This is a genomic window from Streptomyces sp. NPDC003379 (genome assembly GCF_053589195.1).
Genome location: NZ_JBSFRK010000014.1, coordinates 1 through 56,299, shown reverse-complemented (window position 1 = coordinate 56,299; position 56,299 = coordinate 1). Strand labels below are relative to the sequence as shown.

53 protein-coding genes, 1 tRNA gene, 1 rRNA gene and 8 pseudogenes (1 of these 63 cut by a window edge) are annotated in these 56,299 nt (G+C 68.2%); 31 read left to right on the top strand and 32 right to left on the bottom strand.

The window, feature by feature from the left end:
* The 4 genes from ACWDVB_RS15845 to ACWDVB_RS15830 all read right to left on the bottom strand — a co-directional run.
* Positions 1-10: the start of an MBL fold metallo-hydrolase gene (locus ACWDVB_RS15845; RefSeq protein WP_451515344.1), read on the bottom strand. It extends 821 nt beyond the left edge of the window; the window shows 10 of its 831 coding nt (coding positions 1-10); it begins with the start codon at positions 8-10; the stop codon falls past the left edge of the window.
* Between the two features lie 148 nt (positions 11-158).
* The gene (locus ACWDVB_RS15840) at positions 159-1,088 is read right to left on the bottom strand and encodes an NUDIX hydrolase (protein ID WP_451515345.1); all 930 of its coding nucleotides are present in this window, start codon (positions 1,086-1,088) and stop codon (positions 159-161) included.
* Positions 1,089-1,140: 52 nt separating this feature from the next.
* On the bottom strand, positions 1,141-1,617 hold the full coding sequence (locus ACWDVB_RS15835) for a RidA family protein (protein ID WP_451515346.1): 477 nt from the start codon (positions 1,615-1,617) through the stop codon (positions 1,141-1,143).
* Positions 1,614-1,775, bottom strand: a complete 162-nt coding sequence (locus ACWDVB_RS15830) for a DUF4177 domain-containing protein (protein WP_003975360.1) — start codon at positions 1,773-1,775, stop codon at positions 1,614-1,616. Before ACWDVB_RS15830 ends, ACWDVB_RS15835 begins: the two co-directional genes overlap by 4 nt.
* A gap of 82 nt (positions 1,776-1,857) precedes the next feature.
* Here ACWDVB_RS15830 and ACWDVB_RS15825 point away from each other — a divergent pair, with 82 nt between their 5' ends.
* Both ACWDVB_RS15825 and ACWDVB_RS15820 read left to right on the top strand, forming a co-directional pair.
* Positions 1,858-2,838, top strand: coding sequence for an ArsA-related P-loop ATPase (locus tag ACWDVB_RS15825; protein WP_451515347.1), 981 nt, complete (start codon positions 1,858-1,860; stop codon positions 2,836-2,838).
* On the top strand, positions 2,835-4,271 hold the full coding sequence (locus ACWDVB_RS15820) for an ArsA family ATPase (protein WP_451515348.1): 1,437 nt from the start codon (positions 2,835-2,837) through the stop codon (positions 4,269-4,271). The genes ACWDVB_RS15825 and ACWDVB_RS15820 overlap by 4 nt, the downstream gene beginning before the upstream one ends.
* Positions 4,272-4,367: 96 nt before the next feature.
* Here the strand turns inward: ACWDVB_RS15820 and ACWDVB_RS15815 are convergent, their stop codons facing one another.
* A complete protein-coding gene (locus ACWDVB_RS15815; protein WP_030782081.1) occupies positions 4,368-4,712 on the bottom strand; it encodes a WhiB family transcriptional regulator in 345 nt (114 codons plus the stop codon).
* Positions 4,713-5,231: 519 nt separating this feature from the next.
* On the opposite strand from ACWDVB_RS15815, the gene ACWDVB_RS15810 reads away from it, so the two are divergent.
* Positions 5,232-7,547, top strand: coding sequence for a transglycosylase domain-containing protein (locus ACWDVB_RS15810; protein WP_451515349.1), 2,316 nt, complete (start codon positions 5,232-5,234; stop codon positions 7,545-7,547).
* Positions 7,548-7,705: 158 nt separating this feature from the next.
* Here ACWDVB_RS15810 and ACWDVB_RS15805 read toward each other — a convergent pair whose 3' ends face one another.
* Positions 7,706-8,170 (bottom strand): GatB/YqeY domain-containing protein, encoded by a 465-nt coding sequence (locus ACWDVB_RS15805; RefSeq protein ID WP_451515350.1) that lies wholly within the window; start codon positions 8,168-8,170, stop codon positions 7,706-7,708.
* Positions 8,171-8,287: 117 nt separating this feature from the next.
* Here ACWDVB_RS15805 and ACWDVB_RS15800 point away from each other — a divergent pair, with 117 nt between their 5' ends.
* From ACWDVB_RS15800 to ACWDVB_RS15780, 5 genes are all read left to right on the top strand, one after another.
* The gene (locus ACWDVB_RS15800; protein WP_451515351.1) at positions 8,288-9,241 is read left to right on the top strand and encodes a metallophosphoesterase; all 954 of its coding nucleotides are present in this window, start codon (positions 8,288-8,290) and stop codon (positions 9,239-9,241) included.
* 435 nt (positions 9,242-9,676) lie between these two features.
* Positions 9,677-10,372: a Pr6Pr family membrane protein gene (locus tag ACWDVB_RS15795; protein ID WP_451515352.1), complete on the top strand. Its 696-nt coding sequence runs from the start codon at positions 9,677-9,679 to the stop codon at positions 10,370-10,372.
* Positions 10,373-10,423: 51 nt separating this feature from the next.
* Positions 10,424-10,497: transfer RNA gene (locus ACWDVB_RS15790), tRNA-Pro, on the top strand.
* Positions 10,498-10,738: 241 nt separating this feature from the next.
* The gene (locus tag ACWDVB_RS15785) at positions 10,739-11,602 is read left to right on the top strand and encodes a TIR domain-containing protein (protein ID WP_451515353.1); all 864 of its coding nucleotides are present in this window, start codon (positions 10,739-10,741) and stop codon (positions 11,600-11,602) included.
* A 1-nt stretch (position 11,603) separates the two neighbouring features.
* Entirely contained in the window at positions 11,604-12,068 is a 465-nt protein-coding gene (locus tag ACWDVB_RS15780; RefSeq protein ID WP_451515354.1) for a hypothetical protein, read from the top strand.
* 82 nt (positions 12,069-12,150) lie between these two features.
* On the opposite strand, the gene ACWDVB_RS15775 is transcribed toward ACWDVB_RS15780, so the two are convergent.
* From ACWDVB_RS15775 to ACWDVB_RS15765, 3 genes are read right to left on the bottom strand one after another with little or no spacing between them, the layout of a single operon-like run.
* Positions 12,151-13,683 carry a LacI family DNA-binding transcriptional regulator gene (locus ACWDVB_RS15775; RefSeq protein ID WP_451515355.1) on the bottom strand — a complete coding sequence of 511 codons (1,533 nt, stop codon included), beginning with the start codon at positions 13,681-13,683 and terminating at the stop codon, positions 12,151-12,153.
* A gap of 27 nt (positions 13,684-13,710) precedes the next feature.
* Positions 13,711-14,094: a helix-turn-helix domain-containing protein gene (locus ACWDVB_RS15770; RefSeq protein ID WP_451515356.1), complete on the bottom strand. Its 384-nt coding sequence runs from the start codon at positions 14,092-14,094 to the stop codon at positions 13,711-13,713.
* A gap of 55 nt (positions 14,095-14,149) precedes the next feature.
* A complete protein-coding gene (locus tag ACWDVB_RS15765) occupies positions 14,150-14,407 on the bottom strand; it encodes a helix-turn-helix domain-containing protein (RefSeq protein ID WP_030561284.1) in 258 nt (85 codons plus the stop codon).
* Positions 14,408-14,882: 475 nt separating this feature from the next.
* On the opposite strand from ACWDVB_RS15765, the gene ACWDVB_RS15760 reads away from it, so the two are divergent.
* The 5 genes from ACWDVB_RS15760 (at position 14,883) to ACWDVB_RS15740 (ending at position 20,364) form a co-directional block, all read left to right on the top strand.
* Positions 14,883-15,803, top strand: a complete 921-nt coding sequence (locus ACWDVB_RS15760) for a hypothetical protein (protein WP_451515357.1) — start codon at positions 14,883-14,885, stop codon at positions 15,801-15,803.
* A gap of 53 nt (positions 15,804-15,856) precedes the next feature.
* Positions 15,857-16,525, top strand: a complete 669-nt coding sequence (locus ACWDVB_RS15755) for an ATP-binding protein (RefSeq protein ID WP_451515358.1) — start codon at positions 15,857-15,859, stop codon at positions 16,523-16,525.
* Positions 16,526-16,945: 420 nt separating this feature from the next.
* Positions 16,946-17,962, top strand: a complete 1,017-nt coding sequence (locus ACWDVB_RS15750) for a DUF2637 domain-containing protein (RefSeq protein WP_451515359.1) — start codon at positions 16,946-16,948, stop codon at positions 17,960-17,962.
* 346 nt (positions 17,963-18,308) lie between these two features.
* A complete protein-coding gene (locus ACWDVB_RS15745; protein ID WP_451515401.1) occupies positions 18,309-18,680 on the top strand; it encodes a plasmid mobilization protein in 372 nt (123 codons plus the stop codon).
* A gap of 4 nt (positions 18,681-18,684) precedes the next feature.
* Entirely contained in the window at positions 18,685-20,364 is a 1,680-nt protein-coding gene (locus tag ACWDVB_RS15740) for a mobilization protein (protein ID WP_451515360.1), read from the top strand.
* Positions 20,365-20,408: 44 nt separating this feature from the next.
* On the opposite strand, the gene ACWDVB_RS15735 is transcribed toward ACWDVB_RS15740, so the two are convergent.
* The 12 genes from ACWDVB_RS15735 to ACWDVB_RS15680 all read right to left on the bottom strand — a co-directional run bounded on the left by ACWDVB_RS15735 (position 20,409) and on the right by ACWDVB_RS15680 (position 32,153).
* On the bottom strand, positions 20,409-21,926 hold the full coding sequence (locus ACWDVB_RS15735) for an amino acid permease (protein ID WP_451515361.1): 1,518 nt from the start codon (positions 21,924-21,926) through the stop codon (positions 20,409-20,411).
* A gap of 44 nt (positions 21,927-21,970) precedes the next feature.
* Positions 21,971-22,900, bottom strand: a complete 930-nt coding sequence (locus ACWDVB_RS15730; RefSeq protein ID WP_451515362.1) for a hypothetical protein — start codon at positions 22,898-22,900, stop codon at positions 21,971-21,973.
* A 79-nt stretch (positions 22,901-22,979) separates the two neighbouring features.
* Entirely contained in the window at positions 22,980-23,630 is a 651-nt protein-coding gene (locus tag ACWDVB_RS15725) for an L-threonylcarbamoyladenylate synthase (RefSeq protein ID WP_451515363.1), read from the bottom strand.
* 4 nt (positions 23,631-23,634) lie between these two features.
* On the bottom strand, positions 23,635-24,399 hold the full coding sequence (locus tag ACWDVB_RS15720) for a phytanoyl-CoA dioxygenase family protein (RefSeq protein ID WP_451515364.1): 765 nt from the start codon (positions 24,397-24,399) through the stop codon (positions 23,635-23,637).
* Entirely contained in the window at positions 24,383-25,219 is an 837-nt protein-coding gene (locus ACWDVB_RS15715; RefSeq protein ID WP_451515365.1) for a creatininase family protein, read from the bottom strand. The genes ACWDVB_RS15720 and ACWDVB_RS15715 overlap by 17 nt, the downstream gene beginning before the upstream one ends.
* Positions 25,216-26,013, bottom strand: a complete 798-nt coding sequence (locus ACWDVB_RS15710) for a class I SAM-dependent methyltransferase (RefSeq protein ID WP_451515366.1) — start codon at positions 26,011-26,013, stop codon at positions 25,216-25,218. The genes ACWDVB_RS15715 and ACWDVB_RS15710 overlap by 4 nt, the downstream gene beginning before the upstream one ends.
* Positions 26,010-26,675, bottom strand: a complete 666-nt coding sequence (locus ACWDVB_RS15705; RefSeq protein WP_451515367.1) for an HAD family hydrolase — start codon at positions 26,673-26,675, stop codon at positions 26,010-26,012. The genes ACWDVB_RS15710 and ACWDVB_RS15705 overlap by 4 nt, the downstream gene beginning before the upstream one ends.
* Positions 26,672-27,118, bottom strand: a complete 447-nt coding sequence (locus tag ACWDVB_RS15700) for a hypothetical protein (protein ID WP_451515368.1) — start codon at positions 27,116-27,118, stop codon at positions 26,672-26,674. Before ACWDVB_RS15700 ends, ACWDVB_RS15705 begins: the two co-directional genes overlap by 4 nt.
* On the bottom strand, positions 27,100-28,170 hold the full coding sequence (locus ACWDVB_RS15695) for an enolase C-terminal domain-like protein (RefSeq protein ID WP_451515369.1): 1,071 nt from the start codon (positions 28,168-28,170) through the stop codon (positions 27,100-27,102). Before ACWDVB_RS15695 ends, ACWDVB_RS15700 begins: the two co-directional genes overlap by 19 nt.
* Complete coding sequence (locus tag ACWDVB_RS15690; RefSeq protein ID WP_451515370.1) at positions 28,167-30,215, bottom strand: phosphoketolase family protein; 2,049 nt, start codon at positions 30,213-30,215, stop codon at positions 28,167-28,169. The genes ACWDVB_RS15695 and ACWDVB_RS15690 overlap by 4 nt, the downstream gene beginning before the upstream one ends.
* On the bottom strand, positions 30,212-31,309 hold the full coding sequence (locus tag ACWDVB_RS15685) for a hypothetical protein (protein ID WP_451515371.1): 1,098 nt from the start codon (positions 31,307-31,309) through the stop codon (positions 30,212-30,214). Before ACWDVB_RS15685 ends, ACWDVB_RS15690 begins: the two co-directional genes overlap by 4 nt.
* Positions 31,310-31,454: 145 nt before the next feature.
* Positions 31,455-32,153 carry a haloacid dehalogenase-like hydrolase gene (locus ACWDVB_RS15680; RefSeq protein WP_451515372.1) on the bottom strand — a complete coding sequence of 233 codons (699 nt, stop codon included), beginning with the start codon at positions 32,151-32,153 and terminating at the stop codon, positions 31,455-31,457.
* 97 nt (positions 32,154-32,250) lie between these two features.
* On the opposite strand from ACWDVB_RS15680, the gene ACWDVB_RS15675 reads away from it, so the two are divergent.
* Positions 32,251-33,021, top strand: a complete 771-nt coding sequence (locus tag ACWDVB_RS15675) for an XRE family transcriptional regulator (RefSeq protein ID WP_451515373.1) — start codon at positions 32,251-32,253, stop codon at positions 33,019-33,021.
* Entirely contained in the window at positions 33,008-33,475 is a 468-nt protein-coding gene (locus ACWDVB_RS15670) for an NUDIX hydrolase (RefSeq protein ID WP_451515374.1), read from the top strand. The genes ACWDVB_RS15675 and ACWDVB_RS15670 overlap by 14 nt, the downstream gene beginning before the upstream one ends.
* Positions 33,476-33,479: 4 nt before the next feature.
* On the opposite strand, the gene ACWDVB_RS15665 is transcribed toward ACWDVB_RS15670, so the two are convergent.
* The 3 genes and pseudogenes from ACWDVB_RS15665 to ACWDVB_RS15655 form a co-directional block, all read right to left on the bottom strand.
* Positions 33,480-34,016, bottom strand: a complete 537-nt coding sequence (locus ACWDVB_RS15665) for an HD domain-containing protein (RefSeq protein ID WP_451515375.1) — start codon at positions 34,014-34,016, stop codon at positions 33,480-33,482.
* Between the two features lie 574 nt (positions 34,017-34,590).
* Positions 34,591-35,346 (bottom strand): transposase family protein, encoded by a 756-nt coding sequence (locus ACWDVB_RS15660; RefSeq protein ID WP_451515376.1) that lies wholly within the window; start codon positions 35,344-35,346, stop codon positions 34,591-34,593.
* A 564-nt stretch (positions 35,347-35,910) separates the two neighbouring features.
* Positions 35,911-36,668: pseudogene (locus tag ACWDVB_RS15655) on the bottom strand (MerR family transcriptional regulator).
* Between the two features lie 847 nt (positions 36,669-37,515).
* Between ACWDVB_RS15655 and ACWDVB_RS15650 the strand changes: the two are divergent.
* A complete protein-coding gene (locus ACWDVB_RS15650) occupies positions 37,516-38,127 on the top strand; it encodes a hypothetical protein (RefSeq protein ID WP_451515377.1) in 612 nt (203 codons plus the stop codon).
* A 93-nt stretch (positions 38,128-38,220) separates the two neighbouring features.
* Here the strand turns inward: ACWDVB_RS15650 and ACWDVB_RS15645 are convergent.
* A pseudogene (locus ACWDVB_RS15645) lies at positions 38,221-38,387 on the bottom strand (DUF5133 domain-containing protein); the annotation flags it as partial.
* Between the two features lie 15 nt (positions 38,388-38,402).
* Here ACWDVB_RS15645 and ACWDVB_RS15640 point away from each other — a divergent pair.
* Positions 38,403-38,907, top strand: a pseudogene (locus tag ACWDVB_RS15640) (transposase family protein); the annotation flags it as partial.
* A gap of 513 nt (positions 38,908-39,420) precedes the next feature.
* Here the strand turns inward: ACWDVB_RS15640 and rrf are convergent.
* Positions 39,421-39,537: ribosomal RNA gene (gene rrf, locus ACWDVB_RS15635) — 5S ribosomal RNA — on the bottom strand.
* Positions 39,538-39,875: 338 nt separating this feature from the next.
* On the bottom strand, positions 39,876-41,927 hold the full coding sequence (locus tag ACWDVB_RS15630; RefSeq protein ID WP_451515378.1) for a hypothetical protein: 2,052 nt from the start codon (positions 41,925-41,927) through the stop codon (positions 39,876-39,878).
* A 921-nt stretch (positions 41,928-42,848) separates the two neighbouring features.
* Between ACWDVB_RS15630 and ACWDVB_RS15625 the strand changes: the two are divergent.
* Positions 42,849-43,254: pseudogene (locus ACWDVB_RS15625) on the top strand (helix-turn-helix domain-containing protein); the annotation flags it as partial.
* Between the two features lie 143 nt (positions 43,255-43,397).
* Here the strand turns inward: ACWDVB_RS15625 and ACWDVB_RS15620 are convergent.
* The 5 genes and pseudogenes from ACWDVB_RS15620 to ACWDVB_RS15600 form a co-directional block, all read right to left on the bottom strand.
* A pseudogene (locus tag ACWDVB_RS15620) lies at positions 43,398-43,826 on the bottom strand (insulinase family protein); the annotation flags it as partial.
* Positions 43,795-44,379, bottom strand: a complete 585-nt coding sequence (locus ACWDVB_RS15615) for a M16 family metallopeptidase (RefSeq protein WP_451515379.1) — start codon at positions 44,377-44,379, stop codon at positions 43,795-43,797. The gene ACWDVB_RS15615 and the pseudogene ACWDVB_RS15620, both read right to left, overlap by 32 nt.
* A 94-nt stretch (positions 44,380-44,473) precedes the next feature.
* A complete protein-coding gene (locus ACWDVB_RS15610; protein WP_451515380.1) occupies positions 44,474-44,860 on the bottom strand; it encodes an LxmA leader domain family RiPP in 387 nt (128 codons plus the stop codon).
* A gap of 114 nt (positions 44,861-44,974) precedes the next feature.
* Positions 44,975-45,232 (bottom strand): hypothetical protein, encoded by a 258-nt coding sequence (locus tag ACWDVB_RS15605; RefSeq protein WP_451515381.1) that lies wholly within the window; start codon positions 45,230-45,232, stop codon positions 44,975-44,977.
* Positions 45,233-45,273: 41 nt separating this feature from the next.
* On the bottom strand, positions 45,274-45,516 hold the full coding sequence (locus tag ACWDVB_RS15600; protein WP_451515382.1) for a hypothetical protein: 243 nt from the start codon (positions 45,514-45,516) through the stop codon (positions 45,274-45,276).
* Between the two features lie 35 nt (positions 45,517-45,551).
* Here ACWDVB_RS15600 and ACWDVB_RS15595 point away from each other — a divergent pair, with 35 nt between their 5' ends.
* From ACWDVB_RS15595 to ACWDVB_RS15535, 13 genes and pseudogenes are all read left to right on the top strand, one after another.
* Positions 45,552-45,851 carry a response regulator transcription factor gene (locus ACWDVB_RS15595; RefSeq protein ID WP_451515383.1) on the top strand — a complete coding sequence of 100 codons (300 nt, stop codon included), beginning with the start codon at positions 45,552-45,554 and terminating at the stop codon, positions 45,849-45,851.
* Positions 45,852-45,900: 49 nt separating this feature from the next.
* Positions 45,901-46,254, top strand: coding sequence for a hypothetical protein (locus ACWDVB_RS15590; RefSeq protein ID WP_451515384.1), 354 nt, complete (start codon positions 45,901-45,903; stop codon positions 46,252-46,254).
* A gap of 15 nt (positions 46,255-46,269) precedes the next feature.
* A pseudogene (locus ACWDVB_RS15585) lies at positions 46,270-46,554 on the top strand (serine hydrolase domain-containing protein); the annotation flags it as partial.
* A 543-nt stretch (positions 46,555-47,097) separates the two neighbouring features.
* Positions 47,098-47,394: pseudogene (locus tag ACWDVB_RS15580) on the top strand (urease subunit gamma); the annotation flags it as partial.
* Positions 47,395-47,592: 198 nt separating this feature from the next.
* Positions 47,593-47,928 (top strand): urease subunit beta, encoded by a 336-nt coding sequence (locus ACWDVB_RS15575; protein ID WP_451611966.1) that lies wholly within the window; start codon positions 47,593-47,595, stop codon positions 47,926-47,928.
* A pseudogene (locus ACWDVB_RS15570) lies at positions 47,928-49,682 on the top strand (urease subunit alpha); the annotation flags it as partial. The gene ACWDVB_RS15575 and the pseudogene ACWDVB_RS15570, both read left to right, overlap by 1 nt.
* A gap of 936 nt (positions 49,683-50,618) precedes the next feature.
* Positions 50,619-51,293, top strand: a complete 675-nt coding sequence (locus ACWDVB_RS15565) for an urease accessory protein UreF (RefSeq protein WP_451515385.1) — start codon at positions 50,619-50,621, stop codon at positions 51,291-51,293.
* 33 nt (positions 51,294-51,326) lie between these two features.
* Positions 51,327-52,025, top strand: coding sequence for an urease accessory protein UreG (gene ureG / locus ACWDVB_RS15560; RefSeq protein ID WP_451515386.1), 699 nt, complete (start codon positions 51,327-51,329; stop codon positions 52,023-52,025).
* Entirely contained in the window at positions 52,022-52,861 is an 840-nt protein-coding gene (locus ACWDVB_RS15555) for an urease accessory protein UreD (protein ID WP_451515387.1), read from the top strand. The genes ureG and ACWDVB_RS15555 overlap by 4 nt, the downstream gene beginning before the upstream one ends.
* Positions 52,862-53,359: 498 nt before the next feature.
* Positions 53,360-53,563, top strand: a complete 204-nt coding sequence (locus tag ACWDVB_RS15550) for a cold-shock protein (protein ID WP_004986771.1) — start codon at positions 53,360-53,362, stop codon at positions 53,561-53,563.
* A gap of 362 nt (positions 53,564-53,925) precedes the next feature.
* Positions 53,926-55,389 carry a DEAD/DEAH box helicase gene (locus tag ACWDVB_RS15545; protein ID WP_451515388.1) on the top strand — a complete coding sequence of 488 codons (1,464 nt, stop codon included), beginning with the start codon at positions 53,926-53,928 and terminating at the stop codon, positions 55,387-55,389.
* Between the two features lie 33 nt (positions 55,390-55,422).
* Entirely contained in the window at positions 55,423-55,725 is a 303-nt protein-coding gene (locus tag ACWDVB_RS15540) for a CBS domain-containing protein (RefSeq protein ID WP_451515389.1), read from the top strand.
* A gap of 103 nt (positions 55,726-55,828) precedes the next feature.
* Positions 55,829-56,143: an SCO5918 family protein gene (locus tag ACWDVB_RS15535; protein ID WP_451515390.1), complete on the top strand. Its 315-nt coding sequence runs from the start codon at positions 55,829-55,831 to the stop codon at positions 56,141-56,143.
* Positions 56,144-56,299: the final 156 nt, after the last annotated feature.

Sequence of the window (56,299 nt, the reverse complement as noted above, 5' to 3'; positions counted from 1 at the left end):
CATCTGTCATGCGGGGGTGACTCCCGTCGGGGGCTGAGGGTTCCGGTCCAGGGTCCGGTCGGTGGGGCCAGGGATCACTGTGGGGCACCGGGCGGGCAGGTCGTAGGGGTCCTTGCCGGAGGGGCGTCCCAGAGGGCCGCTGGGCCCCGGTTCCGGAGTCACCTCGCCCCGCCGGAGGCGATCCGCTTGGTGAACTCCCCGTGGCCCGGCCAGGACAGCACCAGCTCCCCGCCCTCCAGCCGCGCCCGCGCAAGCACCGGAGCCATGTCCTGGACCGAAGCCGCGGCAAGCGCCGCGGAAGGCGACACGTAGGCGCTCAGCGCCCGCAGCGTCGCGATCGTCGGCGGCATCATCAGCAGCTCCCCCTCGTCGTAGCGGGCAGCCGCCTCCGCGGGGCGGATCCAGACGGTACGGTCCGCCTCCGTAGAGGCGTTGCGCGTACGCTGCCCCTCCGGAAGCGCCGCCACGAAGAAGAACGTGTCGTAGCGCTTGGGCTCGAACTCCGGAGTGATCCACCGTGCCCAGGCCGCGAGAAGGTCGCTGCGCAGGAACAGCCCCCTGCGGTCCAGGAAGTCCGCGAAGGACAGATCACGGGCCACCAGGGCCTCGCGGTCCGCCTCCCAGTCCTCCCCCGTGGTGTCGCCGACGACGGTCTCCGGGGAGGGCCCGGCGAGCAGCACGCCCGCCTCCTCGTACGTCTCGCGGACGGCCGCACAGACGATCGCCTGCGCCGAGGCCTCGTCGTCGACGCCCAGCCGGGCGGCCCAGGACGCGCGCGTGGGCCCCGCCCAGCGCACCAGGCGGTCGTCGTCGCGCGGATCGACGCCGCCGCCCGGATACGCGTACGCGCCTCCGGCGAAGGCCATGGAGGCGCGTCTGCGCAGCATGTGTACTTCAGGCGCACCCTTCGCGCCCTTCGCGCCGTCCGAGCCGTTCCCGGCCACGTCCGACCCGCCCCGCCCGCCCCGCCCGTCCCTGAGCAGCATGACGGTGGCGGCGCGGCGCGGGGTGGCCGGAGTCAGCTCACCGCTCGCGAGGGCGCGGATGCGGTCGGGCCACTCCGGGGGGTACCACTGCCCATTTGCCATGGGCGGAGGCTATCCCCAAGTGAGCTGATGTTCGAGAGGCAACAATCAGGCCCTACGGAGACGTCAGCTCCACCTGGAACTCGACCTCGACCGGCGCGTCCAGCGGAAGCACGGCGACACCCACGGCACTGCGCGCGTGCACGCCCTTCTCGCCGAGCACCTCGCCCAGCAGCTCGCTCGCGCCGTTGATCACGCCGGGCTGGCCCGTGAAGTCCGGCGCGGAGGCCACGAACCCGACGACCTTCACGACACGCGCGATGCGGTCGAGGTCACCGACGACCGACTTCACCGCGGCCAGCGCGTTCAGCGCGCAGATACGAGCCAGTTCCTTGGCCTCCTCCGGGGTGACCTCGGCGCCGACCTTGCCGGTCACGGCGAGCTTGCCCTCCACCATCGGGAGCTGCCCCGCGGTGTAGACGTACACACCGGACTGGACGGCCGGCTGGTATGAAGCCAGCGGCGGCACGACCGCGGGCAGGGTCAGGCCGAGCTCGGCGAGGCGGGCCTCGACGGCCCCAGCCCCGCTCACGCCTGCTTCTCGCGCTTCAGATAGGCCACCAGCTGCTCGGGGTTGTTCGGCCCGGGCACGACCTGGACCAGCTCCCAGCCGTCCTCGCCCCAGGTGTCCAGAATCTGCTTCGTGGCGTGGACGAGCAGAGGCACGGTTGCGTATTCCCACTTGGTCATGTGGCCGACTGTAGTCGGTGTGAGGGGATGCTCACGGTGGGCTCCTGCGTAGCCCGGGCGGCGACTGGTTAGGCTCACGAGTGTGAGCAGGCTCCAGGTCGTCAGTGGCAAGGGCGGTACCGGCAAGACCACGGTGGCCGCCGCCCTCGCGCTCGCCCTCGCGACGGAGGGCAAGCGCACCCTCCTCGTGGAGGTCGAGGGCAGACAGGGCATCGCGCAGCTCTTCGAGACGGAGGCGCTGCCTTATGAGGAGCGGAAGATCGCCGTCGCTCCCGGGGGCGGGGAGGTGTACGCCCTCGCCATCGACCCCGAGCTGGCGCTGCTCGACTACCTCCAGATGTTCTACAAACTGGGGGGAGCCGGCCGGGCCCTGAAGAAGCTCGGCGCCATCGACTTCGCGACCACCATCGCGCCGGGACTCCGGGACGTACTGCTGACCGGCAAGGCCTGCGAGGCCGTCCGCCGGAAGGACAAGAGCGGGCGGTACGCGTACGACTGCGTCGTGATGGACGCCCCGCCGACCGGGCGCATCACCCGCTTCCTGAACGTCAACGACGAGGTCGCGGGGCTCGCGAAGATCGGGCCCATACACAACCAGGCGCAGGCCGTGATGCGGGTCCTCAAGTCGCCCGAGACCGCGGTCCACTTGGTGACCCTCCTTGAGGAGATGCCCGTCCAGGAGACCGCGGACGGCATCGCCGAGCTGCGGGCCGCGCGGCTGCCCGTGGGGCGGGTCATCGTGAACATGGTGCGTACGGCGTTGCTGGACGAGGCCGAACTGGAGCTGGGCCTGGAGCAGGCGCCTCGTACGGCCATCGCCAGGTCGCTGTCCGCCGCGGGCCTCGGCGGCGCCCGGCGGGGCGGGAACGCCGAGCGGCTCGTCGACCCGCTCCTGGAGCAGGCCGCGGAGTACGCGGAGCGGTACGCCCTGGAGCGCGACCAGCGGGCCGTCCTCACGGAGTTCGGTCAGCCCCTCCACGAACTCCCGCTGCTGGCGGGCGGGATGGACCTCGCGGGCCTCTACGAGCTCGCCACGGCACTGCGGAAGCAAGGGATCGCATGACCCCGGAACCGGTACGGCCCTCCGACTCGGCACGGCGCTCCGACTCGGCACGGCCCCTGGACGCCGTCCGCGCGCTGGGCTCCACCCGCACGCTGGACGTCGACGCCCTGATCGACGACCCGAAGACCCGCATCGTGGTGTGCTGCGGCTCCGGAGGCGTCGGCAAGACGACCACGGCGGCCGCCATCGGCCTGCGCGCGGCCGAGCGGGGCCGCAAGGTCGTCGTACTGACCATCGACCCGGCGCGCAGGCTCGCCCAGTCCATGGGCATCGACCGGCTCGACAACGTGCCGCGGCGGGTCAAGGACATCGACGGCACCGGCACCGGCACCGGCACCGGTGAACTGCACGCCATGATGCTCGACATGAAGCGCACCTTCGACGAGATCGTCGAGGCGCACGCGGACAAGGAGCGGGCCGCCGCGATCCTCGGCAACCCCTTCTACCAGTCGCTCTCGGCGGGCTTCGCGGGCACGCAGGAGTACATGGCGATGGAGAAGCTGGGCCAGCTGCGCTCCCGCGACGAGTGGGACCTGATCGTCGTCGATACGCCGCCCTCGCGCTCGGCGCTGGACTTCCTGGACGCCCCCAAGCGGCTGGGCTCCTTCCTGGACGGGAAGTTGATCCGGCTGCTCATGGCGCCGGCGAAGGTGGGCGGCCGAGCCGGGATGAAGTTTCTGAACGTCGGTATGTCGATGATGACGGGGGCGCTGGGCAAGCTGCTCGGCGGGCCGCTGTTGCGCGACGTACAGACGTTCGTGGCGGCGATGGACACCATGTTCGGCGGGTTCCGCAAGCGGGCGGACGCCACATACCGGCTCTTGCAGGCGCCCGGCACGGCGTTCCTCGTGGTGGCCTCGCCGGAGCGGGACGCGCTGCGGGAGGCCGCGTACTTCGTGGAGCGCCTGGCCGCCGACGACATGCCGCTGGCCGGTCTGGTGCTGAACCGTGTGCACGGCAGCGGTGCCGCTCAGCTGTCGGCCGAGCGGGCGCTTGCCGCCGCGGAAAATCTTGATGAGAGCGGCATTGTGGATCAGGAGGACGGGAAGATTGGAGGTCGTAACTCCTCCGATAATCCGGCGACTTCTGAGACTCGCGACGAACCCACGGCTGAAAACCCTGCTGAAGTCCCTGCTGAAATCTCTGATCAATCCTCTGTTGGATCACCTGCTGGATCACCTGTCGCATCGCCTGCTGAACCATCGGCCGGCCCCTCGACCGACCCCTCCGCCGACCCGTCCGTCGAGCGGTTGACGGCGGGGCTGCTGCGGCTGCACGCCGAGCGCATGCAGTTGCTCGCGCGTGAGCAGCGCACGCGTGACCGCTTCACCGCGCTCCACCCCGAGGTGGCGGTGGCAGAAGTGGCCGCGCTGCCGGGCGATGTGCACGACCTCACGGGGCTCCGTGCCGTTGGGGACCGGCTGGCGGGCTGAACGGCGGGCACGCCGAGCCCCGCGCCGGGCCGACCCGGACAGAACCAGCCGAACGCTGACCCATTGATGGCGCTGGCCCCTGGCCCACCGATGGCGCTAGCCGACCGCCGCGTAGCTCTCGTACGTCTCCTCGTCCTCCAAGTCCACGGGCAGCAGGCCCGCGCCGCGCTCGTACTCGGAGCGCGCTGTCTCCAGGAGCCTGCGCCATGAGGTGACGGTGGGACGCCTGCGCAGCAGTGCGCGGCGCTCACGCTCCGTCATGCCACCCCACACGCCGAACTCGACGCGGTTGTCGAGCGCGTCGGCCAGGCACTCGGTCCGCACCGGGCATCCGGTGCACACCGCCTTGGCCCTGTTCTGCGCTGCTCCTTGAACGAACAGTTCATCTGGATCGGTAGTGCGGCAGGCCGCCTGCGCACTCCAGTCGGTTACCCAGCCCATACCGGCGCCGTCCTCTCCCGAATCGAGGCTCCCCCACGGCGGCAGCGGCATATTCACCGCCGCCAGTTGAGGACGTTACGGAAGGTGGGCACAGCGCAACACCCCCTTCGGGCCCAATCTTGGATGGCCCGAACGGACTATGCGTAAGCGGCAGATCACCCGACGGAGTGAGCTGGCGACATGCGTGAGGAACCCGGCAAACCGGGACGGTTCAGTTGAGTCACAACGGATACCTGACGCCACATAGGGCGTATACGGACATAAATCCATCGGATCCGGAAGCGGCGGAGGACTTGCTGCCGCACCGCACTGCTGTGACAGTTGAGAGCAGCTTAGGCCAAGGCATTGGCCCCTGTCCGGCGATTCGACGCAGAGCGGTCCACGATCCGGGACGGCGCGGTCCACCGATCCGAGATGGCGCGGACCACCGACCCCCTGGATGTCACGATCCGGCACTCGAACATCCCGAGGAACACCCACTCCCTCGGAACGCCGTTGACTACGGATTAGGCTGCTCTCATGGGAAAGAAGCGCTCCGGCGGTGGTCTGTCACCGATTCAGCAGGCTGCGAAGTTCCTAGGTGTCAGCGTGCTGGCGGGTGCGGTGCTGGCCGGGATCGCCCTGCCCGCGGCCGGAGCGCTGGGTCTCGCGGCCAAGGGTTCCGTAGAGGGGTTCGACGAGATCCCCGCCAACTTGAAGCAGCCGCCGCTCAGTCAGCGCACCAGCATCCTGGACAGCAAGGGCGGCCAGATCGCCTCCGTCTACTCGCGTGACCGCACGGTGGTGCCCCTCAAGGACATCTCGCCGTACATGCAGAAGGCGATCGTCGCCATCGAGGACGCCCGCTTCTACGAGCACGGCGCGATCGACCTCAAGGGCATCCTGCGCGCCCTCAACCAGAACGCGCAGAGCGGCGGCGTCTCCCAGGGCGCCTCGACGCTCACGCAGCAGTACGTGAAGAACGTCTTCGTCGAGGAGGCGGGCGACGACCCGACGAAGGTCGCCGAGGCCACGCAGCAGACGCTCGGCCGCAAGATCCGCGAGCTGAAGTACGCGATCCAGGTCGAGGACAAGCTCGGCAAGAAGCGCATCCTCAACAACTACCTGAACATCACCTACTTCGGTCAGCAGGCGTACGGCATCGAGGCCGCGTCCCAGCGCTACTTCTCCAAGCCCGCCAAGGACCTGCAACTCCAGGAGGCCGCGCTCCTCGCCGGCATCGTGCAGTCGCCCAGCCGGTACGACCCGGTCAACGACGCGGCGGAGGCCACCCAGCGGCGCAACGTCGTGCTGCAGCGCATGGCCGACACCCACGACATCTCGCAGCAGGAGGCAGCCAAGGCGAAGCGGACGGACCTCGGCCTGAAGGTGAGCCGGCCCAAGAACGGCTGCATCACCGCGGTCAGCGGCGCCGGCTTCTTCTGCGACTACGTACGCGAGGTGTTCCTCAACGACCCGGTCTTCGGCAAGACGAAGGAAGAGCGGGCCAAGGTCTGGAACCGCGGCGGCCTGAGGATCCGTACGACGCTCGACCCGCAGACGCAGGACTCGGTGCAGGCGTCCATCAAGGACCACGTGAACAAGACCGACGACGTGGCGACCGCCGCCACCATCGTCGAGCCGGGCACGGGCAAGATCCTCGGCATGGGCCAGTCGCGGCCCTACGGCTTCCAGAAGAACGAGACCACGATCAACCTCTCCGTGGACGACTCCATGGGAGGCGGCGCGGGTTACCAGCCGGGTTCGACGTTCAAGCCGATCGTCGCGGCGGCGGCCCTGGAGGGCGGCAAGTCCGCCGGACAGAGGTACTCGTCCCCGTACGAGATGCCGTATCCGGCGCGGGTCTCGGCCTGTGACGGCAAGAACTGGGTGAACTCCAACAACGAGAAGCTCACCAATGAGAACGAAGCCGAGGTCGGCCCGTACGGCATGAAGGAAGCGACCGCCAAGTCGGTCAACACCTACTACGTGCAGCTCATCGGCGACATCGGCATCTGCCCGGTGACGAAGATGGCCGACAAGATGGGCGTCGAGCGGGCGGACGGCAAGGAGATGGCCCAGGCGCCGTCGATCGCGCTGGGCACCCAGGAGATGTCGCCGCTGACGATGGCGAGCGCGTACGCGTCCTTCGCCTCGCGCGGCACGTACTGCTCGCCGATCGCCATCGAGTCGATCACCACGCTCGGCGGCAAGTCTCTGCCGGTGCCGAAGTCGACGTGCTCGCGTGCGATGTCGGAGAAGACGGCGGACACGATGAACACCCTCCTGAGAGGCGTGGTCGAGGACGGCACGGGCCAGCAGGCCGGTCTCGGCTCGCGACCGAGCGCGGGCAAGACGGGTACGACCGACTTCCGCTACGCCGCCTGGTTCGTGGGCTACACCCCGAACATGTCGGGCGCGGTCTGGGTCGGCGACCCGCAGCACAAGCGGCAGATGGTCGACATCCCCATCGGCGGAGTCACGTACGACAAGGTCTTCGGTGGCGAGGTGCCGGGCCCGATCTGGCGCGACGCGATGAACGGCGCCCTGACGGGCAAGCCGGCGCCGGACTTCAACTCCGTACAGATCCCCGGTGGGGACAAGAGCCACGACAAGGACAGGGACAGGGACAGGGACAAGCACAGGGACGAGGGCGGAACCGGCGGCGAGACCGGGGGCGGGCCCGGGGGCGGGAGCCACGACGACGGCAAGCCGGGTGATGGGGGCGGCGTCGTTGGCGGCGGGGGCGGCAACCCGTGGCCGGACATCAGCATCCCGCCGGACGTGCTCGGCGGCGCCGGGAACGGCGGCGGTCATGGCAATGGGGGCGGGATCGGCGGAGGCTGGCGCCGGTAGTACGGGTTTTACCTGCGTACGTACCGCTTGCGTACGCAGATGAGGGCGCCCCCTGGAGCAGGGGGCGCCCTCATCTGCGTACGCGCATGTGTATACGTACACATACGTACACGTACGTATATATACGTACGTGTACGCGGGGAAGCGGCTGGGCCGGATCAGCCCGCGAGGAGCTTCTTGACCGTGGCGGCGACGCGGCCGCCCTCGGCGAGGCCCGCCACCTTCGGGTTCACGATCTTCATGACCTGGCCCATGGCGCGCGGGCCCTCGGCGCCGGCGGCCTTGGCCTCCGCGACGGCCTGGGCGACGATCGCCTGGAGCTCGTCGTCGGAGAGCTGCTTCGGGAGGTACTCGGCGAGAACCTCGCCCTCCGCCTTTTCCCGCTCCGCCTGCTCGGTGCGCCCCGCCTGTCCGAACGCGTCGGCGGCCTCACGGCGCTTCTTCGCCTCGCGGGCGATCACCTTCTGGACGTCGTCGTCGGAGAGCTCGCGCGCCTGGACGCCCGCGACCTCCTCCTTCGTGACGGCGGTGAGGGTCAGCCGGAGCGTCGAGGAGCGCAGCTCGTCGCGCCCCCGGATCGCGGCGGTGAGGTCTTCCTGCAGCTTCGACTTGAGCGTGGTCATGGGTTGATTGTGGCAGGTGCGGGCGGTTTCCTGCCCGCCGATTTCCCTGGGGCGCGGGCCGGTTGCCGCCGGGCGCCCTCCGGATTCTGACCGGCCGGCGTCTGACACGATGGGAGGATGCGCGCGCGATACGCAGTACCCCTGGGCATCACGGCGACGGCCGCGGCCGGTCTCGCCTACTCGGTGGGCTTCGAGGCCCGTTCCTTCCGGCTGAGGCGGGTCACGGTGCCCGTGCTGCCGTCGGGGATGCGCCCCTTGCGGGTCCTCCAGGTCTCCGACATCCACATGGTGTCCGGGCAGCGCAAGAAGCAGCGGTGGCTGCGCTCGCTCGCGGGCCTGCGCCCCGACTTCGTGATCAACACGGGCGACAACCTTTCCGACCCCGAGGGCGTGCCGGAGACGCTGGACGCGCTCGGCCCGCTGATGCGGTTCCCCGGGGCGTACGTCTTCGGCTCGAACGACTACTACGGACCGAAGCCGCGCAATCCCGCCCGCTATCTGTTCGAAAAAGCCCAGGGCAAGCACGGTCTGAACGGCAACGCACCCGCCGTCGGCGTCATCCACAACCCCTGGGAGGGACTGCGCGACGCCTTCGACGAGGCGGGCTGGGTCAACCTCACGAACACCCGCGGCGCCCTGAAGATCGACGGCTACGAGATCGGCCTCACCGGCCTGGACGACCCGCACATCAAACGGGACCGGTACGCGCGCGTGGCAGGCGGTCCGGACGCCGGGGCCGACTTCTCGATGGGCATCGTGCACGCCCCGTACCTGCGCTGCCTGGACGCGTTCGCGGCGGACGGCTACCCGCTGATCCTCGCCGGCCACACCCACGGCGGGCAGCTCTGCATCCCCTTCTACGGGGCTCTGGTCACCAACTGCGACCTCGACACGGACCGCGTGAAGGGCCTGTCCACGCATACGGCGGAGGGGCGGACGTCGTTCATGCACGTGTCGGCGGGATGCGGGGCGAACCGCTACACGCCGATGCGGTTCGCGTGCCCGCCGGAGGCGACGCTGCTTACGCTGACGTCGCGGGGGGTGGGGGCGGGGGCGGGCCGCGCGGCCTGAAGCCGAGGGGGCACCTGGCTCCCGGGGCACCTGGCTCCCGGGGGGCCGGGGGCCCGGAGGCCCGGGAGCCCGGGAGCCCGGAGGCCCGGGAGCCCGGAGGCCCGGGAGCCCGGAGGCCCGGGAGCCCGGAGGCCCGGGAGCCCGGGAGCCCGGAGGCCCGGAGGCCCGGGAGCCCGGGAGCCCGGAGGCCCGGAGGCCCGGAGGCGGGAGCCCTAAGAACCACCCATGAACCACCCACCACGACGCCCCCGACGCCCCCGACGCCCCCGACGCCTCCGACGCCTATGCCCCTACCGTGGATGGATGATCGCTCCAACCCCCTCGGGCAGCGCAGGCACCTCGAGCGCCTCACGCACCTCAGGCAGCGCAGGCACCTCGGGCAGCTCCAGCGCCTCGGGCAGCTCAAGCGCCTCGGGTGTCCCCGCGGAGGCGGTCGTGCCACCCGTACGCCGTCCCCTCGTGGCCGCCCTGCGCGCGCTGATCGCCGTCGCCGCGGTGACCGGAATCGTGATCGACCTGGCCACCGGCAGCCCCCAACGCGTCCTCAGCTACTTCACCGTCCAGAGCAACCTGCTGGTGGCGGTGGTCCTCGGCCTCTCCGCATGGCGGGCGTGGCGGGGCCGCCGCCCACTCCCGCCATGGCTGACCGGCGCCACGCTCTTCTTCATCGCGATCACGGGCCTCGTCTACCACCTGGTCCTGGCGAACGGCTCAAGCGGCTTCTCCATGACGGAGGGACCGGCGTCGGCATCGCCGCACTGGCACGCCCTCTCGAACCAGCTCCTGCACACCGTGACGCCGCTCGGCGTGGCCCTCGACTGGCTGCTGCTCACCAGGCCGGGCGGCCTGCGCCCCCGCCACGCGGCCGGATGGCTGCTCTACCCCCTGACGTACCTGGCCTTCGCCCTGACCCGCGGCGCCCTCATACCCCCGGGCTCGACGGCCCGCTACCCGTACCCGTTCCTGGACGTCACCATCCACGGCTACACCGGCGTACTCGGCAACGCGACCGTCTTCGGCCTGGCCTTCTACGCACTGGCCCTGCTGACCGTCACCGTGGACCACATCCGCCCTCAGCCCCGGGGCCCCGAAAACCGGATTTCGTCTCAGGCCGCCGGTCCGCTAAAGTAATCGATGTCGCCACGGGCCTGCAGCAATGCGGGGCCACTGGAGCAACGACATCGGGGTGTAGCGCAGCTTGGCAGCGCGCTTCGTTCGGGACGAAGAGGTCGTGGGTTCAAATCCCGCCACCCCGACAGAGAAATAGCAGGTCAGGCCCGGTACTGAGAGATCAGTACCGGGCCTGATGTGCGTTCGAGGGCCATTTTGGGAGCCGTTTGGGAGCCGAGCTCAGGATCGGGCTCCCAAGCACACACATCCCCCCGACTGTCAGTGCCTACCGTTAGCGTCTTCTGGCAACAGACTCCACCCTCGACCCTAAGCGGTGAGGTAGACATGACAGCTAGTGCAGCCGAGGGCAGCGTCGACCCTCGCAAGGTGTTCGTAATCCACGGACGCAATGAACCCGCCCGCAAGGGACTGTTCGAGTTTCTGCGGGCGATCGGGCTGGATCCAATCGAGTGGTCGGAAGCCATCCAGATGACCGGGAAGGGCTCCCCTTACATCGGGGAAGTCCTCGACACAGCCTTCGCGAGCGCCCAGGCCGTCGTGGTCCTCCAGACGCCTGACGATGTCACCTACCTGCACGAGAGCCTGACCTACGCGGGCGATCCCGAGTGCAGCCCTCAGATGCAACCCCGCCCAAACGTGCTCTTCGAGGCGGGCATGGCCATGGGCCGACACGAGGACCGCACGGTGATCGTGGAACTCGGGCAAGTAAAGGTCTTCAGCGACATCCACGGACGACATGTCGTGCGGCTCGACGACAGCATCAAGAAGCGGCAGGACCTCGCGACCCGTCTGAGAACCGCAGGATGTGCTACGCGGTTGACCGGAACGGACTGGCACGAAGCTGGAGACCTGACCCCACCCATCTCACCTGGCGGCGGGCTCCCGATGGGCCGGAAGCTGCCGTCATCACACGCGTCTGGTATGCCTCGGCTGGAGGCCCGGTACGTCGACAACGGGCGCGGCAAGATCGGCGAGGTTCAGATCACCAACCACGGACCCGGCGACGTGTACGAGCTAGATGTGGACGCGGACGACACGATAGGGCTCGTCGTCCGAAACGCCAACGAGTTCCCTGTCCCGAAGCTGCCCGCAGGCAAGTCCGTGCGTGTAGGGCGCATTTCGTCGGACTCTCTCGCGGCGCGCTCCAACTCGTACTTCACCATCACCATCACCGGCAAGACTGCTGATGGAACACCCATCGAGATCGACGAGTTCGTGAGCGGGGCGTGACATGGATATCCAGATGACCTTGCCGTTGGATCACGACGGGTTTCTCCGTCGGCAATGCCCGCGCTGCGTACGCCAGTTCAAGTGGCATCACGGTCCGGCGAACGAGGAGGCCGAGCAACAGCCCGCCCCGGCGGCCTACTACTGCCCCTTGTGCGGGCAGCCAGCAGGGATGGACTCCTGGTGGACGCAGGAGCAGCTCGAATACGCCCAAGGCGTGACTCTTCCTGCGGCGGCCCGGGAGATCGAGCAAGAACTACGGACCGCATTCAAGGGTGCCAACAGCAAGCACGTGAAGTTCAACTTCAAGGGCGGCGTCAATGCCCCAGACGTACCCACTCCCCTCACAGAACCAGACGACATGGTCATCGTGACATCCCCGTGCCACTCATACGAGCCGGTAAAGGTCCCCGAAGACGCGTCGGGGCCGCACCACTGCCTCGTCTGCGGTCAAGCCTTCGCCGTCTGATCCCGGGCAATCGAAAGATCGGTCACACGAAGCGGATCCCTGTGCCCCATGGGGTTATCACGTGGGGCACGGGAAACGCACATCATCGAGGCATCGTGAGACTGCGGACCTCGCGGCGTACACGCAGGAGATCATTGAGTACCCGCACCGGCGACGTGGGGCACATCGCAAGGCGGGCGCCGAGCGCTGCCTCCCACTGCTCGGTCAGGCCAGCCATGAGGCGTTGGCGCATGCCGGACGTGACGTGGGCGTAGCGGGCCGAGACCGAGCCGTCGATGTGGCCCATCCGCTCGTCCATGAGGACCTTCTCGGTACCGAGGTCGTCCATCATCGTGCGGTGCGTGTGGCGCAGGCCGTGGGGCGTGAGGCCCTTGGCGATCGGGAGCCAGCAAGCGTCCGCCCGAGCGGCAGCTCCTCGGCCGCGGGCCGGGATGCCGGGCCACGGCTTGCCGAGAATGGGCACCGGGCGTGGCTCCTGGGGTGCCTTCTTCGGGTACCAGCCGGAGACCGCCGGGGTGAACAACCAAGTGGCGAAGCCGTTTCGGCGCCAGTGGGCCGCGTGCTCCGATGTGGTGCCGTCACGTACGAAGCCGAGGTCGGCGATCGCCTGCTCGACGCGGGCTCGGGTGTCCTCGCGTACGCGGTCGGGGTGGTTGAGGACGTTGGAAACCGTGCCGGTGGAGACTCCGGCGCGGCGTGCGACATCGGCCAGCTTCGCGCCCAGGTGGCCGCCGGTGCGGGCTGCACCCTGGCCCCTGAAGACGTACGTCCTGCCGTGGCAGGGGCACGGCAGGGGCTTCGTACGGGCGATGTGGTTGAGGACCAGGGCGGACAGCCAGTCCGGTGAGTCGATGGTGCGGTAGCTGTCGTCCTTGGGCGGGCAGCGCACCAGCTCGCCGGTGTCGAGCTCGTACAGCTGCCACTCGACGCGGAAGGCGCCGCGGCGTACGAACTCCGTTTCCAGGCCGACGATCTCGCCCCAGCGCTTGCCGGTGTAGCCCTTGAGGACTGTGGCGACGAACTCGTCGTCGCGGCCGGAGAGCAGGGCCGCCCGCTCAGCGGTGAGCAGGATACCGAGGGCGTCGGTGACGACCTTCTCCGGGCCGCGGTCGCGGGAGCGGCCGGCGCGCTTGCCTCGGCCTCGACGCCTCGCTGCCGGGTTGGACGTGATCAGGCCCTCGTCGATCGCGTCCTCGAAGATCAGGTGGAGCGTGGAGCGCCAGGTCTTGACGCTGGAGGCCGCGTACGCGGCCCGCTCCTTCTTCTCCCATAGCTCGACGTCCGTGCGCAGGATGCCTGCGAGCGCCTTGTCCTCGAAGTCGGGGAGCAGGTGCTCCTCGATGTGGCGCTTGTAGTTCTGCATCGTCGAGGCGGCCAGGTCCTGGGCGGCGTACCAGCGACTCGCGTACTCGCCGAAGGTCTCCTGGCCGAGTGCCGGGTCACGCCAGTCTCCGCGCCGGTACTTGTTCTCGGCCTCGCTCGCGGCGCGCTGGGCCTCGCCCTTGGTGGCGAACTTGATCGCCTTACCGTTGTCGTCGGCGACCGTGAGGTGTTTGCCGGGCGCGATCTTGTACCGGCCGCGCCAGTAGTTTCCGCGCTTCTCCGCGAAACCCACGGATTCCTCCCCTTCTTGTGTCGTCGGCTAGGCGGCTGTCCCGAACTGGCTCTGACGGGCTCGGCGTGGTGGCCGGGCGCGCAGGCGAGCCGTGGATGCGGCAGACGAGGGAGAAGGTTGAGGTGAGGGGGACTTGGGCGCAGGAGGAGCTTCGGCTCGCTGCCGCGGAATTGCGGGGCGGGTCTCGTGCATGCGGATGATCTCCGCTAGGTGCTCGTCGGTGAAGCGGTAGGCACGACCGACCCTCGTGAAGGGGATGAGCCGTCGGCGGGCGCGGTCCTTGACCCACCAGGCCGAGCAGCCGAGTACGTCGGCGATCTCCTCGGGGCCGTAGAGGCGCGGCAGCGAGGAGCCGCCTTCGGGGCGGAGCGGAGCAGGCGTGGGCGCGGCGGGTATTGCGGCTTGGGGCAAGAGTGAGGGGTCCTTACGTAGGCGGTGCTGGGGGCATGAGTTGGAATGCCCGCGATCACAGCGCGGTGTCGCCCTCCAGGAGGGCGAAGGGCGGGACGTGGAGGGCCTGGGCCAGGGCAGCGAGGTCGTCGATGTCGCAGCGACGCTGGGCGCGTTCGATACGGGAGAGCGCCGTGTTCGACATCGGGTGGCCGAGGGCGGTCACACGGGCGGCGAGCTGGCGTTGGGAAAGTCCGCGCTCGGTACGGAGAATTTCGATGGTTCGGGCGGTCCGGATTCCTACTGGACCGATTTGAAGGGGTCGGGCTGCCATGGGTTTTTTGTAGCTCGCCTTCTCCGGTTTCGCTAACCGGGGATCGTCTGCTATAAAGCACCGCCGCGATTCCCAAACCGGCAACTCGGGCATTCAGGGATCGGGGGTGGAATGCCCAACCATGCCCTGACGTGCGGTGTTGTGTTGTAGCTTCCCCGGCAGCGGGCCGTCAACTGTGCGGCGCTGTGATCCTTCTGGCTCGGCTAATTGTGCCGACGATTTCGGCGACCGGGGATCACGTCTTACTGTTTTGGCGGGGCGCCGCCCGCCTCATTTCCAGCGGCATTTCTGCCGTGAGAGATGGGGGTGGACTTATGCGGTGGGGTGTGGCTGTGTTGACGACACCTCCGGATACGCGGATGCCTGCGGCGCACGCCACGCCGTAGGTCGCGAACCGCCCCTCTCCCCCTCCCCCGACCAACGATGGTGAGCCCTGCCCAACCGCCCGGCCACCGAGTGAGGACACCCACCTGCCTTGGCACGGATACGCACCATCAAGCCGGAAGCCTTCGTCTCTGAGTCGCTGGCCGAGGTCTCGATCTCCGCGGAACGGACCTTCTTCGGGCTCCTCACCCAGGCCGACGACCACGGCCGCTTCCGCGACCAAGCCGCCGTCATCGCCGGTGCCTTGTGGGCACTGCGCCCCGAGCACGGCCCGCTGGCGGTCGAGGACGACCTCACCCAGCTCGCCGGGGCCGGCCTGATCTGCCGCTACGAAGGCCACGACGGCAAGAACTACCTGCACATCGTCACCTGGGCCAAGCACCAGAAGATCAATCGGCCCAGCGGCAGCCGCTGCCCCGCCTGCCCGCGCCACGAGGGCGGACGGCCCGCGCAGCCCTCCGGGAGCCATCACGCAGGACTCACGGAGCCTTCGGTGAGCTCTCCCGGAGTCCTCGCTGAGGAGTCGCGCACTCTGCGGGAGCCTTCAGTGAAGAGCGGCGAAACCGCAGCTCAGGAGGGTTTCAGTGAGGCATCACCGAACATTCCGGGAGGGCTCACTGAGGACTCAGTGAGCCCTCATGGTCCGGATCTAGGACCTAGGATCCTGGATCTAGGATCACCTCCGGTGGGGGGTGCGAGCGCCCCCGCACCCGAGTCCGTCTCGGCCAAGGCGCTCATCGCCGAGTACTCCGCCGCATGCGCCAACCGGCCGCCCACAGGCTTCCTGGGGCATCTCGGCAAGGAGACCGCCCGCCTGCTCGCCGAAGGCATCGACGCGGTGTACGTGCGCGCCGGTCTCGAGCGGCTGCGGGCCAAGGGCCTGCATCCCAGCGTGCTGCCGAGCCTGGTCAACGAGGCTATGAACCCGCCCTCGTCGAGCGGCACGTCCGCAGGGCACCGGCCGTGGACCAACCCGGTCGACGCGCAGGCCGCGTACGGGGGTGAGCTGTGACCACCGCGACCTCTGCGATCTCTGCCCACGAGCCACACCAACTGGGTAGCGCCATGGCCAAGCTGGAGGCGATCCTGGCCGCCCGCGACATTGCCCCCGCCACTTCGGTCGACGCAGCGCCGTTGCCAGGGCCGGTGACCGCGCTGGAGCTGGCCGCCGCCCGCATCCCGCGCCGCTACCGCGACGCACTGGCCGACCACGCCCATGTGTCGGCCTGGGTCGAGGAGATCGCGGCTGCCGGACGACCGGGGCCGGGCGGCGCACCGGGCATCGCCTACGGCCCTTCGCTGCTGATCGCGGGCCCGACCGGAACCGGCAAGACCTACCAGGCGTACGGCGCCATCCGCTCGCTGCTCGGCGCCGGGGTCCGGCTGCGCTGGGAGGCCATCACCACCGCTGAGCTGCACGCCACCCTGCGCCCGCGCCAGGGCCACGACGGCGAACGCCGCTTCCAGGAACTGGCCCGCAGCCCGCTGCTGCTCCTCGATGACCTCGGCGCCGCCAAGGCATCAGAGTGGACCGAGGAGCTGACCTACCGACTCATCGACCACCGGTACGTCCACGAGCTGCCCACCCTCATCACCACCAACCTCCCCATCGCCGACCTTCGCACCGCCGTTGGCGACCGCGTCGCCTCCCGCCTCGCCGAAATGACCCGCCGCGTCATCCTCGACGGCCCCGACCGCAGACGCGGCACGGTCACCGGCCCGCGCGGGTATTAACAGGCCCTTGCTCCCCGGAGCCGCCTCGACCGTCTCGTCGACAGCAAGCTGGCCACCAAGGCCGACGGCGTTGCCGAAGAGGGACGAGCAGACCCGCTCCTACGCCACCGTCCGCTGCCTCACCGCCGTCGGCTGAATCCCTACCGGTGCGCGCGGAGCGATCACGCGAGCGCCCCCTTCAGAACGGACCCGCGTGAACGCCCCTCACCCCCACCCCACAAGCCCCGCCTCTCCACCCTGGAGCCCATTGCCTTGTCCTCCCCCGGCCCGAGCGCACTGACAGCCATACGCGGCAACCGCAGAACCCACGCAGGCACCGACCCTGCTTCCGCTCACTCCAGACACCGGCGACGAGGCCCTCGCCAGCATGACGATCCTGGCGATGCTCGCCGGGCACCCGCACCAACTGGGGAGCGTCGCGTGAACCGCAACGGGCGCATCATCCTGGTCATCGGCCTGGCGGCCGTCGTCCTCATGGCCTTCCGCGTCTCATGGAACGCGCTGTCCGACGTGGCCCGCGCCATCGGCGCCGACTCCACCGCCGCCCTGCTCTACCCGATCGTGGTCGACGGGCTGATGGCGCTCGCACTGGTCGCCACACTCGTGCTGCCTGGCGCCGACCGGAAGTTCGCGCTGCGGGTCCTGGCGACCTACACGATCGCCAGCCTCCTTCTGAACTACGTGCACGGCCTCGCTCCGGCCCTGCACACCTCGTCGATCCGTTGGGGCCGACTGGCCGACTGGGACCCTGCGAACTGGGCCCTGGTGCTGCTGGCAACCTCGCTCCCGGTCGGGTCGATCTACTTCGGGTCGGACCTCGTGGCGAAGGTGTTGCACCACACCCCCGAGTCGGCCGACTCCGCCGAGGTGTCCTCGGCCCAGTCGGTCAGCCGACAAGCCGACGAGTCGGCCGGTCAGGAAGCCAGTGAGCAGGCTGCCCGGTCGGCATCTGACCAGGCCGAATCGGCCCTCGACCAGCTGGCCGAGTCGACCTCTGTGGAGGTCGCCGAGGCGCCCGTGGCGAGGCCGACCGAGACCGACGAGTCGGTCCCCGCCCCCGCTGCCGGACCGCCCCGGTCGGTTGTGGCGGAGTCGACCGGAGCTGCCCCGCGTCAGGCGACCGGTCGGGGTCCCGCCACCGCCAAGTCGACCGCCGACCGCACCCGCTCCCGTACCGACGCCGAAGTCCTCGACGAGGCCCGACTCCTGACCGCCGCTTGGAGCGAAGACCAACTGACCGCCGAGCGTCTCCGCAACGAACTACGGATCGGCCAGAAGCGCGCTCGCGTCGTGCGCGACCAGCTGCGGGCCGAGCGGACCGGCCACTCCGAGCCCGTCGTGGACGACGGCTTCGCGGCCGAGCCTCTCGAGAGCCCCGACGAGGCCACCCCCCAGCCACAGAGGGAACTCAGCACAGCCCCGACCGATGCGGTCTGACCCCGGCCAACGCACCGCTCGCCCCACCCCGTGCCCCGTGCCGACGAGCACGGGGCACAGGGGCCGCACACAGCCAAGCACCCGGTACCAGCACCCCACGGAGATCCATCGCATGCACGACCAGCACCATGAACCCCTCGCAGCTCAGCGTCAGACGACCATGACCTCCGTCACACGCGCAGCAAGTTGTCGGGTAAGGAGTCCTTACCCGGCCTCCGCCCCACAGGGAGCGGAGGCTTCCGGCGCCGAGGGGGCACCGGAGACGGCCGGCCCGGGGGAGCCGACCGAGGGAGGGACAAGCGAGCCGTCGCCGAACGCGCCGCAGCAGCCTGCACCGCGTCGCCGTCTGCGTGACAAGCAGCTGCGCGAGCACCGCGTCCACCCCCGCTACAACGACGACGAGTACGCCCTCGTGAAGAACGCCGCTGCCCTGAGCCGCATGCAACTCGGCGGCTACGTCGCCGAGTGCTCGCTGGCCGCCGCCTGCTCCGGCGACCCCACCGCCGCGGTCGCCGACTATCGCGCCATGGTCAAGGCGCTGATGGCCGCCAACGGACAACTGGGCAAGATCGGCAACAACCTCAACCAGCTCACCTGGCACCTCAACAAGGACGGCGCCTGGCCCCACCCTGACACCGTCCAGCGGCTCCTGGACCGGGTCGAGGTGTCGATCGCCGACGTGGACACCGCCGTGGCCCAGATCACGGAGGGCCGGTGAGCCGGTGATTCCCAAGATCATCCTTGGCAGGGGTCCGGAGGCTACCCGCCGCACGATCGGATACCTCTTCGGCAAGGGCCGGGCCAATGAGCACACCGACCCGCATCTGGTGGCGTCTTGGAACGGCTTCGCCCCTGACCCCGGCCGCAGCCCCCACCGCGACCCGAAGGAGGTGGAAAAGCAGCTTGTCGCTCAGCTCGACCAGCCCGTGCAGATGCTCGGCGACAAGGCACCCAAGGACACCGTGTGGCACTGCCCCGTCCGGGCCGCACCCGAAGACCCCATCCTCACCGACGCCCAGTGGGCGGAGGTCGCTCGCCGGATCGTGGCAGCCGCCGGCATCGCTCCCGACAGGGACGAGGAAGCCTGCCGCTGGGTGGCCGTCCGCCACGCCGACGACCACATTCACATCGCCGCCACCCTCATCCGCCAAGACGGCCGACGCCCCAAACGCGACTACGACCAGCGTGCCGTCCAGAAGGAAGCCCGCCAAATCGAAATCGACTACGGGCTGCGGCGGTTGAAGCCGGGCGACGGCACCGCCGCCAAGCGCCCCACCAGCAAAGAGCACTTCAAGGCCAAGCGCCTGGGCCAGGACGCCACATCCCGCGAGATCCTGCGCCTGCGCGTACGCCGCGCGGTGGCCGCCGCCTCCAGCGAAGCTGAGTTCTTCACCTTCCTGGAGGCGACCGGCGTGAACGTACGCCCGAAGACCGAGCCGTCCGGCGACGTGACCGGCTACAGCGTCGCCCTGCCCGGCGACGTCAACAAACAGGCCGTACCCATTTGGTACGCGGGCTCCACCCTCGCCAGCGACCTCTCCCTGCCCAAGATCCGCCAGCGCCTCACCACCACCAGCCCCGAACCCGCCGCCGCCCCGCCGGGCAACCCGTGGCACCGGGCCACCGCCGCCACCGAACGCATCCCCCACCACCTCACCCACGGTGACGATCCCGCCGCCCAAGGCCAGCTCGTAGCGCTCGGCGCCGCCTTGGACCTGCTGCCGCTCACCGCACCGACCGCAGTAAAGGTCGAGCTGGAACGGGCCGCTGCCGCGTTCGAGCGCGCCACCCGCTCCCGCGTCACCACCGACCTCGACAGCGCCCGCGTCCTGCGCCGCAGCGTCCAGGCGATCTGGCACAACCCCGAATCCGTGGGCGACGGGTCCGGCCTGGCGATGCTGATCGACGCCGCGCTAACCGCGGTCGCCTTCGCCCGGCACTGGCACCGCACCCGCCAGCACGCCCAGCAAGAGGCGGCAGCCGAACAGGCCCTCCTCCACCTGCAGACCGCGTACGCACAGATCGCCACACCGGTGCTGGGCAGCCTCGCCCGCCACGCACCCACCCTGCAGACCAAGCATCGCCTCGCCCAGTACGTCCACAAGGCGGTGCCCACCTACGCCGAGCGCATCCTTGACGACGCCGCCTGGGATGCCTTGGCCGCAGTGCTCGCCGAGGCCGAGAAAGCAGGGCACAACGCGGCCACCGTCCTCAACCAGGCCGTCAGCCAACGCACCCTGGACGACGCCCGCAACCCCGCCCGCGCCCTGACCTGGCGCATCCAGCGCCTCGGCCAACGCCACGCCCCCGGCCCTCGTGCCCAGGCCACCTTGCAGCACCCTGTCCCCGGCGCCAGCGCACCCGGCGCCAGGCCGACGAACGGTGCTGCTCGCCGGCGCTGACCGCACAAACGGGCTGAACATAGCCGTTCCTCCTCCGCCGCGGCTTACGAGCGCGCCGCTTCCCGCTCATGAGCGGGGCTGGCGTTGCGGGGGTGGGCTGGGTTGAGGAACCATTTGCGGGCTGAGGCAAGCCACCAGGTACCGCAGAAGGCGACGACGACCCCGACCGCGATCGGCGCGTAGTTGAAGGTGTCCGCGGTGACTGGGGAGCTCTGCGGCAGCATGAACAGCACCGTGATCACCATGACCCACGCGACGGCGATCGTGCCGACCGTGGTGGACCAGGAGCCGAGGTGCCAGGGGCCGCGCTCGAACCGGCTCCCCAGGCGCAGCCGCAGGAACGTGGGGATCACGTACGCGATGTAGAGGCCGATGGTCGCGATAGAGGTGACGGCCGCGTACGCGGTGCTGTTCCACAGGTAGGGCAGACCGAGGACGAAGGCACCACCGGTGGCGAGCCAGACGGCATTGGTGGGGGTGCGTGTGCCGGGGTGCAGCTTGTGCCACGTCCGGGAGAAGGGCAGCGCACCGTCGCGGGAGAAGGCGTAGATCATCCGGGAGTTGGCAGTCACGGATGCCATGCCGCAGAACAGCTGGGCGACGATGATGACGAGCAGCAGCCACTTGCCGACCGCCGCGCCGAGGGCGTCCATGAGGATCTGTGCCGGGGGCACACCGGTGCCCGACTCCAGGGCGCCGGTGTAGGAGTCGATGGCGTAGGTGAAGCCGAAGAGGAGGATGAATCCGGCCGCGAGGGAGACGAGGATCGAGCGGACGATCCCCTTGGGGCCGGCGGTGGCCGCGTCGATCGTTTCCTCGGTCATGTGGGCCGAGGCGTCGTAGCCGGTGAAGGTGTACTGCGCCATCAGCAGCCCGATGAGCACCACGTAGGTGCTGGAGGCGAAGCCGGTGTTGTTGACGAACTCACCGAAGACGAAGTGGGCCGACTGGTGGTGGTCGGGAATGAGGACCAGGGCGCCGCAGATCACCACGACGCCGAGGATGTGCCACCAGATGGACACCTCGTTGAGGGCGGCGACGATGCGCACGCCGAAGGTGTTGAGGACGCCGTGCAGGGCCAGGATGATCCCGAACAGCGTGATGGTGTGCCCTGGCGTGGCGGCGTATCCGAACTGAAGATCAAGCAGAGCGTTGAGGAAGTTGGCGGCGCCGAAGTCGATGCCCGCGGTGACGGCTATCTGGCCGAGGGTGTTGAACCATCCGGTGAACCACGCCCAGGCCGCCGCCGAGCGTCTCGGAGCCATGCGGTGCGCCCAGAAGTACAGGCCGGCGCTGGTGGGATAGGAGGAGCAGACCTCGGCCATCGACAGCCCGACGAAGAGTGTCATGAGGCCGACGAACAGCCAGCCCCACATGATCACCGCCGGGCCGCCGGTGTTCATGCCGTAGCCGTACATGGTCATGCAGCCGGACAGGATCGAGATGATCGTGAAGCTGACGCCGAAGTTCGCGCGGCCGGACATCGAGCGGGACAGCGTCTGCTGGTAGCCGAGCTGCTTGAGGCGTTCCTCGTCGGAGACGCGGGAGACGTCGAGAGGCACAGGGGTTCCGTCCTTCGTACGTGAAAGGGGGATGGTTCGGGTGCTCAGCGGTGTCGGCGTCGCGGAGGGCTGTAGGCCCAGCCGCGGTGCCGCAGGAACAGCTCGCGAGGCCGACCGCAGTACGACCACGGCACCTGCGTGGCGTACGGGCCGATCGCGTCAAAGACCTCTAGGGCCTCGTGGTGGCGGTTCGCGAACGACAGGGCGTGGGCGAGGTAGTTGGCGTCGTCGGCAAAGCAGGCGTGAGGCTGCGGTGCTCGGTAGCGCCACCAGCGCTCCAGCACCGGATCGATCTGCGGGCAGTCGACCCATGGGTGGATCGTCAGGCCGTATGACGTCTGGTCCTGCTCCTGGCGGGACCGGTGTGCTTCCGCCAGGGCGACCAAGGGCAGGGCCGCTATGGGCAAGCCTTGGGGCGCGACGGATGCCTGCTCCTCGGCCCACCAGGCCGCCTCACCTGGCTTGCCGTGATGGCGGGGAAGCAGGTACGCGATGACCTCGTGGTGCGCCTCGCGGTTCCACGGGTCACGCTGCTTGATCTCCTCCCACACGTGGCAGAGCGTGTCCCGATCGGGAGCATGAGTGCGAAGTAGCGCGAGCATGACAATCAAGGGGGCGACGTCCTGCGGCCACACATCCAGAGCGGCACGGCAGGTGGCCCACGCTTCCTCCATGAGCGCCCGGCCCGCGTCCCGTCCGACGATCATGGCGCGCAGAGCCTGGACGTTCGCGAGAAGGGCGAGGGCGTGTGATGAGCGCGGTTCGGCCTTCGCCCAGGTGTCCGCGAACCGGAGCCGTGCCCCCGCTTCGGCGAGGACCTGGAGGCGGAAGATCCGGCGATCCCAATCCGGTCCGGTAGAGGTTAGGAGATCGCGCGGGCCCTCCCAGCGGCCCATAGAGGCATCTTCGAGAACCCGCCGCAGCGCCTCGTCGCCCCTCGCCGGGTGCGTGTCGAGGAGTGGCCTGGGCCTCATTCCTTCCCGCCCTCGACCGCGATCCGCAGCCTGCATGGCCCCAGCGCCCGTCCCCACGCGACGCGACTCGATATCTCCATCAGGAGGGCCGCACTTCCCGTCCAAGGACTGCGTTGACAGCTCGCTGGTGGACGAGGCCCGTGCGTACGAGCTTGGCCTCCGGGGTGAAGCAGTCCACGATCGTCATGTGGTTGGCCGCGGGGCAGACCCCTCCGTCGACGACGACGGACACCGTGAGGCCGGAGACCGCGAGGAAGGCATGGACCTCGTCGAGGGTGACCGCGGGCCCGCGGTCATCCGGTCCGGCGTCGCCAGAGATGTTGGCCGTCGTCGCCGCTACAGGGACCTTGGCCCGTGCAGCCAGTTCGCCGAGGAACCCGGGCGCCATGGTGGTGAGCGCCGGCGAGCCGACAGCGGCATGGCGTGCGGCGTCGTCGGGGTCCCGCCACGGCAGGAGGAGTGCGAGGTCGCCGGGCCAGAACTGTTGGGCGAGTCGCCGCGCCTCGGCTCCGAGTTGGAAGTGCTGTTCACAGACAGTCAGCGAGGGAGTGACGTAGGCGAGGGATTTGCCGGTCGGGCGCCGCTTCCCCTCGAAGATGCTGCCGGCGGCGTCTGCGTTGCTGGCATCGGCGCAGATCATGTACCAGCGGTTGGTGGGAACGATGACGAGCCCTCCGGCCTCGATGGCGCGGGCAGCGGTATCGAGTTCGCCGGGGTAGACGATGCGCATGGTGCTACTCCTGGAAAGTAGGCGCGGGGATATCCGCGAGGGGCGGGTAGTCGAGCCAGGGGGCGCGGAGGGCTTCGAGGCGGCGGCCTGCGTGATGCGGGTGGGAGACGCGGAAGTACGCCATCACCCTGGGGAACGGCATGAAATTCTGGGCCACCGTGTGGGGAACGAGGTGGTGCATCAACAGGACGTCCCCGGGGCGGCCGAGAAACGGGATGCCTCGCTCGCGGTCGATCTCTGGCGGAACCTGCTCTGTCATTCCGAGGGACCACTCCTCGGCGAACCAGCGGGCCATGGCGAGGTGCCCGCCGGGCAGGTAGTGCAGCGCTCCGCACCGCGGGTCGCTGACGTCGGAGAGGATCACGCCGACCAGCAGGGAGAACGTACGCAGCTCGCGCGGGTCCAGGTGAGGGCAGGAGACCCCGTCGACATGCATGGCCTTTACCGGTTGCATGCCTGGGAACTCGCTTTCGGGCACGCGTATCTGGATCTGCGCGGTCGTGACCGGTGCGGCGGCGCCGAGCAGGTCGCCGACGAGCTCGGCCGCGTCTGTCTCCGTGTATAAGGCGAGCAGTTCTGCGCTGTCCCCCAGTTTTGGGGCGAAGGTGCACCGGGAGTATGCGGATATGTCGTCCGGAGTCATTTCCTTGCGGTACGACACGTCGATCAGGGATACGGCTCGCTTCACCTGGTCGGGGTCGGCCAAGCCGCGTCGTATGAGGACGCCGTCCCGTTTGAAGGTCGCCTTCTCCTCAGCTGTGAGACGCATGGGGCCCCCGTACGCCGGTCGGTTCGTGGGATGTGGGTGGGACGAGCCGGTCCAGCACGTCCACACACGCCTCCAGGGCGGCGGTGACGAGGGCCTGGCCGTGATCGGCGGTGGCCTGCCGCGGGTCGCCACCGATGACTCCGTGCGCGGAGATCGCGGGGTCGTCCGACGACCAGGGCCATGTGGTGCCCCGGCCGAATACGAGGCGCTGGATCTCCTCCCGTCGGGCGGGATCGTGAATGGGCTCGCTCGGGAGGAGGTCCATCCGTACGTCGTCGGGTGCGAGGGCGAGCATCAGGGAGGTCTCCCGGACGCCGGCGTGCACCTCGGGGAACTCGCCGTCGTCCTGGAGCCGGCCGGCGGCGAGAGAGCCGGGATTGACCACGCAGGTTGCCGCATCGTGCGTGCGCTGGAGTTGGTGTACGAGGGCCTCAAGGACGCCCTTATTGCCTCCGTGGCCGTTGACGATGAGGACCGTACGCGCGGGGGTGGCCCTGATGTACTCCCCCACCAGCGTCTCGATCAGGGCGGTGTAGAGCGAGACGTTCAGGGTGATGGTGCCGGGTGACCAGGCGTGCTCCGGAGAGAGCCCATAGGGGACAGGGGGCACGACCCAAAGGTTGTGACGGTCCGCGACATGCGTGGCCAGTCGTGAGGAGAAGCGCTCGGCGATGACGCTGTCCGTGTTCAGCGGCAGGTGCGGGCCGTGCTGCTCAAGAGACCCGACCGGCAGGCAGAGGATCGACCGCTCACTCAGCTCGGACGTGAGGTGCGAGGCCGTCAGCCTGCCGTAGGACCGCGCCTCGCCAGCAAGTGTCATTTCTTGCTCCGCCGTCCGAGGCGGATGAGGAATTCGTTCTCCTCGGGGAAGGTGTCGTTGTCGCTGAAGTCGGCCAGCCGGTGCTTCAGCGCGCCTTCGAACTCCTTCAGCCGGTCACCGAAGAGGTGCGGAGCGGCGAAGGACGTGGAGTAGAGGTAACCGAGGATGCTCTCCGCGGACCAGGTGCGCTGGACGGGTACGCGGACTTCCTCGACCTCGTTGAAGGGCGACTCCTCCATGATCTCGCTGTAGGGGCGGTTGTGGTGCTGGAAAGTGCCGGATCCCGCCCGCCGCTGCTCTCCGAGGAAGCTCTTCACCACATCCCGGACGGCTTCCTTCCAGGGGCTCCCAGCGGCCCAGAAGCTGTTGTCCCCGAAGATGGCGACCACGCCGTCTGGAGCGACCTGCTCGTCCAGGAGAGTCAGGACGGCGGCTTGGTCGAGCCAGTGGAACGCACGGCAGATGGTGACGAGTTCGGCCTGCCAGCCAGCGGGCGGCTTGAAGTCCTCGGCCGTGCTCTGGACGAGGGACAGGCTGAAGCCGTCGGGGAGCTTCGGCCGCAGTGCCGACTCGGCCGCGGCAAGCATGTCGGCGTCGTTGTCGACGGCGATGATGTCGCCGAAGCGGTCGAGGAGGGCCTCGGCCACGAGCCCGGTTCCCGTACCGATGTCCAGGAGCCGGCGGTGGCCATCGGGGCGTGCCGGGGCAGCGCGGTCGAGTACCGATGCCACATCGTCGGGGATGCCGGGGCGGAATTGGCGGTAGTACGTGGTGGTTCCGGCGAAGAGGCTCATGTGACGCTCCCTGCTGCGAGATGTTCGATGTGCGTGGCGGCTGCCGTCAGGTCGGCTACGACGCGTACGCCGTGGGCAACGACCAAGTCTTCATCGGGGACTTGGCGCCCGCGGGATATCCAGACGGCCCTGATGCCTGATTCGACGGCCCCCACGATGTCGCAGGCCCAGTCGTCGCCGACGTGAATCACGCGATCGGGGACGGCACCGAGTTGGTCGATGACGGTGTGGAAGGCGCGGGAGTCCGGTTTGGTGTGTCCGATGCGGCAGGAGGGGAAGTAGTCGCTCACCCAGGGGGAGAGCAGGCTGCGCAGTCCCTCGGTGTCGGCGTCGACGCACGTGACGTTGGACAGCGTGACCACGGTCGCGACGCCACTGATCCGGCGTAGAGCCTCCGTCGTGCCAGGGAAGAGACGGAACGGGGCCGGGGAAAGATCACGGGGGAATGACTCTGGTGGTACCCCCAATGCCTCACAGACCCCGGCTGCCACGGCGTCGGTGATCTCCGGTTGGGTGTGGAGGCTGGCCCGCATGACCGCCCGGGCCTGAGCCGCGGGTAGCGGGGAGGCTTCCGTCAGCCGCATCGTCAGGCCCGGGCCATCGGCGGTGCCGAGGGTTCCGCCGACGTCGACCATGACCAGGAGTGAGGGATCGGTGGTCATTGGGGCCTCCCGGTGATCGCCGGCAGGGCGGAGACGATGGCCTCGACGCGCGCCTGTCTGATGGTGGTGGTCGTGGACTCGGACAGGTAGGTCAGGACGTAGCGCAGCTCCGCCTCGTCCAGCGCCTCCAGGGTGCGCCCTTCCTTCGCGGCTGCCTGCTCAAGGTCCGGCGGCACGGTGCGTGGACGTAACCCATGCGGAAGGTGGAGCGTTCCGTCCCACTCCGTTCCCACGGCAGGGACGGCGGAGTGCCCCGCCGGGCGTAACACGGTGACGTCGTCCAGGGTGAGGATGCGTACGAAGATCCTTTTTCCTCCCGTCTCCAGGCTCCCCTTGAGGAAGGTGTCGTGGCCGTCGAGCCGCTCGGAGAGCACCAGGAACGGCCCATCAGGTCCCTGGACGACCGTGCCGTGGACAGCGACGGTCATCGATGTGCTGGGCATGCCGTGCTCCTCGGGGCCGTGCCGAGACCTGGGGTGGCCGGCAGACGAATGCGTCCGTGCTCCACATGAAGTGGGGTGTCGTAGAGGAGTTGCCGTCTCGGCTCCCACTGGAGCCGGTACTCCACGGCCGGTACGGCGTCGTGATGGGCGGCCGCGAGGTGGAGACCGGGGACGAGCGAGCGCCCGTGCGGGTAGACGGGGACGGCCTGGGCGCGGGCCACGTCGAGAATCTGAAGTGCACGGGTAAGACCGCCGCAACCGACGACGTCAAGGGTCAGAGCGCTGGGGCTGACGTACTGGATCAGCCCGGCCGGGTCCTCGTCGACGTGCGCGCGCTCCCCAACGGCCAGCGGCAAGTGCGTGGCCGCGAGGAGCGCATAGGTGTCCAGGTCGTGACGCGGCAGCGGGTCCTCCAGCCAGCGGAGGCTGCCGCCATCCACACTCTGGGCGAAGGCCATGGCCACGGCTGGAGTCCAGGTACCCACCGCATCGACAGCAAGCGGGGCGCCGATGGCCTGGGCACTCCGCTCTACAGCTCTCGCCATGCGCACGGCGGCGAGATCGGGTGCGTCGGCCGACGCTCGACGCAGTCCCCACTTGGTGAAGGACCAGCCGCCCGACGCGACCCTGCCAAGTACGTCCAAGTCCTCGACGGCGGCCAGGTCCTGGGAAAGCCAGGAGGCGTAGGCGGATACGTCTGACCGTTGCGCATCGGTGCCCAGGAGGGCGGCGACGGGGCAGGAGGCGAGCCGGCCGTGCAGATCCCAGACGGCACAGTCGATCACACCGACCGCCCACGACGCGCCCTCCGACGGGACTCGACGCGACGCCGTACGCAGCCGCTCCAGGAGCCGGACGTGATCCAGGGCATCGGCGCCAGGCACGACGGATGCCAACACATCCCTCACATAGCTGCCGATCCGCTGGCTGACCGGACCGTAGGAGCCGACAGCACCCGCGCCGTGGATCATGATGAAGATCGCGTCGTCGCCCGGGGCCGTGTTCTCCCGCACTTCGGCGATCTCCAGGCGCTCGATGGTCGCCGGGTTCATCGGACCACCTCGCGGGAGTCCAGCAGAAGGCCGGCGGATCGCTCCACGCCCGACCGATCCATGCGGAGGGCATGGGCCAGGGAGCGCTGGGGCATGGGGCCAGGCGGCTCCTGCCAGCCGATGACGTCAACGGGGCGACGTAGCCGTCCGGCCAGCAGCCCCCAGACAGCTGCGGAGTGGCCAAGGGTGAGGAGGAGCACGGGAGCGTGGGTGCCGAGGTAGTGGTCGACCTCCCCGTCGTCGAGGCCGCGAGGCCACCGCGACGAGTCGCCGAGAACGGTCAGGTCGAGAAGGTTCACCACGCGAACGCGGCACCCATACCGATGGCGGATGGCGTCCACGGCCTCCGTGGCGACGGCGGCCGGGATGTCTCCAGCCGTCACGATCGTGAGATCGGGCTCACCGTCGTCGCTGAGGTGCGGCCAGATCGCTAAGCCATGCTCACGCTCCTCGTCGAGCGTGGCGACGGGGTGTCCGGTGCAGGCGTGTTTTCCGGCGATCACGAGGTTGACGCCATCGACGGAGTCGAAGACCTCGTCCAGGACGACCGCGGTGCGTACCGGGTCCGCCGGTGTCAGCACGCGCACCCGCGGATCGGCCAGGGCGAGGAGTGCACTGGCCAGAGACGGATCACCGTGGGTGTAGACGTTGTGCCACCCATAAGACGTGAGCAGAAGGTTGAGGCTGGGCAGGCCCATCGCGGCCAAGCGCCGCTGCTTGATGTGACTCACCAAGCCGCTGGTGAGCAGCGGTGCGAACGCCTCGTACGAGACCATCACCCCTCGACGCCCACTGGCGGTCCAGCCGGCGAGCCACTCCAGCAGCACCTCCTCCGCCAGGAGTTCGTGTGCCCAGCGCTCGCCGACCAGGCCCGGGAGCCGGTTGGACGAAAGCTCGTCCGGGCTGAGGACGCGGAAGTCTCCACGGGTGGTGTGCCCCTTTATGACCTCGGTGACCGCTTCGCCGAACGTGTCCACCTGTCGGAGCACCGAGGCCCGCCCTGCCACCCCCGGGCGCTCGGCTGGAGCGAAGGAGCACCAGCGAGCCGTGGCCACCGCCTCGACTAGTTCCCCGCGGGGACGTCCGCTCGGATCGAAGAGATCTGCGGGCCGGTAGGAGGCGAGCCAGTGGGCCAGCTCGGTGAGTTGTTCCTGATCGGTGTGCGGGTTGACCAGCGGTGTCTTGTGCAGGGCGGAGGTGTCCAGCAGGGGGCGGCCTCCGAGCGATGGGGGGCCGCCCCAGCCCTTCATACAGCGCAGGATCAGTACCGTGTGCCGGCCCGCAAGCGTCTCCTCCAGTGCCTCCCGTAACGCCACCTGGAAGACGCTGTGCTCCTTCGGAGCGCCCATCACGACATGCACCACCGAGCCCGCCCAGCCCAGACCGCCGAAGTACGCGCGAAGCTCGTCGTCGTTCATCGCGCCGAGCAGCGACTGCTGCCCCATGCGGAAACCGTTGGCGTGCACGATGGGCAGTACCGAGGCACCGGGAAGGACTCTCTGCCCCAGCCAGCTCGCTGCGGTCGTAGGGGTCTCACACTCGCCGTCCCCGATGATGGGCACGACGACCCTGTTCGGTGCGTCGAGGGCGACTCCCTGCGCGAACGGAAGACAGCCGCCGAGGCGCCCGCCGAGGAAGCCGCCAGCGGGGAGAGGGGGCGAGACCTCGGACCCGAGGCCCTCCACGTCCGGAAACGCCTGCGCCAGCCGCCGCAGGCCGTCCGCATCCGAGCCGAACCGCGACCGCACCTTCCCGAGTGCCCCCGTGACCCAGGACGCGGCGAGCTGGACGACACCAGCGTGCCCCGCACCCAGGAGCGGCACCACATCCACTCGCCGGTCCAGGTGCCCGGCAGCGAGCGCCACGTGGGACAACGCCCACGCAGTGCCAGGCACAGTGCCCCAGTGGCCGGAGGGACGCTCCTTCACGTGCTCGGCGACCAGCGGCTCCGTGAGCAGGACGTTGTCCCGCAGATGCAGCTGACAGACCGAGACGTAGACGGTCGCTCGCCACAGAGCATCGGCCAGAAGGGCGGTCTCGGTCACCGCGCACCGACCAGGGGCTCTTCAGCGAAGGTGAAGTACCACAGGGGCCGGTAGCACTCCCATGCGGCGGGCCGCAGTCCAGTGGGGCCCATGATGTCCTCGATCACCACACGGGCCTGCAAGTAGTGCTCCAGGTCCTGGGCTCCGGAGGTACGCAGACCGGCCATGACTGAGTTGTGGGCCTGGTAGACCTGGAAGTTGGGGAACTCGGAGACGTATGGAGCCAGCGCACCGACGCCCGCATGCAGGGCCTCAAGCCCGTCCAACCCCACGATGTAGGTGAAGGAGCTGCCGTGACCGGCTTCCAACGCGCGCCGGAGCACTCCCGGCATCTGCGATGCCACGAGTACAGCCTTGCTGGCCTTCAGCAGCAGATCCCGGCGAGTGAAGCACTCAGCGGTGAGCCGCAGAACGAAGGGTGTCACGTCGCGGGCGAGTTGATCAAAGGCGTACCTGGATCCCAGCACTGAGGTCAGGAAACCGATTCGCGCTTTGACACCATGCTCGTTGAGCACGGCCCGCAGAGTGCGAAGGTGATGCACCGCCGCCGCCTCGCGTTCGAAGCAACCGGTTGAGACGGTCACCTCACGCAGTTCCGTCAGGTCGCGGCGCGGGTGCTGCTCTCGCAGAGCGGAGAGGAGCTCCCGCAGGTCCCGCTCCTCCGAGAGCCGAGGGTCAGCGGCAGCTTCAAGGGTGTTCGGGCAGAAGGCGCACCCCACACAACGGCTTCGCGCATTCGGGTTGAGGGTGAGAGCCGCGCCGCCATCGCGGAAGTACCCGCCGACCGCCTCGTCCGCATCGATGCGTTCGACGGTTCCGACTGGCGCGCCGCCCAGCGTGAGGTGCTCGCCCGTGAGCCGGAACGGGGAGTCCGTGACGTTCAAGGGGACTATGAGCTGCCAGGGCACCGATGGCGCGCTCAACAGTCGGACCTGGACGCGGGCCCGGTGGCGCGGCAGATCGGAGTCGATGCCGTGCAGATTGACCGCGATGAGCAGCGCGTCCTCGACAGGCACGCGGTACTTGGCTGCGAGCCGTTCCACCGCTCTGAGCGTGGAGGTCGTGCTGGTCTGTCCGCTGAGTAGTGCCGTCATGCGCGTGCTCCGTCCAGTCAGCCGGAGGGGGTGATGCGCCGGCGGCCCGTAAGGGTTCAGCTGCCGACGACACGCAGAGACTGTCGTGGAACACGAGGACGCCGAACGCCGTCCTGGGACCTTTCGGGGACGTCCTGGGACGTTTTCAGTCGCTGCCCTCGGCCAGCGAGCGCAGATGACTCACCAGAGCGGCGACACCCCGCAGATCAGAGAGAACCACCGCTGCCCCGGCGGCCCGCAGCTCGTCGACGCTGTGGATGCCAGACGCCACGGCGACGACATGAGCCTCGGAGTCGAGGGCAGCCTGGACGTCGCGAGGGGTGTCACCGATCAGCACGACGGGCGTGTCGTGCGGAAGGCCATGGGTCTGCTGAATGTGCTCTCGGGCCACCTTCACGAGGGCGGCACGGTCCTCCGAGTGTTCTCCGTACGCACCGCACTCCATGTCCAGGAGCACATCGAGCCCAAAGGCACGCAGCTTCACACGGGCGTTGGCGGCAATATTTCCTGTGAGCACCGAGGAGATCATGTCCGGTTCCGCAGCTACCGCCGTGAGTGCCTCCCGCACACCGGGAAGAGCTGAGCCGCGCGCCGAGAGCTCCGCTTCGCGCCTCGCGCCCGCGGCCTCCAGGGCGAGCGCGATCCGCTCCCAGGCCGGTGGCTCCAACCCGTGATCCCGGAACATGTCGGCGAGGATCAAGCGGTCCGTCCGCCCTTCCGTACGGGCAGGGCGGTCAGGCGTGCGGCCGGCGACCGTCGCGAAAGCCGCCGCGTAGATCTCCTTGCTGACGCCCGAGTTTTCGATGAGCGTGTGGTCGATGTCCCAAAGCACGATGAGTGGCACACCACCAGCGTAGGCAGACGTACAGCTCCCGCCTTTCCCCCGGTGTTGTCGGAAGATGCTCTTGTCGCAGGCAGTGCGGTCCGGTTGGCTTACCTGAGTGAATGAGCGACTTCGTTCCGCACTCGTGCAACGCAGCCTCACCGTGGATGAGGTGGCCGAAGCCTGCTCCGTCGACCCCAAGACGGCCAGCCGCTGGGTCAGCGGCCGGGTCCCCCACCGTCGACACCGCTGGGCCGTCGCCAACCTGTTGCGGGTGGATGAGACATACCTGTGGCCCGAGGCAAGCGAGAAGACATCTCGCTTCGGTGCCGCGCAGTCCGAGATCGCGGACACGTACCCAAACCGCGCGAGCGTCCCCCGCGATGTATGGATCTCCCTGCTGCTAGGGGCCATGAAGCAGATCGACGTCCTGGTCTTCTCCGGCACCTTCTTCGCACAGAGCAACCCTCACATCGCTCGCATGCTCCAGGAACGCGCCCAGGCCGGCGTGCGTGTGCGTCTGTGCTTCGGCGATCCGGCAGGAGAAGCCGTACGCATCCGCGGCCACGAGGAAGGTATCGGCGACACCCTGGCCGCCAAGGTAAGGGCTTCGCTCACCTACTACCGCCCCCTCGTCGGCCACCCGGGCTGCGAGGTACGCCTGCACGACACGACGCTGTACAACTCCCTCTTCCGCTACGACGACCACCTTCTGGTCAACACCCACATCTGGGGCCACCCGGCCAGCGCGAATCCGCTCTTCCAGCTCCGCCGCACCGCCAACGCAGAATGGTTCGACCGGTACGACGAGAGCTTCGAAGCGGTCTGGAAAACAGCGCGCCCCTGGGCGCCCGACAGGCAGGAGCACCACCGCAGTGGGCAGGACTGAGTACTACTACGACCCCAAGGCCCCCAAGGCCAACACCCTGATCCCCGCCAGCAACCTGCTCGTCGTGAACGACGACGGGGAAATCCTCCTGCAGCGACGCCGTGACACCGGCCAATGGGCCCTGCCCGGAGGCGCCCAGGACATCGGCGAGAGCCCCGCCCAGTGCGCGGTACGCGAATGCGAGGAGGAGACCGGCATCGTCGCGGAGGTCACCGGATTCCTCGGCGTCTACTCGAACCCGTCGCACATCGTCGCGTACACCGACGGCGAGATCCGCCAGCAGTTCGAGGTCGCGTACATCGGGCGTCCCGTCGGCGGCGCACCTACGGTCAACGAGGAGGCTGACGGGGTGCGTTGGATACACCCCGATGACCTAGGCGCCCTCGACATCCACCCGAGCATGCACGAACAGATCGGCCACTTTCTGGCCGGTACCTACCCCTACCTCGGATAGCGGTTCAGAGCACGAGGCCCGCTTCATCCGCCAAGGCCCGCACCCGCCCGACACTGGCGTGGATCTCAGGCGCGGCCCGGCGGATGAACCGCCCGACGATGCTGTCCGCGCCGTAGCGGCCCAGGATCTCGCCGACTCGCTCCTCGGACGTCGTACAGCCGCCGTCCGGCGTCGTCGTCATGTCGCAGTACACCAGGGCGTCGACGAGCAATGGGTCGTCAAGCAACGGAAACTCGTCGGCCAGCTCCGACCGAAGCCCGCGCTCCTCGGCCTCCAGGAGGGCGAAGGAGTGGTTCGCCACCAGGCGAACGACTCGATCGTCGACCGCGTCGAGCGCCCGCAGGTGACGGGCACCGTCGAGCGGGTGGAAGCCGGTATCGACTAGGGGCGGTGCGTAGCCGATGTCGTGCAACACGGCTGCTGCCTCCACGACGTGACCCCTGTCGTCCACAAGGGGGGCGAGCTTTCTGGCGCAGGCCGCCACCCCCTGCGTATGCGCCCACCGCCGCGGCAGGCGCTCACGCAACAATGCTTCGGCCATCTCGTACTCGCGTACCACTGTCCTCACGCCGTGAGGATACGGCTGAAGAGTCCATGGGGATACGGCATGGGACAACGATGCCCTCATCGATGCGCCAGCCCGTCGGCGCCACCCACTCTCGGCGCGCCACTGCTCCACACTGGGCCCTATGCACCCGCGGGTCCGGCTTATCGACGGCCCATACCGGGGTGAGGACGATGCAAGGCTGTCAGGACGGAGCCCGTCTGACGGACCTTTCACCCAATCCTGCGACTCGGCCGTACGGGTAACGGGTTGGCGCGAGAGTCTTTGCTGCCGGGCGGCAGTCCGGTGGCAGTGGGCACCCACACGGGTGCTAGAGGTGGGGCCCTGCAATTGGGCCCGCTCTGGGTAGTCCGGTGGCGACCCAGAAGTTTGCCGCGCCTCTCCTGTGGAGAGCAACCGCAGGTCTGCGAGACCCGAAGCGAAATTGAATCCGGCCCGCAGCCGGCAGCATCATCTGAGTCGCTGCACCGGCGCGATCTCAGTTCGTCACCTGTTTGGTGGCCGGACTGAGCACGCGCGCATTCCGTCTGGCCTTGAGCCCTTTCCAACCTCATGCTGACGCATGATGAAGGACGACGACGGCCTTTACGACGTCGGTGATTCGGTTGGTGCTGCAGCGGAGTTTCCGCAGGAGGCGCCAGCCCTTGAGAGTCGCCATGGCCTGCTCGCCGAGGCAACGGATCTTGGCGTGGGTGGTGTTGTGGCGGCGCTTCCACTGCTTGAGGCGGCGGCCCCGAAACGGGACCCGGACGTGTCCACCGGCTCCTTGGTACGCCTTGTCCGCCCAGCACCTGAGGCCCGCTGCGGCGAGGGCGTCGATGATCCCGTGCTGCCGGGCGGCGGTCAGATCGTGGGTCGAGCCGGGTTGAGCCGGCGAGAACCAGAGCAGCCGTCCGAACGGATCGGTGAGGACTTGGACGTTCATGCCGTGGCGTTTGTGTTTCCCGGAGTAGTACGGGTTGTCGGCGGCGATGCGGTCGATGGGCAGCAGGGTGCCGTCGAGGATGATGAACGCCTTGGTTTGGATGGTCTTCATCGCTTCGGCCAGGGTCGGGGCGAGGGCGGACAGGACCTCGATGGCTTCACGTATGTAGCGGTAGGCGGTGGCGATCCCGATGCCGAACCCCGCTGCGAGCTGGGAGTAGGTGTCACCGCACCGCAGGTGGGCCAGGGCGAGCAGGGCTTGACGTGCCACGGGAAGCCGCCGCCATCGCGTCCCGATGTCCCGTCGCCTGGCTGCCAGTTGTCCGGCCAGGAACCGCAGGGTGCGGGTGGACAAGTCGATCGAGGACGGGTAGACAAGCACGCGAAGCTCCTGGCGGACATGGGTAATCTTGGTCGAGAACCCATCTACCAGGAGCTTCGTCGTTGCGCAGGACGGCCCAACTCGCGGTCAGTGAGGCCAGCTGGAAACAGCTCAGTGCCAGCAGGTGACTACGGGAGGCAGGGACCGTCTGACGATCGCGCGTTCACCCAGTGGTGATTGCCAGGTTCGTACCTATAGGAGTACGTGAACTGCATAAAGAAGGACCGAAGTCGATGCTGGGAAGCTGCCTGTCGAGACGATGCACCGCTGCCTCCACCCACCCCCGCCCCGGTCGACTTCGGACAGGGGGCGCTCGGTTTCGGCTGACGAGATGAGGTGGATGCCTGCCGCAGGTGAGGAAACTACGAGCGGATGCCCCGTGTGTACTGCCGGGTGATCCGTCCTGGATCAGGCAGGCTGCCTACCTTGCGGACGTCCTTGGGACGCTCGCGTCCGCGGCCGCAGTACCTCGCTCGGCAACTGATAGGCCGGGCGAGGTGAGCCTGTTGGTGCGACGAACCAACTACTCTCCGGGCTGGTCTCGCGGGACAGCCCGGAAAGCAGTCAGCTGAGCCGGGTTGTGGCATACACCTCGATGGCGTCGCGCTGGTACGCGGCCAGGCCCGGTGCGATCGCCTCGTACGCGGCGCGCCAGGCGCTGTTGTCCACGCAGGAGCGTCCGACGGCGCGGTACTCGTCGGCGGAGACGGGCCGCAGCTCGGTCATAGCCTGGTACTGGGCGTCGATTTGGGCCTGCACGGGCGCGGCGTCGGCCGGGTGGCCAGCGGCCATCAGGTCGGCCAGCAGGATCATCTGCGTCGTGCGCTCGCGCTGTCCGGCCTCGATGTCCTGCGGGGTCATCGCGGCGACCGTGCGGGCGACTTCCTCGGCGTGCTCGGGGAAGTCGTGCAGGCTCTCCTGGTACTGGGAGGGCTGGATGCCCCCGAACAGGTTCTCCGGTCGGTTGATGGTCATAGGGTTGCCGTCCTTTCTGGAGCGTTCCAGTTCGGCGATCGTGCGGGAGACGGTGCCTGCCAGGGCGTCGATCCGGTCCCGCTCGGCGAGCAGCCGCCGGTGGTGGCCGCGTAGGGCGTCCACCTCGTCGACCTGCTCGGAGAGGATCCGGCCGACCTCGGGAAGCCCTACGCCAGTGCCCGCAGTACGAGAGTCTGCTGCAGCCGCAGCAGCTGGTGCTCCCCGTAGTAGCGGTGGCCGTTGGTCCCGATCCGGGCGGGCGGCAGCAGGCCGACCTCGTCGTAGTGCCGCAAGGTCCGGGCGGTCACGCCCGACATCCGAGCGACCTCCGCGATAGGCCAGTCCATCGCTGTCTCCCTCACGATCGCGTCGCCGGGCCGGTTTCTGGCCCTGTTAAGGACGGTAGAAGCTGCCGCCGCGGCAACCGCAAGCCCGCACCCTCGCGATCTGGATGACGGCCCGCGACTTTCCCCGACGGCCCACCCAGCACACCAGGAACTTTCAAAACACGGCCTAGTTGTAGAGGTCGCGGCCGGCACCACCCGTCACGCCGTCGTGACGTTGATGCGGGTGCGGTCAGCGACTGACCTGTGAGCGGGGCGTCCCTGGAGCGATGGTTGCGTCAGGTTGCAGCCCAGAGGGGCCCATATGTGCGCAGGCACAGCATTCGGCACATGTTCGGAACCGCGACCTGACCTGCAATCAGGTCCACGACCTGTACCAGCATCACGCAGTACACAACCTGCTCTAGAGCGGATGATTCCTCAGGGAAGAGGCAATTTCTAGTCGGCGTGCGCGACCTGACAACCCCTCACACGCACCCTGACCATGAGCAGACAGAGGAGGGGCGCAGCCGGGCCGTCGCCCGCGACCTCGCTCACCGGAGTCTTCGAGGGTTCAAGGCTGGCGCAGGTGCCGGATCTTCATTCCTGTGCGAGCCGCCCGAGGGAGAGGAAAACATGTCGCTGCTCGCGGCACCGTGAAAGGATTTGGTTCACGTCGTCGTACGGGGGTGCTGACATGAGCGGGGACATACCGCCGAGGCCGGGAGACAATGCATCGGGCGGGACGCCAGCGGGCCCAAGTGGCGTTCCTCCCATGCCCACCCGCCCACCTCGGCGACGCTCCCAGTTCAGGAGTCCCCAGTACCTGGTCCCTGCAGTGCTGGGGGTGGCAACCGCTATTACAGTCGCCGTGATCACCGGAGGGTGGGGCTGGGTTCAGCAGCAGGTGTCTGACCCGCCCGGCCTGACTGTGCACCACGTGATTGGCTCCTGCCCCGTCTACACCGACAAGTCGCTGACCGAGCTGCGCAAGGACGCCAGCAACGACAAGCTGGACCAGGCCACGCCGGTCACCTCGCCCAAGGACGGTCCGGCCACTCTGGCGCTGACCTTGCAGGCCAAGACGTCGGAGGCCATTGTCGTCACCGGCGTAACCGTCCACCGCATCTCCGCCGGCCCGGTCCCGCGCAAGGGATCCGTCATCAACATGGACTGTGGTGGCGCGCTGTCGCCGCGGGCTTTCGATGTCGACCTCATGCAGCGCCAGATCCGCCTTCAGCCGGTCACCAAGGGGGCCGGCAAAGCCGTCGATTTCCCGTTGACGGTCTCTGACAGCGACCCGGAACAACTCGACCTGCAGTTGCTTCCTGGGGACCACGATGTCCGCTTCAGCGTCGAAGTGCACTGGATCTCCGAGGGGGAAGCCCACAGCGAGACCGTGACGGACGACGCCCGGCCCTTTCGCGTCACCGGCCCGGGCCGACTGCCCGTCTACGGATACGCCGACACCTTCACCCAGTGACGCCCTCCGCGCTGTGCACTGGAGGAGGGACGATGAGCGCGCGGGGGTCGTGTCCTGCCGCTGTGTCTTGTGCGCGGGGTGAACCCGCGGCCCGGCGGCTGCGAGGGAGTCGTCTTCGGGGCGGTGCCGGGGAGTTGGTGGCGGGCGGCGATCAAGGCGACGTCGATGTCGGCGGTGCCGGTGGCGATGCACAGCGTGTAGGCCCCGTCATCCATCCGCTGCTGTACCTGCTTGCTTCCCTTTGCGGCGTTGAGGGCCCGCGGCGCCGCGTACTCCCGGTCCTGGCCGAAGCGATGAGGACAGTGCGGACGAAGGCGTTCGTGATCTTGGACGGCACATTACTGCCGATCGACCGGATCGCCGCCGACACCCCGTACTACTCCGGGAAGCACAAACGCCACGGCCTGAACGCCCATGTCCTCACCGACCCATTCGGACGTCTCCTGTGGGCCTCGCCCGCACTGCCAGGCTCGACCCACGACCTGACCGCCGCACGGACCCCCGGCATCATCGATGCTCTGGCAGACGCGGACGTGAAGTGCTCGGCAGATAAGGCATACCAAGGTGCCAGCCACCCGGCCCGGGTACCGTTCCGTGGCCGGCAGCTCAAAAGCTGGAAGCGTCGACACAACAGCACCCACACCAAGTCCCGCTGCCTCGGTGAACAGGCCATGGCTGCCCTCACGGGCTGGCGCCTCCTGCGCAAACTCCGCTGCAGCACCAACCTTGATCACCGGCAGTGTGAAGGCTGTCGTTGTCCTTCACCACGCCTCAACCTGAGGTTGGAAAAGGCTCCATGTCGTGGTGCATGGGCGCCGCGAATTATGAATATCTGGCCGCTCGCATCCAGGCTGAGGGCCCCCGTAACTGGCCCGTTGGCGGCGCGGACTGGGACGCAAACCCTGGAGCAACCAAGCACTTACGCGATGTCGTTGATCCGCCATCCGTCTCGGTCCAGGCAGATGGCCGTGGGGGCCCGGTCCGGCTGGGCGTTGCACTCATAGCAAGCCGGAGCATCGTCGCGATGCGTTCGTGGTGTACCGGGCCGAGCCCACCGTACCAACCGTGACGGGGTTCCGGATCTTCCGCCCGCAGCGCCAGGGCTAGGCAACCCAGGCGGCCCCTACAAGCAACACATACGACCAAGCGGCCCTCGATCGGCCGCTCCCTGTCCTCGGGATGGTACAGGCCCACCCACGTCTACGCCCCTGCAAGCGGCACTGACTGAGTCCTGGTGCTGCGACGTATAAACAGCGAGGGCCGCCCCACAAGACGGGCGGCCCTCGAATAAGGTATCGGCGACGACCTACTCTCCCACGAGGTCCCCCTCGCAGTACCATCGGCGCTGGCAGGCTTAGCTTCCGGGTTCGGAATGTTGCCGGGCGTTTCCCCACCGCTATGGTCACCGAAAACTAATGAGCGCTCCTTAGCAGAGAAGCACTTCGAGGACTAAGCATACAGGTCATCATTCGGCTGATTCCACTCGGCTGGGATGGTGTCCCGCCGATCGTTCGGAGCACGACCCCCACTTGATGTCTTCCGGGTCACGCCCGGTGTAACGGCAGGCGGCAGCGGATCGCGGTTTCGGCCCCAAGGTGTACCGGCTTCCCGAGCAGAAGCCCGGAAGACCGGCGTTGCCGCCCTCGCCCTGGTCGGGCGGGTGGGCCTCACTGTCTATCCGCGTCGCGGCTCCCGGCACGCGGCCGGGCTTCTATGCCTATCCGGAGAACCCCGGACGGGCAAGCGACTCAAACCACCTCGCCCGGAGGCGGCGTGTCTTCATCCTTCGACTGACAGTCGAACTCATCGTCCGATTCCTCGGCTTCCTCATCGTCACGGTCCGCGTCGAGGTCGTACGGGCCCTCGGCGATAATCCCGTGTCGCTGGACACTCCGCTGTTGCCAGACGGGCAGCTTAAATAGAACGTCCTGCAGGACGTTCCGCCACGCCTCACAGTCGGCTCGGTCAGCGCCCAGCGAATCGATAGCACGGGTCCCGTCGTCGGACCTAACCGCCTCCACGACCTTGACCGCACCCTCGACCGCCTGGATCGAGGTGGCCAGGTCATGCAGGGCATTCCCGAGAACCTCAGCCGCGTTCCGAGGAGCCGGCGTGGGTGATGGACCTTCGCCAGCGGCCGGGAAGGTTAGGCGGAGGTCCGCGTCGGTGACGAGGATGTCGCGGCCGTCGTCGTTCTGAGTGACCCGTCCCGTCTCGTCCACCTTGCGGGTCCTGCGCCCCGCCGCAGAGTCAAGGAGCGTCTGCTTGAGCTGGTGCACGCCGTGCTGGGTACTGCGCATACGGTCGATGACCTCGCCTGGGTGCCGACGATCGGGTTGATCGTTGTTGGTTGAGCCACGGTCACCCGTGAGCTGGCCGTTGATCACCAGGGGATAGGCGCTGCGTGCCGCAAGTTCCCGGGTCGCCGCGCCTGGTTCCCCCTTTGCCACCTCCTCAAGTGCAGCTTGGGCCAGCTCCTCCGTACTACGGAAAGTGGCCTCCCAGTCCTTGGCCAGCTCACCTGGGTAAGCCGACTTCAGGTACTTACGCATCCGTTCCCGCCTGCGGCCGTCCTCTTCCGAAACCGAGCGCATGACCAGAGAGGAAGCCACGTCGAGTAGCAGCTTGGTGGTGATGTTCTTGCGGGTGCTCTGTCCGGTGATGGCGACCCGCACAGCAGCGTGAAACGACTGACTACGCTCGGTGAAGAGCCGGACGATTGCCGCCGCCCGGACGGATGGATCGTCGTTGAATCCAGCCGCCATCGCCTGGTCGGGAGTCAGGGCACCGCGCAGCCAGTCGGCCTTGGCAGGAGTAATCAGTTTCCGCCGTTCGATCTCGTCCACCACGGCGTCGGCGAGGGCCTCGTTCTCTGCAGCTTCACCCCACGGCTTTGGGGAGTCGACGTGCCGAAGTGCGACCAACGACTTCACCGCGACGCCAAAGTCAGCAGTCGTGCCGTCATGCGGCTCGAAACCGACCAGCAGAAGCGCCGGAAGCCGTTCGCAGCGCACGGTGACCGCCACCTCGGGGTCAACCTGTGCGGGGTCGCCTGCAGTTGTGATCGCAGCGTTGAGCTTGCGGATGTGGGAACGCAGCTTCGCCGCATCCCGGAGGTAAGGAACGTCGGCGGACCTGAGGTCGAGCAGATCGTGGGCGCACGTCACTCGGCTCGAACCCTCGACCGTGACCGGAACCGTTACCCCGGGTGTGCTGTCCTCGTGCTGAAAAGTCGTCGCGGCCAGCCACACCTCTGTCATCACCCCCTGGTGACGGAGGGACTCGCGCCAATCGTTGTGGTCGAGCACGTACTCTTTGGACAGTTGTGCCGCCCACGCTAGGTGTTCCTGGTTCGCGAGCCTCTGCACGAGTTCCGGTCGATTCACTGACGCCGCGATGGGCTCGGCCAACGGACGGAAGCGCGTGCTCTCGCCAGTGCCGATCAGGTTCGAGGCCGGGTGCCGGCGCGACGGACCGATCCGTGGGTTTCGTGGGTCCGGAATGATATACCGCGCCCATACGTCAGCCCGGATGGCGAGGATCACGCCGCCGGGCACCCGCAGCCGCTCTGGTGACTCTGCCGCTCGTCGGGCGGCAGAGGGGTCGACGACAGCCTGCGCGAGGGCCAATGCGGCGGGCTCGCCCATGGCGAAGTGTTCGCTGAGTTTGTCGGCAAGCTTCCGTGCTGCCGTCGCCAATGCAGGTAGGGGCAGCGCTTCGACAGGGCGGGGCAGTACGGTCTCGCCCGCGCCGGATGATGGCTCCATCAGGTGTTTTCCGATCTTCGTCCCGGTGTCCATCCAGGCACGCACCTGGACGCCGTGGTCGTCCAAGGAGATCGGTCACACTGTTTCCCGTTCTCCCCCTCAGCTCGCCCGGGCAAGACCCGATGTGTCCGAGACGGCATCAGCACGCTCGACCGCACTTCCGAGACGTACCGGCTTCGACTGCCGGCGTTGCCGCCCACCGCCAACATGGCGAAGGTGAGGAGCTTGAGTCCGCTGGTGTGACTGCCCGAAAACGCTAGCAGCAGGGGTGACACTAAGTCTGAATATGTTGGAATCACACCGGTTGACCGCCCAACTGTGCTAGGCGGTTGTCGTGGGAACAGGGCTTCTTTGCCGCGGCTCATGACGACAGCGAGGTCCCACCGAGTGGTGTGGTCTTGCGGATCCCGCCGGCCCGGATGCCCTGTGGCCGATTGGCGCGGCCGAGCGACCATGGCAGCTTTGTGAGCTGGCCAGAGCGGCGCCCTCAATGGTGATCTGAGCCCGCTGGTCGAGTGTCATGGCGCCAAGGATTCGTGTGAGCTGATACGGCGGGTCAGACGGACTCGGCGGCCGTTGGCTGATGCCCCGCTGGGAGCCACCTGGGAGCCGCCCCGCTCCCCGAGCCTCTTCAAGACCACCCGAGACCACCGCACCCCAACGCCCTGACCAGGCAAAACAGCAAACAAGCCGGTGTCAATCACGCCCGAACCTCATTCGGGACGAAGAGGTCGTGGGTTCAAATCCCGCCACCCCGACAGCTGAAGTACCAGGCCAGGGGCCTGATCCGCAGAGCGGGTCGGGCCCCTGAGTGGTTCCTGGAGATCGCTTGGGGGAGATCTGGGAGAAGATCTTGGTCGGCTTCTCCCAGGAGCAGTCTCCAGTGCGGCACTCAAGTGCCCCCGAACCTGCGCGTTCGCGAACTCGGCTCATTACTGACCAGGAACACCGCACATGGCAGGTCATCGCTCGGCGCCTTCCCACGACAGCGCCCGTGCGCTGGCCCAGCGGGTACGGGCGCTGCGGGAGGACCGCGGGTGGACGCGTGAACGGCTGGCCAAGGAGACCGGCATCGCCGTCGGGACGCTGGGTCGCCTGGAGAGCGAGGGAGCGATGCAGCCACCCGTCGGCGCGGTCGCTGAGGCTCTTTCGGTGTCCCTCGATGATCTATTCCGGGCGGCCCAGGATTCGCCGTCATGCCCGGCCTTTGGTCAGCCGGATACGAAGGGCGGGACATCGACTCGTTCGTCGCCTCGCTCGTCGGTAGCCCCATCGGTGTCGTGGCGGATGTACGACTCACCCGATCAGCCGCAAGAAGGGCTTCAGCAAGACCCGCCTAGGGGAAGCTCTCGCCGAAGCAAGTACCTCGAACGCACCCTGGTGGCGTGTGCGCACCAGGAGGTTGTCGTAGCCGCGAGCCGCTGCGGTGAACGACCGGGCCGAGGCCCGTGCCAGTTCGGGCTCATCGGGCCCGGTGGCGGCCAGGTCCGCGAGTTCGGCGTCCGTCTCGCCCAGGACGTCATCGAGAGCCGTGTGCGGGGGGTGGGCGGCTACCAAGTGGAAGGTGTCGGGATCGCGCGCTTGAAGGGGACCGAAGAATCCGCAGCCGGTCCGCACCGACGCAGCCACGCCCCTATCCCGTACGAGCCTTCGAGTCAGCCGGGCGTTTTCGCCTCCCGTCAGGAGTAGGGAGAGCACGATATGGGCGAGATAGTTGGCGCGTTGGGCCACCGGATCGGGCATTCGGTATCCGAGGGCGACGGCGGGCAGCGCAGCGTGCAAGTCGTGGTGGGTGTCCCGGCGTTCCCCGGGTAGCGGGGGTTCGCACAACTGGGGCTGCGACGGTACGGGCCGGGCAGGGATCCGGCCGAAGTGGCGCTGGATCATGTCGGTGACCCGGTCAGGAGCGAAGGAGCCCGAGATGGTGAGCACGGCGTTGCCCGGCGCATAGTGCAGATAGTGGAAGGCCGCGCAGTCGTCGAGGGTGGCTCCGTCGAGGTCCCCGAAGTGCCCATAGCCGTTGCGCGTTGGGGAAGGTCCCGTAGAGGACGGCAGGCAGCACCGTCCAGGGAAAACCGCCGTATGCGCGGTTCGTCACATTTGCACGGACCTCTTCCTTGACGACGCTGAGCTGAGTACGCAGGTTCCTCTGCGTCAACCACAGCGAGGCCATTCTGTCTGCTTCGAGGAAGAGCATCCGCTCCAGCGCGGAGGTTGGGCAGACCTGGTAGAAGTCGGTGTAATCCTGGTGCGTGGAGGCGCCCGAGGTGCCGCCCGCGGTCTGGACGTGCCGGAAGTGCTCACTTGACCCCACGTTCTGGCTTCCCTGGAACATCAGGTGCTCGAAGAGGTGGGCGAATCCGCTACGGCCTTCCGGCTCGTTGCGAAACCCCACTGCGTAGTGCACCGCCATGCCGACCGCCGGGGCCATGGGGCGAGGGTCGAGCACCACGCGAAGGCCGTTGTCCAGAGTCAGTCTTCGCATATTCCTGTCCGCTTGTTCACCTGGTACTGCTGTCGGCGAAAGAGGGGCGCCATGCCGGTACCAGCCATGCCGGTACCGGCGCGTGGCCAGAGGTTCAGCAGCCCTTGCCGAACATCACACCGGCACTCATGCTGATGCCGGCACTCAGGGCGTAGGAGCTCTCGGTGATCACAACAGTGGCGGGCAGGGCCACCGGGCTGGCCTCCGGAGCACCGGTCATCTGGCCGGCGCCGACCTCCTCGGCCGTCGCGTAGGCCGCGTACCCGGAGATCAGCTGGTCGGTGGTGTTCGTTGAATTCTCCTCAATACTTCGGAATTCGGCGAAATGACTCCGCCTGCAGGACTTTCTAACACGCCGGGAAGGGAACTGGCCAGTTTGAAAGGTCAGTGGCCCAGAAGGCTCAGAGGCAAAATTTGGATAGCGCGGGAACAGCAGCAGGTGAAAAGCTGGTATTCCTGCTTGAACTGCCTCGATGGGCAACCTGTGAGTGAATTAATGGAATGCTTGCGAAACGCCTTCGAGGAACTCTTGGAGAGAAGGCGGCGGGGGTGAAACCCGTCGGCTCCACCCCCGCCCGCACAACAACTCTGCCCCTTACAGGCCGTCAACATACTTCTTGGCGACAGCCATCGAAGCCAGCGGATAGTTGTCGCGTACCGCCTTTACGGCCGCGATGTCACCGCGGTCACGCTGCACGGAGCGAATCCTCTGCTCATCCACCTGACTGCGGAACCCCTCGTAGGAACCATACTGATTCCAGAACGCTTTCTTCCGCTTGCGTACGGCCTGGTCCCCGACAATCCCCAGGGCGCCGGTGACGCCCGCTGCGATGAGTCCGGATATATCGTTCATTTTTCTCCCTGTCCCTAGGGTCGATGGTGAGTAAATGCCGTTCAGTCTGTCCGCTCGTACACCGATACATGCCGAGGGCTGGTCACGGAGTACGGCTCCTGGTACCACCCGCTCCAGCGTTCCACCAAACGCAGACCGGCCAGTTCGGCCAGCAGGTCAATCTCGAGGGGTAACGCGTACCGCAGCACGTGGTGCGTGGTCGACGGCGGACCTCCGTCGACGATGGTGTGCGTTGCCACCATGAACTGCTGGGTCTTGTCCACGGTAAGCGTGTCGAGCATCACCGTGCTCTCGTTGAGGTAGCGCCGTCGGTGGCCAGGTGCTGGCAAACCCGGCGTCCCCGACGGTCGTCAGTCTGCTCAACCAGGGAGGAATCGCGCCCGCGATCCGGGAGCGTGCCGGAACCCTGACTCCGAGGGAGATCGAGGTCTGCGCCCTGCTGGCGGAGGGCCTTTCCAACACGGAGATCGCCCTGCGCCTGCACCTCAGCGCGGCGACAGTGAAAGACCACACAAGGGCCATCTACATCAAACTCGGCACGCCCAATCGTGTGCGTGCCGCCATCCTGATGTACCAGTTGGGCATGCTCGCTCCAGCCAACGCCACCGTGGCGAGCTGACACTCGTACGCGTCTGCCGGGAGAACCCCAGCAGTGCGGATATGCCGAAATGGGGCCGCCGGAAGCCGCCTCTGCCTCGGCGACCTCTCTCAACGGGAGGATCGACAAGGCTATCGAACTTCACCACGCCATTCCCGAGTACGAGGCCCCCCGCTGGCACGACGCGCCCCTCGCACTCAGCAGCTTCCGGCGACTGTCCGCAGATATTCGTTGGGTGTACGACCGCGAAGTCGTCGAAGCATGTCTCCACTGCGACCACCACGGCCTCAAGGAAATTGTTCACCCCGAGACCAGGAGGGTGGCCATGCGGCGCTGCACCCATCCCGTCGAGGCCCCGCACCGGGTGGGAGAGGAACAGCCGAACTGGTGGGACGACGTGTCGGATGATCCAGCCGACGTCTGAGCCCGCGCCTCCGCCGCACCCGGGCAGGTGCGATTCGGTCCCGCCTGGGCCAGGGGATCATTGGCCATCCAGACCGGCGAGCTAGAGCCCCCCGTGCGCGGCCTGTTCTGGCATCCCGCGCCCGGCAGCGCCCCCGCTGACGACGTCTGGGTCCACTACGGCTTCACCGGCACCGGCATGTGGATCTCGCCCCAGCAAGATCGGTGGGCAGTACTGCTGACCGACAAGCTCTACTGCACCCGCGACCGTAAATCCTTGACCGACGGCCACGACGTCTTCCGCGTGCTGGCCTTCGCCTGAAGTCACTTCGGCGAATCCGTCGAGAGACTCCCGCTGACTGCCGGCGCCAGCCGACGGGCCCGCCCGATCCCTGGTCGGACCCGTAGCGCGTCTTCGTCGAGCGGACTACGACCTCCACGGCAGGTCGCGTGTGGTCGGCGAAGTCTGTCTGATCTGAAAATCCCTCAACGCCGCAGTTCAGACTGGTTCCGCTGCTTGGAGAGACACTCAATGAACCTCCGTCGTACGGACGAGAAGCGACGGCGGCCAGAGCGATCGGGACAGGGAGCCTCAAGCCCGACGACTGTGTCGACGGAGTCCCGGAAAGCTACCCGGCTCACGGAACTTGTCGATGGATTCGGAACCGAGCACCTTCTGCTCGGCAACATGACAACGGCATACTCTGCGCTGTCATCAGATGGTGTGGTTCGGCCCGTGTTTGGTGGTTTTGTCGCTTTTCGCCGCCGATGATGGGGAGAGCGTCCGGCTCCGTCCGGGGCACATCGCCCATGACCTCGGCGCGCCCGATCGCAGGCACCATCCGACCAACAGAGACGAGTCATCGTGCATTTGACTCTGCATGAGCAGGAGCGCTTGCTGATCCACGTCGCGGCCGACGTGGCAGCGAAGCGCCGCGACCGGGGGCTGCTCCTCAACTACCCCGAGGCCATGGCCCTGCTGACCGCCCACGCCCTTGAGGCGGCGCGCGACGGTAAGACGGTCAGCGATGTCATGGACTCGGGCCGGCAGTTGCTCACCCGCGCCGATCTGATGGACGGCGTCCCGGAGATGATCGACGTCGTCCAGGTGGAGGCCACCTTCCCGGACGGCACCAAACTGGTGACGATCCACGACCCCATCCCGGATGCCGCGGTGAAGTCCGAAGGCGGGGTCTACCCGGGCAAGATCGAGCACCCCCAGGCGCGCAAAGCGAACTGCCCCGTCGACTGCGACGCCTCCGACGCGTACGCCTGTTGCGACGTTTGCGATGACAAAGCCGCCTGGTACAGGTCGATCCATTTCAACACGCCGGACCCGAAGAAGCCGCCGGCCACGGAGATGATCAAGGTCAAGAACACGTCCGACCGTCCCATCCAGGTCGGCTCGCACTACCACTTCGCCGAGGTCAATCCGGGTCTCACAGTGGAAGAGGTCCGCACGGGCACGTCCCCGAACTACGTCTGGAGAAATCCCCCGAACGGCGCACTTCTCTCGAAGTGCACCGAGGCGAAGGGGCGCCGGCTCAACATCGCCGCGGGCAAGTCCGTGCGGTTCGAGCCAGGAGACGTGTGCTGCGTCGAGCTGGTTGAGATCGAGGGCTATGTCCAAAGCAAAGCCACCGGCGCCGTCCCTGCCACCGATGAAATCCTGGGACTGCGCAAGGGGACCGTCTGATGGGTACCTACGAGAACGACAGCAACGAGCTGAAGCGGACCGAGTACGCGACCCTGTACGGGCCCACCGCCGAGGACCGTGTTCGCCTGGCCGACACCGATCTCACCATCGAGATCGAAGCCGACTGGGCGGGCGGGCCGGGCAACAGCGGCAATGAGATGGTCTGGGGCGGCGGGAAGATGTTCCGGGAGTCGATGGGCATGTCCCACTTCGACTCGCAGGGCAAGAACCCGCGGTGGCAGGTCGGCGACAAGCTGCACTATCCCGTGGACACCGTCATCACGGGAGCGCTGATCCTCGACTGGTGGGGGGTGATCAAGGCCGACGTCGGCATCAAGGACGGCAACATCACGGCCATCGGCAAGGCGTACAACCCCGAGACGATGAACGAGATCACGACGTTCAAGCCGCTCTCCCGTGACTCGTGGGACGTGCCACTGTCATCGGTGACGGCAGAGAACTTTGTGGTCGGGCCGAGCACCGAGGTCATCGCCGGCAACGGCCGGATCCTCACCGCGGGCGGTGTGGACACCCACGTCCACTTCATCTGTCCCGATGAGATCCATGAGGCCCTGGCCTCGGGCGTGACCACCCTCATCGGCGGCGGCACCGGCCCCGCCGAGGCCAGCGCGTCCACCACCGTGACCCCTGGTGCGTGGCACCTCACCCGGCTCTTCGAGGCCCTGGACGAGTTCCCGGTCAACATCGGCCTGCTCGGCAAGGGCAACACGATGAACTTTACGGCGATGAAGGAGCAGTTGGAGGCCGGTGTCATCGGCCTCAAGTTGCACGAGGACTGGGGTGCCACACCCGCGGTGATCGACAAGGCGCTGGCCTTCTGCGAGTCGCACAAGATCCAGCTCGCCCTGCACGCCGACTCGCTCAACGAGGCCGGGTTCCTTGAGAGCACCAAGGACGCCATCGGTGACCGTTCCGTCCACATCTTCCACATCGAGGGTGCCGGAGGAGGCCATGCCCCGGACATGATCGAGTTGGCCAAGGAGCCGAACGTCCTGCCCGCCTCGACCAACCCCACCCGGCCCTTCACGGTGAACACCGTCAAAGAGCACATCGACATGTTGATGGTGGCCCACCACCTCAACCCGGACGTTCCGGAGGACATGGCCTTCGCGGACTCCCGCATCCGGCCGTCCACCATGGCGGCGGAGGACTTGCTCCACGACATGGGCGTCATCTCGATGATGTCCTCGGACGCCCAGGCGATGGGACGCATCGGCGAGATGATCATGCGCACCTGGCAGACCGCGCACGTCATGAAGAGCCGCTACGGCACCCTGCTCGAGGATCGGAAGTACGCGAAGGTCCGAACAATCGCAGACGACAACAACGGGAATCACTCGAACAATGAGGAACTCAAGCCGCTGAATGAGAAGTACCGGGCCCCGAACGACAACTACCGGGCGCGGCGGTACGTCGCCAAGTACACGATCAACCCCGCGATCACGCACGGCATCGACAAGTATGTCGGTTCCGTGGAGAAGGGGAAGATGGCGGACCTGGTGCTGTGGGAGCCGAAGTTCTTCGGCGTCAAGCCGCACAGGATCCTCAAGCGCGGCCAGATCGCCTACGCGCAGACCGGTGACGCCAACGGCTCGATCACGACACCGCAGCCCTACCTGCCGCGACCGGTCTGGGGCTCCACCGGCCGCGCCCCGGGCAGCAACTCGGTGAACTTCGCCGCCCCCGGCCAAGCCGCCAAGCTGAACCGGCGACTCGGCACCGCCAAACCAATTCCCGTCGCGGCGTTGGACCTGTCGGAGCCGTCGGACCTGGCATACCTGCTGAACCAGCTGAACCTGTCGGACCTGGCGGACCTGGCGAAGCTGCTGAAGCAGTTGAACCTGTCGAACCTGTCGGACCGGGCGATCCGGGCGATCCGGGCCGATCTGGCGAAGCTTGCGGAGTTGGTGGTCCCGTCGGACCTGGACCTGTCGAACGTGAATCTGTCGAACCTGGATCTGTCGAAGCGGTCCGACCTGAAGAAGCTGCTGAACCAGCTGAAACTGTCGAGCCTGTCGGACGTATCGAAACTGCTCGACCAGCTGAACCTGACAAACACGTCGGACCTGTCGGACCTGCTGAGACGGCTGAACCGGCTGGACCTCCCGGCCTTGTCGAAGCTGCTGACCCGGCTGAACGTGCCGAGCCCGCCGAACCTGCCGAGCCTGCCGGGCCTGTTTGCGGCTGTGAGTTCTCGGGCTGCTCAGGCCACTGCCGCCCCCTGGGGCTCTCCGGGCGGCACGGTGCGAACGGTCGGTCTCAACAAGGAGTTCGTCGCGATCACGGACACGCGGGGCATCAAGAAGAAGGACATGCTGCTGAACAACAAGGTGGCTCAGGGGGCACCCGCTCAGGGGGCACCCACCCAGGGGGCACCCACCCAGGGGGCACCCGCCGAGGAGTTCACGCTCGAGGTCGACCACAACACCTTCGAGGTCTCCATCGGTGGCGCGACGACAGGGGACTCCCGCACCGAGATCAACGGTGTGACCGTACCGCGCGCCTACGTCAGCGAAGTGCCCATGGCACAGCGGTACTTCCTTTTCTGATCCGGCGTCGGCCCGGCCTTCGGCGCCACCGCCGCGGCCGGGCCCCGGGGCGGGCACGGTGTGTCCGCGCCGGGTCACCGTCTCTCGCTATCCGACCCCGCGAAAGGCAGCCGCTCCCCCATGAGCCGCGCAGCCCTGCTCCTCCTGGCCGATGGCCGCTTCCCCGCCGGTGGGCACGCCCACTCCGGCGGCGTCGAGGCCGCGGTCGCCCACAAAGCCGTACACGACACCGACAGCCTGGAGGCGTTCTGCCGCGGGCGTCTGCACACCGCCGGCCTGACGGCGGCCGGTCTTGCCGCCGCAGCCGCCGCCGGGCTCGACCCGCTGATGCTCGACGACGCCGCCGACGCGCGCACCCCCACCCCCGCACTGCGTGCCGTCGCCCGCAGACTCGGCCGGCAGATGATGCGCGCGGCCCGTGCCACTTTCCCCTCGGCCGCACTCGAAGAGCTGGCCGCCGCGCGTCCCCGGGGCGCACACCAGCCCATCGTTCTGGGCCTCGCCGCGCGTACCGCCGGGCTGGCCCCGGTGGACGCCGCCCATGCCGCCGCGTACGAGAACATCGGCGGCCCGGCCACCGCAGCGGTGCGTCTGCTGAGTCTCGACCCGCTCGATGCCTCGGGGTTGCTGGCCCGCCTCGGCCGCGCGACCGACGACGTCGCCCAAGCCGCGGCCGATGCCGCGACCCGCGCCTTGACCGAGGGCCTCGACGCCCTGCCGTCGGCCTCCTCACCCCTCCTTGACATCACCGGGGAACAGCACGCCGCCTGGACCGTCCGCCTCTTCGCCTCCTGACCCCCATCCACCCCATCGCACAACGGAGTTGACGTGCACCTCGACCACTCTGAGACCTTCCCCCAGCAGCACACGCACAGCGCCGCGCCGCTCCGCCCCGACGGCAGCCGCCGCGCGCTGCGCGTCGGTCTGGGCGGCCCTGTCGGCTCCGGCAAGACGGCCACCGTCGCCGCGCTCTGCCGCACCCTGCGCGACCAGTGGCAGATCGCCGCCGTCACCAACGACATCTACACCCGCGAGGACGCCGAGTACCTGCTGCGCGAAGCCGTCCTGCCGCCCGAGCGCATCACCGCCGTCGAGACCGGCGCCTGCCCGCACACCGCGATCCGCGACGACATCTCCGCCAACCTCGAAGCCGTCGAGCACCTCGAAGAGACCCTCCAGCCCCTTGACCTCGTGCTCGTCGAGTCCGGCGGCGACAACTTGACCGCCACCTTCTCCAAGGGCCTCGTCGACGTACAGATCTTCGTCATCGACGTGTCCAGTGGCGACGACATCCCCCGCAAGGGCGGCCCTGGCATCACCACCGCCGACCTCCTCCTCATCAACAAGACCGACCTCGCCCCGTACGTCGGCGCCGACCTGGACACCATGGCCGTCGACGCGAAGCGCCAGCGCGGCGACCTTCCCGTCCTCTTCACCAACCTCACCTCCGACGACGGCATCCGCGACGTCGCCGACTGGGTCACCGGCCACCTCGCCCGGTGGCGCGCCGGGGCAGCCGCCGTATGAGCCCCGTCCCACAACTCGCCGCCGACCCCATCTCCGCGGCCGACGAGGGCCAGGAGACCGCCGGACACCCGAACGGCGTGCGCGCCACGGCCCGGATTCGCGCCGCGCACAACGGACGCGCCACCACCCTCCCGCAGTTGCGCAGCGACGGCCCCTTCTACCTGCGGCGCATGCGCACCGACGGAATCGGCGCCACGGTGGGGATCATCGGCGCGATGAGCGCCCCACTCGGCGGCGACCGGCTCGCCCTCGACATCACCGCCGAGGACCGGGCCGACCTCGAGGTCACCACGGCGGCCGCCACGCTCGCCCTGCGCGGCCCCACCACCGACGCGGCCACCTACGACGTGCGGCTCACCGTCGGGGAGAACGCCCGTCTGCGCTGGCTGCCGCAACCCCTGATCAGCGCCGCCGGAAGCAACCTGCGACAGACATACACCGTCGAACTCGCCGCCACGGCACGGCTGGTCCTTCGGGAAGAGCAGCACCTGGGCCGGGCCGACGAGGAACCGGGCCACCTCGTCAGCCGGCTCCTGGTCCACCGTGCCGGGCGTCCGCTGCTCGACCAGCGCACGGCCTACGGGGCACCGGAACCCGGCTGGGACGGCCCGGCCGTCCTGAACGGGCACCGCGCCGTCGGCCAGCTCCTGGTCGTGGACCCACGCCTCGACGTCCGACGGGACCCCGTACTGCTCGGCGAAGGCACCAAGGACGGGTGCGCCGTCCTCGCACCCCTCGCGGGCGGCCCGGCACTGCTCGCCACCGCCGTCGCACCCACCACCTCGACGCTGCGGGAACTGCTCGACCAGGCGTACGCACTCGCGCTCGCTCGCTAGCGGGGACGGCCCGCCGCCTCCGGCCGGTTGGGAGCCATTGGGGAGCCGACTCACTCACGGCCCCCTCCCACACCACCTGAGACCGATCGGGACCACATCCGGCGCTGCGGACCTGAACGTCCAGTTCGGCGAGGTGGCGCCGACCGTACCAACGACCGGATCGAAGCCACGCTGCTCACGGAAGCCGGGCCCTCCGCGCTCTCCTCGGAATCAATGTCTGCGTTCGCGAAGTGAGAGTTTAAGGAGCCAAGCGGGAAGAGTTCTTGACGCAGCGGGAAGAGTGGGAGCAAGGTGAAATTATTTTTCGTACGCGGGCTGCTGGGGCGTGCTACTGTCGTCTCAGTTGCAGTTGTGGTTCCCGAAACTTCAAGTGCTCCTGGTCGCATACTGCGACGGGAACACTTTTGTATTACCGGTCATTTCCGGCGGGGTCATCATCGCGGCGACACGGTGCCCGCACAGTGCGGATACCGATGTACTGCCCCAAAGGAGATTGACATGGCTACTGGTACCGTGAAGTGGTTCAACGCGGAAAAGGGTTTCGGCTTCATCGAGCAGGACGGTGGCGGCGCTGACGTGTTCGCCCACTACTCGAACATCGCCGCCCAGGGCTTCCGCGAGCTGCTCGAAGGCCAGAAGGTGTCCTTCGACATCGCGCAGGGCCAGAAGGGCCCGACGGCCGAGAACATCGTTCCCGCCTGACGCATACGCGCACTTGCAGCTGGGGCCCGCATCCTTCGGGGTGCGGGCCCCAGCTGCACGCATTTCCCGCAGTGATTTCACCTGCGGACGACGCGGAGAAATCCGCAGTCCCACCGTACGCGGGTGCTCATGCCCATGCGGGGGTACGCATAATGCCCCCCGCTTCATGACCTCCCCGCAGTCGACGCTCCGGATTCAATGTCCGCATCGCGTCACTCATCTCAGCGACTACGCCGCATAGGTTTTTCCTCGTCGGTCGGATTCGCTTTCCGTTTTACCAACGGTCCATTCTTGTAATTCTCTGCGCTGCTCATCGTTGCGGGAATTCCTTGATATGCGCCGCATCAAGGAAGGTTCCCCGCATGAACCGCACACGCACGAACGACCGCACACGCACGAACGACCGCTTCCCCCGCGCCCGTACTGGCGGCGCCTCAGCGGCCCCGCGCCGTTCCGGTGGTTACGGCCGTCGGCCCGCCGCTCCGCAGGGCGAGTTCGCGCTCCCCACGTCGACCACTCCCGCGCTGCCCGCCGTGGAGGGCTTCGCCGATCTCGACATGCCCGCGCCGTTGCTGGCCGAGCTCGGCAGGCAGGGCGTGGCCGTCCCCTTCCCGATCCAGGGCGCGACGCTGCCGAACTCCCTCGCCGGCCGGGACGTCCTGGGCCGCGGGCGCACCGGCTCCGGCAAGACCCTCGCCTTCGGCCTCGCCCTGCTCGCCCGGACCGCCGGGCAGCGCGCCGAGGCCCGCCAGCCGCTCGGGCTGATCCTCGTACCCACCCGCGAGCTCGCGCAGCAGGTGACCGACGCGCTCACTCCGTACGCCCGTTCCGTCAAGCTGCGCCTGGCCACGGTCGTGGGCGGAATGTCGATCGGCAGGCAGGCGAGCGCGCTCCGCAACGGAGCCGAGATCGTCGTCGCGACCCCGGGCCGGCTCAAGGACCTCATCGACCGCGGCGACTGCCGACTGAACCAGGTCGGCATCACCGTCCTCGACGAAGCCGACCAGATGGCGGACATGGGGTTCATGCCGCAGGTCACCGCGCTCCTCGACCAGGTACGTCCGGAGGGGCAGCGGATGCTCTTCTCCGCCACCCTGGACCGCAACGTCGACCTGCTGGTGCGCCGCTACCTGACGGACCCCGTCGTCCACTCGGTCGATCCGTCGGCCGGTGCGGTCACGACGATGGAGCACCACGTCCTGCACGTCCACGGCGCCGACAAGCACACGGCCACCACCGAGATCGCCGCCCGCGACGGCCGCGTGATCATGTTCCTGGACACCAAGCACGCCGTCGACCGGCTCACCCAGGACCTGCTCAACAGCGGCGTGCGGGCCGCGGCGCTGCACGGCGGGAAGTCGCAGCCCCAGCGCACCCGCACCCTGACGCAGTTCAAGACCGGGCATGTCACCGTGCTCGTCGCCACGAACGTCGCCGCCCGCGGCATCCACGTCGACAACCTCGACCTCGTCGTCAACGTCGACCCGCCGACCGACCACAAGGACTACCTCCACCGTGGTGGCCGCACCGCCCGCGCGGGCGAGTCCGGCAGCGTCGTCACCCTCGTCACGCCGAATCAGCGCCGCAGCATGGTCCGCCTCATGTCGGACGCCGGGATCCGTCCGCAGATCACCCAGGTCCGCTCCGGTGAGGCGGAACTGCACCGCATCACCGGCGCCCAGGCTCCCTCCGGTATCCCGGTCGTCATCACCGCGCCGGTCTCCGAACGCCCCAAGCGCGGCACCGCCTCACGCGGCCGACGCCGCCCCGTCTCAGCGGCACGGCGCGCGTCCGTACAGCAGTCCCCTGTCAACGCGGCGGCCTAGAACCAGCTGATTCATTCTCTGCAGGAGGCACCTTTGACGCCGGTACAGACGCAGCTCCGCTCGGCGGGCGCCGACCTCGTGCACACGATGGCGGTCGACACCGCGGAGCAAGCCGGTCCGCAGGTCTGGGACGACATGACCGTCGAGGTGGCCCTGTCCGTCATGGTCGGCGCCCGCGTCGGACACCTGCTCGTCTGCGACGAGGACGGCAAGCGCACCGGCGTGGTCACCCGGGCCCGGCTCACCGCCATCCGTGACAGCCCCGGGTACACGGACCGGGTCCGCCTGCGTGACATCAGCGACGGCAGCGAGCGCTTCGCCCTCGCCCGCTGCTGAATCAGCTCATCGCGATCGGTTGGTCGGTCGGTCGGTCGGCCCGCCCCGTCTCCCCCCTCCCCCTCCCCCTCCCCCTCTTCTCCCCTTCTCCTTGTGAGGTGTCATGCGCTGTGTCATCGCTCGTTTCCCGTTCGACCTGACCAAGAGCGGCGTGCTGGAAACGATGAAGGGCGTGAAGCCCGAGCCGGTCACGGGGGAGTCCGTGATCATCGGGCGCCGCCACTACCCCGTCAAGCAGGTCGGCCAGGTCATCACCCGCCAGGACCGCCGCGACTTCAGCGCCGGTGAGGTCCTCCGGGCCATGGCCCAGCTCGGCTTCACCTGCCGCACCCTCCCCGTGGTCGCGCCTGCACCCGCACTCACCGTCAGCCCGCTCCAGCGAGCTTCCGCCATGCTGGGCGCACCCATGGCCGTCTGACCGACAGGATCGACAGGTTCGACGGGGCGGCCGCGAGCCGACACCAGAACCACAGTGAGGGCCCGACCGGCACGCGCCGGGGGGGGCCGCACAGCGGGCCGCGCGAGCCCTAGGGCGGCGGGGGGGGATACCACGTAGGTAGAGCACACCACAGTA

What these genes read in the sequence shown, in the direction of transcription:
- ACWDVB_RS15755 (WP_451515358.1), top strand. Translation starts at nt 15,857, where the DNA reads ATGGCCAAGCTGGAGGCGATCCTGGCCGCCCGCGACATTGCCCCCGCC.
- ACWDVB_RS15590 (WP_451515384.1), top strand. Translation starts at nt 45,901, where the DNA reads ATGGGGCCGCCGGAAGCCGCCTCTGCCTCGGCGACCTCTCTCAACGGG.
- ACWDVB_RS15710 (WP_451515366.1), bottom strand. Translation starts at nt 26,013, where the DNA reads ATGAGCCTCTTCGCCGGAACCACCACGTACTACCGCCAATTCCGCCCC.
- ACWDVB_RS15725 (WP_451515363.1), bottom strand. Translation starts at nt 23,630, where the DNA reads ATGCGCATCGTCTACCCCGGCGAACTCGATACCGCTGCCCGCGCCATC.
- ACWDVB_RS15550 (WP_004986771.1), top strand. Translation starts at nt 53,360, where the DNA reads ATGGCTACTGGTACCGTGAAGTGGTTCAACGCGGAAAAGGGTTTCGGC.
- ACWDVB_RS15565 (WP_451515385.1), top strand. Translation starts at nt 50,619, where the DNA reads ATGAGCCGCGCAGCCCTGCTCCTCCTGGCCGATGGCCGCTTCCCCGCC.
- ACWDVB_RS15730 (WP_451515362.1), bottom strand. Translation starts at nt 22,900, where the DNA reads ATGAGGCCCAGGCCACTCCTCGACACGCACCCGGCGAGGGGCGACGAG.
- ACWDVB_RS15810 (WP_451515349.1), top strand. Translation starts at nt 5,232, where the DNA reads ATGGGAAAGAAGCGCTCCGGCGGTGGTCTGTCACCGATTCAGCAGGCT.
- ACWDVB_RS15765 (WP_030561284.1), bottom strand. Translation starts at nt 14,407, where the DNA reads ATGGCAGCCCGACCCCTTCAAATCGGTCCAGTAGGAATCCGGACCGCC.
- ACWDVB_RS15685 (WP_451515371.1), bottom strand. Translation starts at nt 31,309, where the DNA reads ATGACGGCACTACTCAGCGGACAGACCAGCACGACCTCCACGCTCAGA.
- ACWDVB_RS15780 (WP_451515354.1), top strand. Translation starts at nt 11,604, where the DNA reads ATGGATATCCAGATGACCTTGCCGTTGGATCACGACGGGTTTCTCCGT.
- ACWDVB_RS15605 (WP_451515381.1), bottom strand. Translation starts at nt 45,232, where the DNA reads ATGAACGATATATCCGGACTCATCGCAGCGGGCGTCACCGGCGCCCTG.
- ACWDVB_RS15700 (WP_451515368.1), bottom strand. Translation starts at nt 27,118, where the DNA reads ATGCCCAGCACATCGATGACCGTCGCTGTCCACGGCACGGTCGTCCAG.
- ACWDVB_RS15830 (WP_003975360.1), bottom strand. Translation starts at nt 1,775, where the DNA reads ATGACCAAGTGGGAATACGCAACCGTGCCTCTGCTCGTCCACGCCACG.
- ACWDVB_RS15555 (WP_451515387.1), top strand. Translation starts at nt 52,022, where the DNA reads ATGAGCCCCGTCCCACAACTCGCCGCCGACCCCATCTCCGCGGCCGAC.
- ACWDVB_RS15615 (WP_451515379.1), bottom strand. Translation starts at nt 44,379, where the DNA reads ATGCGAAGACTGACTCTGGACAACGGCCTTCGCGTGGTGCTCGACCCT.
- ACWDVB_RS15815 (WP_030782081.1), bottom strand. Translation starts at nt 4,712, where the DNA reads ATGGGCTGGGTAACCGACTGGAGTGCGCAGGCGGCCTGCCGCACTACC.
- ACWDVB_RS15805 (WP_451515350.1), bottom strand. Translation starts at nt 8,170, where the DNA reads ATGACCACGCTCAAGTCGAAGCTGCAGGAAGACCTCACCGCCGCGATC.
- ACWDVB_RS15630 (WP_451515378.1), bottom strand. Translation starts at nt 41,927, where the DNA reads ATGGACACCGGGACGAAGATCGGAAAACACCTGATGGAGCCATCATCC.
- ACWDVB_RS15800 (WP_451515351.1), top strand. Translation starts at nt 8,288, where the DNA reads ATGCGCGCGCGATACGCAGTACCCCTGGGCATCACGGCGACGGCCGCG.
- ACWDVB_RS15695 (WP_451515369.1), bottom strand. Translation starts at nt 28,170, where the DNA reads ATGAACCCGGCGACCATCGAGCGCCTGGAGATCGCCGAAGTGCGGGAG.
- ACWDVB_RS15535 (WP_451515390.1), top strand. Translation starts at nt 55,829, where the DNA reads ATGCGCTGTGTCATCGCTCGTTTCCCGTTCGACCTGACCAAGAGCGGC.
- ACWDVB_RS15820 (WP_451515348.1), top strand. Translation starts at nt 2,835, where the DNA reads ATGACCCCGGAACCGGTACGGCCCTCCGACTCGGCACGGCGCTCCGAC.
- ACWDVB_RS15840 (WP_451515345.1), bottom strand. Translation starts at nt 1,088, where the DNA reads ATGGCAAATGGGCAGTGGTACCCCCCGGAGTGGCCCGACCGCATCCGC.
- ACWDVB_RS15665 (WP_451515375.1), bottom strand. Translation starts at nt 34,016, where the DNA reads ATGGCCGAAGCATTGTTGCGTGAGCGCCTGCCGCGGCGGTGGGCGCAT.
- ACWDVB_RS15720 (WP_451515364.1), bottom strand. Translation starts at nt 24,399, where the DNA reads ATGCGTCTCACAGCTGAGGAGAAGGCGACCTTCAAACGGGACGGCGTC.
- ACWDVB_RS15705 (WP_451515367.1), bottom strand. Translation starts at nt 26,675, where the DNA reads ATGACCACCGATCCCTCACTCCTGGTCATGGTCGACGTCGGCGGAACC.
- ACWDVB_RS15715 (WP_451515365.1), bottom strand. Translation starts at nt 25,219, where the DNA reads ATGACACTTGCTGGCGAGGCGCGGTCCTACGGCAGGCTGACGGCCTCG.
- ACWDVB_RS15545 (WP_451515388.1), top strand. Translation starts at nt 53,926, where the DNA reads ATGAACCGCACACGCACGAACGACCGCACACGCACGAACGACCGCTTC.
- ACWDVB_RS15575 (WP_451611966.1), top strand. Translation starts at nt 47,593, where the DNA reads ATGATCAAGGTCAAGAACACGTCCGACCGTCCCATCCAGGTCGGCTCG.